Origin of the sequence: Virgibacillus senegalensis, assembly GCF_000821245.2 — a bacterium.
Taxonomy (GTDB): Bacteria; Bacillota; Bacilli; order Bacillales; family Amphibacillaceae; genus Sediminibacillus; species Sediminibacillus senegalensis.
The window spans coordinates 631,212-688,882 of record NZ_LN611425.1 but is presented as its reverse complement, the minus strand read 5'-3'; the positions used below and the strand labels follow the sequence as shown (position 1 = coordinate 688,882).

The window sequence follows — 57,671 nt, the reverse complement described above, 5'->3', positions numbered from 1 at the left end:
CCCAACAGCACTGGAAAGCAAAGTATCTTGACTTAACTCGGCTAATCCATCCTGTCGAAGGGATAAGAACTGCTCAGACGCAGCAAAACCATAAGTTGGAGCAATCGCTGGATTTGATGAAAATACTTCCAGCTGTGCAACCAGCTTTACTTCGCCGGGAAAAGGTCGATGTAACGTTCCCTATACGGAACATTAATCGGGTAGTAGGAACCATTACCGGAAGTGAAGTATCGAAAAGGTACGGGGCAGATGGTTTGCCTGAGGATACAATCACCTTGCGATTTAACGGTTCAGCCGGGCAAAGCTTCGGGGCATTTGTCCCTAAAGGAATGTCACTGTTATTAACGGGTGATGCCAATGATTATGTCGGAAAAGGTTTGTCGGGAGGCAAGATCGTTGTATCTGCTCCTCCAGAATCGTCTGTTTTTGCTGACAGCAATGTTATTGCGGGAAATGTAGCTTTTTATGGTGCTACTTCCGGCGAGGCTTATATAAATGGTCTGGCGGGTGAACGGTTTGCCGTTCGAAACAGCGGAGCGAAAGTGGTAGTCGAAGGAATTGGAGATCACGGTTGTGAATACATGACCGGTGGGCGTATTGTGGTTCTCGGTGAAGTTGGCAAAAACTTTGGTGCAGGTATGTCTGGTGGTGTTGCTTATGTGTACACCGAAAATCGAAAACTTTTCGAGTATTTGACTAACAAAGAAATGATCCAATTCGAGCAATTGGACAGCTATGAAGAAATCGAAGAGTTAAAAGCGATGGTCGAAAACCATTACCGCTATACATCTAGTAGCAAAGCAGCAGCTATCTTATCTGACTGGAGCCAGGCCATCAGTAAGTTTGTCAAAGTAATTCCAAAAGAATACAAGCAAACACTGGACCATATAGAAGGACTAAAAGCTTCCGGTTTGACGGAAGAAGAAGCGAAATTGCAGGCTTTCAATGCAAAAAAAGGGAAGAAGGTTATTCCTGCCCCAAAAAAACAGGTGGTAGTACACTAGAAAGGAGACTGGAATATGGGAAAAGCAACAGGTTTTATCGAAATTAAGCGGGAAGAAGCAATAGAACGTGATCCAAAACAACGCTTAAACGATTGGAAAGAATATTCTGCTCCTTTCTCGGACGAAGTGATGAGCAGACAAGGAGCCCGCTGTATGGACTGCGGTACTCCTTTCTGCCATATTGGCACGGAAATCAATGGGGCTACATCAGGCTGTCCCGTATATAATCTTATCCCAGAATGGAATGATTTGGTTTACCGTGGAAAATGGAAAGAAGCATTGGAGCGGTTGATGAAAACGAACAATTTCCCGGAATTTACCGGACGAGTTTGCCCGGCACCTTGTGAGGGCTCTTGTACAGTGGCGATTTCTGATCCTGCTGTAACAATCAAAAATATCGAACGGGCCATCATCGACAAAGGATTTGAAAATGGGTGGATCACTCCACGGATACCGGAAAAGAGAACAGGTAAAAACATCGCGATTATCGGTTCCGGACCGGCTGGCATGGCAAGTGCTGATCAGCTTAACCAGGCTGGACATACGGTGACCGTGTTCGAAAAAGCCGACAGAGCAGGCGGTTTACTGACATATGGCATTCCGAACATGAAATTGGAGAAAGAGGTAGTGGAACGTCGGGTCGATTTGTTGAGACAGGAAGGAATCGATTTTGTAACCAATACCGAAGTAGGTAAGGATATAACTGCTGAAGAATTAAATGCTCAATACGATGCGGTGATCGTTTGTACTGGTGCACAGAAACAACGTGACTTGCCATTGCCCGGTAGAGACGCTGAAGGGGTACACTTCGCAATGGATTATCTGACTGCTTCCACGAAAGACTTGCTTGGTTCAGAAATGCAAGAAGGAGAGCTTATCGACGCAAAAGGAAAAGACGTTATTGTAATTGGCGGTGGAGATACAGGTGCTGACTGCATTGCAACGGCATTAAGGCAGAACTGCAATAGCATTGTACAATTTGGTAAGCATCCCCAACTTCCTTTGGCAAGATCGGAAGACAATGCATGGCCGGAATTTCCGAAGGTCTTCAGCGTAGACTATGCTCATAAAGAGGCTAAAGTAAAATTCGGGGAAGACCCGCGTCAATACTCGATTCAAACAAAGAAATTCGTCAAAGATGAAAATGGAAAACTGAAAGAATTGCATACAGTACAAATGAAAAAGGTAACAGATGAAACAGGCATGTTTGTGTATGAAGAAGTCCCTGGGACAGAAAAAATTTGGCCAGCACAGCTCGTTTTGATTGCAATTGGTTTCGAAGGACCAGAACAATCTGTTTTACAACAATTTGGCATCGAGACAAACAACCGGAAAGCAAAAGCAGCATATGGCGACTTCTCTACCAATGTAGAAGGTGTCTTTGCAGCTGGTGACGCGCGGAGAGGCCAAAGTTTAATCGTTTGGGCAATCAATGAAGGACGAGAAGTAGCACGACAGGTCGATCAATATTTGATGGGTACTTCTTCGCTCCCTTCAGTAGCCGCTATGTAATACAGTGAAAGTTTGACATACCTTGGTTCCCAAGCGGAATCAAGGTATTATCTTTGCAGCCAGCGTCTCGTTCTTCTGTTTTTTTGTATCAAGGTTGCCTCCCGTCGAAAAGACTAAACTTCTTAAAGAAAGCGCTTGCTTTAAAAAGATGGCTATTTCCGCTTGTTTTTTATCACCGTTTCGTACTAAAATGTTTTTTACAAACAATTTTGAAAATAATACATACAAGCAGGGAGACTTTTTCATGGAACCAATCAAAATTACGAAATCAAGAACAAGCAAATCTAAGCCAGCTGATGACAAACTGGAATTTGGCAGGGTATTCACTGATCACATGTTCATAATGGATTATTCAACGGAAAAGGGATGGCACGAACCAAGAATCATCCCCTACCAACCATTGACTCTAGATCCAGCCTCTATCATTTTTCATTATGGGCAAACGGTGTTTGAAGGGTTGAAAGCTTATTTGACACCTGATGGAGATGTTAAACTGTTCCGTCCGGAAAAGAATGTACAGCGATTGAATCGATCGAATGATCGATTGTGCATTCCTCATATCGATGAAACATTGGCTTTAGAGGCGATTACAACATTAGTGTCCATTGACAAAGACTGGGTGCCTTCCGCGGAAGGGACATCGTTATATATCAGACCGTTCGTTATTTCAACAGAGCCTTACTTGGGAGTAGCACCTTCGCAAAATTATCAATTCATTATCATTTTGTCTCCAGTAGGGGCTTATTACAAGGAAGGGATTAATCCAGTCAAGATAGCAGTAGAAAATGAATTTGTCCGGGCTGTTGCAGGTGGAACCGGTGAGGCGAAAACAGCTGGGAATTATGCAGCCAGCTTGAAGGCACAGGAAATGGTCGCCGACAAGGGGTATGCGCAGGTTCTATGGCTTGACGGTGTCGAAAAGAAATATATCGAAGAAGTCGGGAGTATGAACGTTTTCTTTAAAATTGACGGAGAAGTTATCACCCCTGCTTTAAATGGAAGCATACTGGAAGGTGTCACAAGAAGTTCCGTGATTGAATTACTGAAAGATTGGGATTATCCGGTAAGCGAACGAAAAATCTCGATGCAAGAGGTATTTGAAGCTGCAAAACAAGGAAGGCTGGAAGAAGCTTTTGGTTCAGGAACTGCAGCAGTCATTTCACCGATAGGCGAACTTTCTTGGGAAGGAGAAAGTATTGTAGTCAATCATGGAGAAACAGGGGCAGTTGCCAAACAGCTTTACGACACGTTGACAGGTATTCAGACAGGAAAGCAGCCGGATCCGTTTAACTGGACGGTAATTGTAGAATAATAACCACATGCCATTTATATGAACGGAATAATGAGGAAGAAGGGCAATGATGAAGTTAAGTATATTGGATCAGGCGCCGATTTTCCCTGGTCATACTGCAAGTCAAGCATTGCAAGCAACGATTGAACTTGCCAAGCTGGCGGAGGAATGGGGATACACCAGATACTGGATGGCAGAACACCATGGTCTGGAGAACATTGCCTGTTCGAATCCAGAAACAATGCTAGGTTTCCTTGGGGCCATTACTAGTAATATCCGGCTCGGGAGTGGCGCTGTGTTACTGCCGCATTATCGTTCATATAAAATAGCTGAGACATACAATCAGCTTGCGGTTCTGTGTCCGGGTCGAATCGACATAGGAATTGGTCGGGGGCCAGGCGGGTCTGCCGAAACTGTCATCGCACTTTCCGGGAATTTCCTTGAAAATGTAAAGGCATTTCCGGAAAAAGTAACGGAGTTGCTGCATTTTCTCCGAAGAGACTTTACGGAAAACAATATTTTTGCCAAAATCAACCCAAATCCAATACCTAGGTTCTCTCCACTGCCATGGATGCTTGGTACGAGTGAAAAGAGCGCCCAACTTGCAGCAAAAATGGGTACTGGATACGTTTTTGGTGAATTTATGAGTGAGAACGATGGAGAAGCCGCTATCCGGAACTACCGGACGCATTTCGAGCCTGGCCCGGAATTTTCATCTCCATATACCATTTTGACTGTTCAAGTTGTCTGCGCACCTTTGCAAGAGGAGGCGAACGATATTACCTATTCAGTCTTGCACAAACAACTGGTTGAAGAGAAGCGCTCATTGAAACAAAATCCAATTCTTAACGAAGAGGATAAAAGAAAACTCCGTAACAAGATAGAAAAGGTGATAGCTGGTACCCCTGAAATGGTTAAACGTAAATTGGAAAAACTTCATGCTGCTTATCAGGCAGATGAAATCATGGTGATTACCTATACGAATGACTATCAGCAACGAAAAGATTCCTATCGGTTATTGTCTGAAAGTATACTGCAAATCAAATGAATAGTTTAAACCTTTAAAAGCTTGTAGAGAACCGTTGTTCTTCTGCAAGCTTTATTTTTTCTTTTTTAAAAATGCTTAATCAAAGCTTTCCTGCCCACCAGCCAAAAGGTAATGCAGGAAAAATGGCACAATTTTTTCTTCATATATGTTTAACAAGTTTATTCAGTGGTAACTAGTACTAAAGGTTACCTTACTCAAGTAACCACTACATAAATCGGAAGGAGGAACAAGATGGCGGAAAATAACAGCAATTCAAAAATGTCACGCCGGAAGTTCATTAAAAACTCCGGCTATGTAGCAGGAGGGGCAATTGGAGGCGGGTTGCTCGGAACCCTTATTACGACTAATGTAACGAATAATGAAAGCCAAACAGCATCCAACTCAACGGACGGAGGTTCCAGCCAAACCAATTTCAACAAGGCTTTAATGTACTTCTCCAGACAAGAAGATTTCAACATACTTAGTGCAGCGACGGAGAGGATTTTTCCTGAAGACGATAATGGACCAGGTGCCATAGAATTGGGAGTTCCTTACTTCATTGATCACCAATTAGCTGGAGCATATGGACATAACGATAAGGAGTACATGCAAGGGCCTTTTTTCGAAGGATCTGATTTTCAAGGATATCAAACAAGACTTAAGCGTCATGAAGTGTTTGATGTAGGCATTCGGGCACTTGAAAAGCAAAGTCAAAAAGACTTTGATGCATCGTTTGTAGATTTGGAAGGAGAGCAACAGGATGAAATTCTTCAAAAATTCCAGGATGGGGAAGTGGATTTAAAAGGTGTCACAGCCACTACCTTTTTCGAGCTTCTTCGCTCGGCCACAATTGAAGGTGCCTATTCTGATCCGCTTTATGGTGGGAACGAAAACATGGCAGCCTGGAAAATGAAAGAGTATCCTGGAAGCCAAATGAGTTACCTTGATGAAATTGAAAAGGATGAATTCATCGAGAAAGAACCTCGGGCATTGAGAGCCCATATCTCATCATAATAAGCATAGGGGGATGAAACATGGCAACGAAATTGGATAAAGTGGAAGTAGTAACAGTCGGAGTAGGCTGGACAGGCGGAATAATAGCAGCAGAACTCTCAAAAGAAGGGGTACAGGTTGTTGGTCTCGAACGAGGAAAAGAGAGATTGACAGAAGACTTTCAAATGGTGCACGACGAGTACCGATATGCCATCCGTTACGATTTAATGCAGGATTTGTCTAAAGAAACCCTTACTTTCCGGAACAATAGAGACGAAAGGGCATTGCCGATGCGGCAATTGGGTTCGTTTTTGTTAGGGGAAGGCCAGGGTGGAGCCGGTGTACATTGGAACGGACAGACTTGGCGCTTTTTACCATATGACCTGCAAATCAAATCGATGACTGAAGAAAAATACGGAAACAAATTAGGAGATGAATATACCCTGCAGGATTGGGGCATCACCTACGAAGAATTAGAACCGTATTTTTACAAATTTGAACAGACAGCCGGTATCGGAGGCGAAGATAATCCAATGGGCGCACCTAGAAGCAACCCATACCCAAATCCACCAATGCTGGACACTCCAATCACTAAGCGATTCAAAGAAGCAGCAAAAAATCTTAAATTGCATCCATTTCAGATGCCTTCTGCCAACATGACGGAAAACTACGAAAATCCTGACGGGCAAAAAATGTACAAATGCCAATATTGTGGATTTTGCGAACGTTTCGGTTGTGAATATGGAGCAAAAGCTTCTCCTAATGTAACGGTTATTCCTACGGCACAAGCTACCGGCAATTTTGAATTGAGAACTGGTGCTAATGTGACAGAAATCCTTCATGATGGCAATCGGGCTACAGGTGTAAGGTATGTGGATGTACAATCAGGCGAAGAGTTTGAACAGCCTGCTGACATTGTCGTTTTGACAAGTTATGTCATGAACAATACCCGACTTTTGCTACAGTCTGAACTTGGACAACCTTATGACCCGGAGACAGGAAATGGTGTAATTGGGAAAAACTATTGCTATCAGATCCTGCCAGGAGCTACCGGTTTCTTTGAAGAAGAGAAATTCAATACTTATATGGGTGCAGGTGCCCTTGGAGCTTCTGTCGATGATTACAATGGGGATAACTTTGATCATTCCGATCTTGATTTCATCCACGGTGCTTCGGTTTCCATTACACAAACCGGTAAACGTCCGATCAATAACAACACTGTACCGAGCGGGACTCCAAACTGGGGTCAGGAATTTAAAGCTCAGTCGATTAAATATTATCACAGAACTTTATCAGTAGGAGGACAGGGAGCTTCCATTCCGCATCGCGATAATTATTTAAGTCTTGATCCAGATTACAAGGATGCATATGGCAATCCACTGCTAAGACTGACATACGATTATACGGAGCAAGACCGAAAACTACATGAGTATATTTCTGAAAAATGTGCGGAAATTCTGAAGGAAATGGGTGCCGATAATGTAGAGCCCCGTTCTATAAGCGATCATTATAACATTGTTCCCTACCAAACAACCCACAACACTGGTGGGGTGATCATGGGCGATGACCCAGAGACATCTGCTGTCAACAATTACTTACAAATGTGGGATGCCGATAATGTTTTCGTAGTAGGTGCTTCTGCATTTGCTCATAATGGCGGCTACAACCCTACCGGAACAGTAGGCGCGCTTGCTTATCGTGCAGCTGAAGGTATTTTAAAATTCAGGGATGAAGACGGTCAGCTTGTGCAATCGAAGAAAGATAGCCAACTAGTTTAATAGGAACTACTTACTAAGTGAGAAAAAGGAGAGATATGGTATGGGAATAACAAACATCGGAATCCCCGGCCTGATAATCATTCTGGTTGTCACATTGATCATTTTCGGACCGAAGAAACTTCCGGAAATCGGTGCAGCTTTTGGCCAGACATTATCAGAATTTAAAAAATCGGCCAGCCACCTGATGAGTGACAGCGATGAATCGAGTAGCAGCAAGAAAACGATTGATGCCCCTGAGGAAGAAAAAAAAGACTTACCATCTTAACGGTTTAAGGGGAGAGTAGGCATGCATCAGGCGCAAGTTGAGGAACAGACATTAGTTGAGCATATTACAGATCTGCGAAAAGCAATCATAAACTCTGTCGTTTTTTTCGCTGTTTGTTTTATTGTGATTTTGTTATTTATTAATCAAGTAATCCCGATTTTAACGGATCAAGAAAAGCTTGTTATGCTTGGCCCACTTGATGTTGTTAGATTTTATACAGGAATTGCCGGGAGTCTTAGTCTCGGCTTTTCCGCCCCGTTTATCGGATATCAAATTTGGAAATTTGTAAAGCCGGCTTTGACAGAAGAAGAAAGCAAAACAGCGATTACATTTATTCCGGGAATCTTTTTTAGTTTTGTTGCAGGGTTGGCCTTTGGATTTTTTGTCATTTTTCCTACTGTCTTTGGTTTTTTGATGAACCTGGGGACGCATAACTTCGATATGATGATTACCGCAAGAGAGTATTTTTCTTTTATGTTGATGACGTCGATTCCACTAGGATTTTTATTTGAAGTACCACTGGTGTTGATGTTTCTGACGGCGATCGGGCTTGTGACCCCGGACAAGCTAGGAAAAGTCCGTAAATACGGTTACCTGCTTATGGCGGTACTTTCTGCTTTAATTACCCCGCCTGATGTTATTTCGCAAATCATCGTTTTGGGTCCATTAATAGCGCTTTATGAGCTCGGTGTTGTGCTTTCCAAGGTAATGTATAAACGAAAACTTCGGACTGAAACAGAAAGGGAAGCATCCTGACTTTGCTAAGTTAATTTTTTAACTTATAGATGATTTTACAAGGAGGAATAGGCTAACATGATTAAAAGCAAAAAGTTTTTCTTAATGGTTTCATTATTTGTGCTGGCTTTGCTGCTGGCAGCTTGTGGAGGAGGCGGTGACGAAGGCTCCGAAGGTTCTGATTCAGGTGGAAGTTCTGAAACAGCTGAATCCGGAGATCCTGCAAACGGGGAGTCTGTTTTTGAGAACAACTGCTTATCTTGTCACGGTGAACAAGGGAGCGGTGCAAGCGGACCAAACTTACAGGAGTCAGAAGTTTCCCAAGATCAAGGACAAGTCGAGGATAAAGTTAGAAATGGAGGAAACGGTATGCCTTCTTTTGAAGGAGACCTTTCTGACTCTGAAATTGCAGACGTAGCAGCATATATTACAGAGGAAGTAGCTCAGTAATCGCTATAACGATTTGTTAAACAGCTTGTAGAGAATATGGTTCTCTACAAGCTGTTTTATTTTTGTAAGTAATTCATTTTTCTTAACTCCCACTCTGGTGCCCTTTGTGTGACAAACGAAGAGCCTTAAAGTTTTTACCCTTTCTTTTTCCCGTTTTTTATACCAGGTTCTACCTGGTAATTTTTTTTACTAATAATAAAGGATGCAGGTCTCATAATAGGTAGCAAAGTATAAAAGGAGAGTGTCAAGCCCAGTGGCAACTAAATTACACAAAGGACCCGCTATATTAGCAATCAGTTCAATTCCGCTTATTATGACACTTGGCAATTCGATGCTCATACCTATTTTGCCTAAAATGCAATCGGAGTTGAACATAAATGGTTTCCAGGCAAGTTTGACCATAACTATTTTCTCCATTGCCGCAGCTGTCTCCATCCCTATTTTGGGTTACTTGTCCGATCGCTTTAACCGAAAAAGTATCATTTTGCCAGCTTTGACGCTTTACGGCTTGGGCGGACTGCTTGCAGGAATGGCAAGCGCGTGGTTCGATAACGCTTATATGTGGGTGCTTATCGGAAGGGCACTTCAGGGGATCGGAGCTGCGGGAACGGCCCCGATAGCGATGGCATTAACCGGTGACTTATTTAAAGGGGGAGAACAAAGCAAAGTGCTGGGATTGGTGGAGGCTTCCAACGGTTTTGGAAAAGTGCTTTCACCCATCGTCGGTTCTCTATTAGCTTTACTCGTATGGTATGGACCGTTTTTTGGCTTTCCTGTATTTTGTCTCATTTCGATCTTGTTGATGCTGTTTTTTGTTCGCGAAAAAAAGAAAAAACAAAAACCACCGACACTTGGAAATTATTTAAAAGGTTTGTTTACAGTATTTAAGCATGAAGGACGTTGGCTTTTTACTGCATATCTGGCAGGGGCAACCGGATTGTTTACATTATTTGGTCTGTTATTTTACTTATCAGATGTCCTGGAGACAGATTACAACATTGATGGCGTGCTTAAAGGATGTATTTTAGCCATTCCATTGCTTTTTCTTATGATTACTTCGTTTACCACCGGAAGTAAAATCGGGAAAAATCATCGTGTCATGAAGTCGTTGATTGTTTTAGGATTATTGTTGATGACCGCTTCCTTTGCATCGTTAGTATTTTTCACAAAGCTTGTTCCGTTTATAGCTGTACTGGTTGTTAGCAGTATCGGTACCGGTCTTGTGCTTCCCTGTCTGAACAGTTTTATTACCGGGTCTGTCGGCAAAGCGAGAAGAGGGTTTGTTACCTCTTTATATGGTTCCGTCCGCTTTCTTGGAGTAGCTGCCGGCCCGCCGGTATACGGTTGGTTAATGAACTGGTCCAGAAATGGAATGTTTCTGACGACTGCAGGTTTGACACTATTTGTCGCACTGCTGTGTCTGCTGCTTATTCATGTGAAGAAGAAAAAATCAGAGGACGATGATGACTCTGCACATTCTTTATTCAAAAAACTTCAATTAACTACAGAGTGACAAGGATAGAAGGAGGAAAAAGCATTGCAACTATATTTTTCACCAGAATTTTTAAAAGAAGACGCACAAGTATTGAACGTTGTGGATGATGGAGATAAAGCTGTCGGTTACCTGGCGTTTTTATTTGAAAATGAAAAGATGTATGTATATGGCCAATTGGAACACGATGGCGTAAGGGAAGACTTCAAGGACTTGGTTAAACCATATTTACAAGGACTCAGTAAATTAAAGCCCAACCTGGAAGTGTACTCCTACTTGACAGTCGGGGGCAAAAAAGTCGAGTTGGAAGAGGAAAACAATAATTAGCACATTCTGTTAACTGGGTGAATATCATATCTTATCTTCTAATTGGGAGGATAGGGTACTTATGGCTTTTATCGGGGAAATCTTCGAGCTCCATCATCTATTGTTCTTAACAGCAGGGTTACTGACAGGTATCATTGTCGGAGCCTTGCCAGGATTGACGCCTACGATGGGTGTAGCGTTAACGATCCCTTTCACCTTTACGTTAGGGCCGACAGAAGGATTAATCCTTCTGGGGGGGATTTATTGCGGAAGCGTTTTCGGCGGTTCCATTCCTGCAATCTTATTTAATGTACCAGGAGCACCAGCCTCTGTAGCTACGACTTTTGACGGTTATCCAATGGCGCAAAAAGGACAAGGGCGAAGAGCACTTGAATTGACAACAATTGCTTCGGTCATCGGTGGGTTAATCGGGATGTTTATGCTCGTTTTCTTTGCACCGGTTTTTGCCGATATTTCCTTACAATTCGGCCCTGCCCAAACCTTTTGGATAGCCGTTTTTGGTATTACAGCAATTGCGGCTATTTCCGATGGAACGGTCGGTAAAAACNGATCTTGTTGATGCTGTTTTTTGTTCGCGAAAAAAAGAAAAAACAAAAACCACCGACACTTGGAAATTATTTAAAAGGTTTGTTTACAGTATTTAAGCATGAAGGACGTTGGCTTTTTACTGCATATCTGGCAGGGGCAACCGGATTGTTTACATTATTTGGTCTGTTATTTTACTTATCAGATGTCCTGGAGACAGATTACAACATTGATGGCGTGCTTAAAGGATGTATTTTAGCCATTCCATTGCTTTTTCTTATGATTACTTCGTTTACCACCGGAAGTAAAATCGGGAAAAATCATCGTGTCATGAAGTCGTTGATTGTTTTAGGATTATTGTTGATGACCGCTTCCTTTGCATCGTTAGTATTTTTCACAAAGCTTGTTCCGTTTATAGCTGTACTGGTTGTTAGCAGTATCGGTACCGGTCTTGTGCTTCCCTGTCTGAACAGTTTTATTACCGGGTCTGTCGGCAAAGCGAGAAGAGGGTTTGTTACCTCTTTATATGGTTCCGTCCGCTTTCTTGGAGTAGCTGCCGGCCCGCCGGTATACGGTTGGTTAATGAACTGGTCCAGAAATGGAATGTTTCTGACGACTGCAGGTTTGACACTATTTGTCGCACTGCTGTGTCTGCTGCTTATTCATGTGAAGAAGAAAAAATCAGAGGACGATGATGACTCTGCACATTCTTTATTCAAAAAACTTCAATTAACTACAGAGTGACAAGGATAGAAGGAGGAAAAAGCATTGCAACTATATTTTTCACCAGAATTTTTAAAAGAAGACGCACAAGTATTGAACGTTGTGGATGATGGAGATAAAGCTGTCGGTTACCTGGCGTTTTTATTTGAAAATGAAAAGATGTATGTATATGGCCAATTGGAACACGATGGCGTAAGGGAAGACTTCAAGGACTTGGTTAAACCATATTTACAAGGACTCAGTAAATTAAAGCCCAACCTGGAAGTGTACTCCTACTTGACAGTCGGGGGCAAAAAAGTCGAGTTGGAAGAGGAAAACAATAATTAGCACATTCTGTTAACTGGGTGAATATCATATCTTATCTTCTAATTGGGAGGATAGGGTACTTATGGCTTTTATCGGGGAAATCTTCGAGCTCCATCATCTATTGTTCTTAACAGCAGGGTTACTGACAGGTATCATTGTCGGAGCCTTGCCAGGATTGACGCCTACGATGGGTGTAGCGTTAACGATCCCTTTCACCTTTACGTTAGGGCCGACAGAAGGATTAATCCTTCTGGGGGGGATTTATTGCGGAAGCGTTTTCGGCGGTTCCATTCCTGCAATCTTATTTAATGTACCAGGAGCACCAGCCTCTGTAGCTACGACTTTTGACGGTTATCCAATGGCGCAAAAAGGACAAGGGCGAAGAGCACTTGAATTGACAACAATTGCTTCGGTCATCGGTGGGTTAATCGGGATGTTTATGCTCGTTTTCTTTGCACCGGTTTTTGCCGATATTTCCTTACAATTCGGCCCTGCCCAAACCTTTTGGATAGCCGTTTTTGGTATTACAGCAATTGCGGCTATTTCCGATGGAACGGTCGGTAAAAACTTGATTGGCGGGTGCATTGGAGTCTGTCTTTCCTTTGTAGGAATTCATACCGTAACGGGAATGCCCAGGTTTACTTTTGGCATCGACAGTTTTGTCGGAGGTTTTCATATTGTTGCCGTATTGATCGGATTATTTGCCATTCCCCAGGCAATTCGACTGATAGAAATGCTAACAGTCCCTGAAAAAAGGCAAGCAACGAACTTGAAAATGAAACGGTCGACCATCAAACAATCGTTTAAAGACGTACTGCTTCGTCCTAAGTCTGTATTGATAGGAAGTGGTGTAGGGTCGTTTATTGGGATGATTCCAGGAGCTGGCGGTAATATTGCAAGCATACTGGCTTACAATGAAGTGAAGCGGTTCTCAAAAGACAAAACCGGATTTGGAAAAGGGGAGAAGCATGGCATCATTGCATCTGAAAGTGCAAACAATGCCATGGTAGGTGGTTCGTTGATTCCTTTATTGACCCTGGGTATCCCTGGTTCCCCGACAGCGGCTATATTTCTCGGCGGATTACTGATTCACGGAATTTGGCCTGGAAGGAATTTGTTTGTAGAGCATGCAGATGTCGCCTATACCTTTTTGTTTAGTATGGTAGCAGCACAGGTTTTATTGTTGTTTCTCGGTTTAGCATTGATCCGGTATATGACCAAACTTGCTATGATTCCTTCTTTTTTTATGGCACCTGTTATCCTGTCTTTTTCCATAATAGGGGCTTATACTACCCAGAATAGTGTCTTCGATGTGTACACTGCAGTGGTTATAGGTGTCGCCATGTTTTTGCTGCAAAAATTTAACTTCTCAGCTGCTCCGATTGCGCTGGGATTTATTCTGGGAAGTATTGCGGAGGAAGGACTTCTTACCGGAATACAAGTTGGCATAGCAGAGGGGGGGGCGTGGCGTTATTTCTTTACGGGAGGTTGGAACCTCGCTCTGGTCCTGATAATTGCAGGTACGATTATAACAGCGATTTATCAAGGAATTAGATCATATCGACAAAAGGCAATCCATAGAGAAACAACAGACGCCAACTTTCGGATCGGCAACCGGATTTTATGGCTAATGGGGGCATTGTTTAGCTTGTTCCTTGTTTTCCTTCTGAATGGTTTACAATTCGAGCTTCGTATAATGCCGCAAATGACGCTCATAACCCTGGCCTTGTTAGCCATAGTGGAAATGCTACAGAGAAACAAAAGCGAATTACAGGAACAGATCATCTTCTCAAAAAAACTGTTACCTTTGATGGTGCCTCTATTGCTTCTTCTTTTTTCCATGGAATTAATCGGATTTTATTTGCAAGCAATGTTTCTTATGCTTCTTATTCCGGGTTATGCCATGAAAAAAAAATGGCGGGCATTCTCTTATAAGCGATTGTTGGGTATTGCCGTAATTTTTACAGCACTGCTATACCTGGTGTTTTCGCTTCTCTTCCAAGTGCCATTACCTATAATAAGTTAAAAGTCAATCGACCACCCCGATGGACTCCAGCAATTGTTTATAATCCTTAGAACGTTGATCTATTTCTTTGGTTACCTGTTGCCGATCCATGATCAGCATATCAGCACCCGCTTGTTCCATTTCCGCCAAAAAATCTTGATCGTCTAAAAGCTTGAGAAAAGCCGATTCCAATTTACTTATTATTTCTTCGGGTGTTCCCTCCCTGGCGGCTATCCCACGGTCTGTACTCATGATGATATCCGGGTAGCCAAGTTCTTTAAAGGTTGGAATATCCGGAGCAAAAGGGTGACGTTCTTCCGAAGCGATTGCCAATGGTCTCACTTCATCTCCCAATCGGTACACATCAGATAGATTTCCTGCGAGTATTTCCGTGTGTCCGCCAAGCAAAGAGGAGATTGCTTCGGAAGAACCTTTGAATGGAACATCTTCCACATCGATACTTGCAGCATTTTCCAAAAGCAAAATAGCGAGATGTTGGCCAACGAATTTTCCGGCGTTTCCAATTGTCAGTGTACCTGGCTCTCGTTTTGCCAGCGCAATTAAATCTTCCAGTGTCTGAATATTGCTCTCAGAGCGTACCGCAAATACTGTGGGATCTCCTCCCCAATTAACGATTGGATCAAAGGTTTCCACCTCATAAGCTGTATCACCAACCAATGGCTGGGTGATGATATGAGGGAGATTGTAGGCTGAAAGGATATATCCATCTGGCTTAACCGAAGAGAAATAGTTCCAGCCCACTTGTCCTCCACCTCCTGGTTTGTTGACAATTACCATTTCCTCTCCCAGGTATTTTTTTGCATACTTCGCTATAATCCTCGCTTGTGTGTCTGTAGCGGCACCAGGGGAGTATGCTACGACTAGCTGAATACTTTTGTTCGGAAAACTTTCCGCTACGCCTTGATTGTTACTGCAACCGGAGAGTAAAGTAAAAACCACACACGAAAGAAAGAAAAGTTTGATGATTTTTCTCATACTGCCCACTCCTTCCTCATCAAGAAAGGATATGCGCGGATTGATACGTTTAAAAATTGTCCAAAAGATAAAATGACTAATTTATTTTTTTCTTCGGATTGCTAAAATACTAGGAAAATAGGGTAGCTTCATCGTAAACAGTAAATCTACTATTTTTGTCGATAACCATTGGCACATGATAGCCTGTAAAACGATGCGCCAATCGATGATCGAAGCTGTCAATAAAAATACAGAACCGTTTAATAACAGTAATGGCTTCCCAGGAGGAATGTTTCGGTATTTTGCTGTGATGAGAGCAATCACACCCATTCCGCCGTTTGAAACACCATGCTTTAAGAGAAGTCCGATCCCGAATCCAAGCGTTATGGATCCAATCAATAAGTCAACCCAGGCATTACCTGCGTGAATAAATAAAGGACGATCAAAAAACTGTACGGCAAGCGAAGTGGCGGTAATTGCATACATGGTACCGAGCGCGCTTGCATTTCCCAGCCAATGGATTGCGGCTGCCAGCAAAGTGAAATTAACGAGCCAAAGGGCAATACTTAGAGGCAATCCGAACCAATAGTTGAACAATACAGCTATTCCCCCAGCTCCTCCTGAAGGGATAAAATGCGGAAACAAAAATGCGGACATGGCATAACCCTGGATAACCGCCCCCAGCGTTACGAACACGAATACCGACCATCTATATGTCATTGTGTTTGTTTTCCTTTTTAATTTGTATAGTAAGGAAGCAATAGAGCTCTCTCTTCCATATCAACCACTTATTCATTGGGGGCTCCTCAATTCATTTTAAGGCTTGTCAACCACATTTTATTAATCCATTACTTGTTTTATGTGTACAACCTTGAAACAGAAAGAGGGATAAGCGGAAATCCGGATGAAGAAGAGAGGGCGATAGCAATAAATCAAAAAAATGGAAAGGGAAAACAAAAAGGGCCTGCTTGCAGCAGGCCGCCTGTGAGAGATAGGGAGAAGAAACATTTAACGGTAAGTGATTTTCTCATTGTCATGATTTTCAGCAAATAACCCCTTGTACATAGCCGGAATATTTTTTGCGGTTTGGATTGTTTGCTTTGTGTCCTCTTTCATTTTTTGGACTTGCTGCTGAATGGACGATTGTTTATTTGATAACTGAGTGGATTGCTGCTTCAATTCATCTAAATCCTGTTGGACGGGTGATAGGATTTGAGAAATCTTGTTCATTTCGGATTGAATTCCTTTTATGGCTTGAATTCCCATTATGATTCCTGCGATCAATGCGATTAATACGATTACCATACTGATGTATACGAGTACCAATTAAATCAACTCCTTTTAGGCTAATCTACCCGTATTAACCTCATGTAAATCACCTAATGATTGGACTAAACCGATGATCCGATAACCATACTAACATTAAAACGAACAAATGGAGTGAAGGAAGATGACTGTCTTCAGGCTTGGATATGTAGCCATGAGTAAACAGGTGGTAAATGGTTCGTCCTCTCAAACAATGACATACAAATCCTTTTGTCAACTGGTCGATCGTGAAGCGGCCATACGTAAATTGGAACGAATTGCCAAAAGCAACATTCATAATTGTCTGCGACTGCTCAAACATAATAAATCACTCGACATTTCCTTCTTTCGATTGAGTTCCAGGCTAGTTCCGCTTGCAACTCACCAGGAACTAGCCGATTGGAACTACTTACAGGTATTACAAGATGACTTAGACGCATTAGGGCGGTATGCAAAGGAAAATAAAATGCGACTTGATTTCCATCCAGATCATTTTGTCGTCCTCAATAGTCCAAAGGAGGATATTATAAAAATGTCTGTCAAAACATTAAGATATCATCAGCGGCTATTAACCGGGATGAAAATCCCAACTAGCCATCGGTGCGTTCTCCACGTAGGAGGGTTATACAGCGATAAACAAAAAGCCCTTGAACGTTTTATAGATAATTGGGGGAGGATGAATGGAGAACTGCAACAAATGATTATGCTTGAAAATGATGATAAATCGTTTACCATAAAAGATGTGCTTTATTTATCCGAAAAGCTTGGAGTACCATCTGTTTTTGATTTACATCATCACTTTGCTAATCACCAAGAACTGGATTGGTTTTCAGATTGGCCTAGAATCCTGGAGACATGGAAGAACTCTCGATTGCCGGTGAAAGTTCACTTTTCCAGTCCGAAAAATGAACAGAACTTTCGTCACCACGCAGATTATGTCGATCCGAATATGGTCTTCGAGTTTGCGCAAAAGGTTAGCGGGACAGTCAACCATGTCGACTGTATGATTGAAGCAAAACAGAAGGATAACGCCCTTGTCCAGCTGGTTAAAGACTTACAAAAATTCCCCCAAGTAAAGTGGGTGAATGACAGCACGTTTGTTTTAGAATAATTCTTCTTCTGTTTTTTTACTCGAAGAGGGAGAAATGAAATGTAAAGGAGTAATCGGATTATGGTATATGTAAAAATGAATGTTCAAACTGCTTTTCATGGAGAACTATTCCGCGAGGGGAAAACGTATGAAGTGGATGAAGAAACTGCACAACGCTGGCAATCCAGTAACATAGCCGAAATTACAGAGGAACATCCCAAAAACGAGAACGAATAATATTATAGGCAAGTGATGTATTTTAAATACAACATGTTTCAATACAGCAGATGAAGCTTCATTTGTAAGAGAAAAGAAACCGCTCGTATCAACCGAAGTCAACATTAGAATAGTCGTTGAATTTGACAAGAAAGGCAGTATTATAAAAAATATCATCTTTGGCAAGTTTCTCCAATATAATATTGAAAAATAAGCAGCTAATTGCTATAATATTCACCGTTGTAATAATGATTATTAAATAATAATTTTTAAATTTATATATTTAGGGAGAGTCTTGATGTCTAACAATCATCTCGTTTTTGTGTATGGTACCTTGAGAGAAAACGAACCGAATCATAAGTTTTTGAAAGATACGATATGTGTGGCAAGGCAAAGTTGGACAGATGGTGTATTATATGATACTGGGAATGGTTATCCGGTAATGGGACTCAGCTCTGCCAATCGAGTGTACGGGGAAGTATACCAAGTATCCAGCTTAGTTCTGAAGCAATTAGATCAATTGGAAGGTTTCCAACAAAACGACGACAAAAACGCATATGAAAGAGTCCGCCAAACCATCTATACAGATAACGGAGAATTGGAAGCATATGTTTATATCAGTGCAGCATTTAAATTGGCAGAACTTGAAACGGTGGCATTCGGCGATTGGAAATGCCATCTTTATTTGCAGAATGATCCGTTTTATTATTTTGCCTATGGTTCCTGCATGGATGCGGAACGCTTTTCAACAGCAGGTGTAGCAAACCATTTTACAAAAGTCACGGGTTGTGGGAGAGCAGAAAACTTCAGTCTGGCATACACTCGGGCAGCAGAAGATGGCGGAAGGGCAGACATGGTCGAATCAGACGATTTCGTTGAAGGAAAAGTATATGAATTGAAAAAAGATGCATTGGATTATTTGTTTGTCCGTGAGGGAGTTCATGGCAAACATTACCGTCCAGCATTTATTTCGGTCGAAATTAATGGGAACCTGCTGCATAATGTATTGACCTTTATTGTCATTGATAAGTCCGAAGAAATTGCGCCGCCTATTCATTATGCAACGGAAATTCTAAGAGGTGCCAAAGGCTTTGTTAGTGACCAATATTACCGACAGCTTGAAGAAGCATTATTTACTAAATTCCAGATAAAAATTGATATCCAAAAAGATTTGGAAGTTATACCTTCCTAAAAAATAAGCAGAAGCATAGGCTTCTGCTTATTTTAATTATTGAATTTCCGAAAATTTAAATTATAATAAGTGAAAACCCTTTCATTTTATCTTTTAATGAGGGAAAGGAGCGAACACAATGGCAAACGAAATGGCTGAACGGAAGCAAGTTTTCGATCTGTTGGAACGTGCGCGAAGAAATACGTTATCTGATTTATTGGTACGAACGAGGAGCAGATATCCTGATAAACCAGCCATTCTTTATAAGGATAAACGGCTTACCTACCAGGAACTGGATGACTTGGTCAATCAGACAGCGAGTGGATTAAGGGAGGACGGGATACAAAAAGGAACAATGCTGGCTGTATTATCTAATAACAGTCTCGATTTTGTGGTATTGAATTTTGCCCTGGCAAGAATCGGTGCAGTGATGGTTCCGCTCAATTACATGCTGAATGTGGAAGACATCCAGTATATCCTTCAGCATGCTGGTATTGAAGGGGTTGCGGCATCGGAGGCATACGCACCAAGCATCGATGAGGCTGCCCTTCGGAATGAATCCATTATCTCATGGAGATATTTAATGGATAGCAGCGATAGAACGGAAGTGCGTGAAAATTGGAAACCGCTTGGTGAGCTGCAAAAAACGACGGAACCTGTTCCTGTAGAGGCAGAAATACTTGATGATGACCTGGCACATGTTCTCTATACTAGCGGTACAGAGTCAAAACCGAAAGGGGTTATGTTGACACACAAAAACTTGATCGCTGAATATGTAAGCAGCGTGATAGAAGGGCAAATGGACGCGGCAGACATTGCAATTCATGCATTGCCTTTATACCATAGTGCACAGCTTCATGTCTTTTTGGGACCTAGTATTTACATCGGTTCAACAGGAATTATCCTTCCTCAGGCAACACCCGAAGCAATACTGGCTACGGTAGAAAAGGAGAAGGCAACGCAACTTTTCTGTCCTCCTACGGTCTGGATTGCTTTATTGAGACATCCTGATTTTGAACGAAGAGATCTTTCTTCCTTAAAAAAATGTTACTATGGTGCAGCTATCATGCCACGTGAAATCTTGAAAGAACTTACAGAAAAACTTCCGCAGGCAAGGTTTTGGAATTTTTATGGGCAAACGGAAGTTGCTCCCCTGGCAGCCGCACTCCAACCGGAAGACCAGCTGTGGAAGCTTGGATCTGCGGGGAAACCTGTATTGCATGTAGAAACAAAGATAGTCGATGAAAAGGATGTAGAAGTGCCGAGAAACGAAATTGGAGAGATTGTCCACCGAACACCACATGCCATGAAAGGTTATTTACATGATCCGGAAAAGACAGCAGAAGCTTTCCGGGGAGGATGGTTTCATAGCGGAGATCTCGGCTTCATGGATGAAGAAGGCTACATTACTATCATCGATCGAAAAAAGGACATGATCAACACTGGAGGCGTCAATGTTTCCAGTAGAGAAGTGGAAGAGACGCTTTATGAATTGGAAGGAGTCTCTGAAGCAGCAGTCATCGGTACACCAGATCCCTATTGGATCGAAGCAGTCACGGCAATTATTGTACCAAAACAAGGTAGTAAGATTACAAAAGAAGAAATCGCTCGTTTCTGTAAAAAGAGATTGTCTAAATACAAAGTTCCAAAGTACATCGAATTTGCCGACACACTCCCGAAAAATCCTAGTGGAAAGTTGTTGAAACGGACACTTCGTGAAACATACAAGGATTTAGCGAACTAGCACAGTCATGCTAATTATGGTTGATCAGGCTTGTTTATCTTATATTTTTTATCGTCAACGGAATTTAGGCTGCTATATACTTTGGGAAAAATCAAAAATAGCGGAGATTTAATATGTCTCAGGAAAAAGCAGACATGCTCGTTTGTCTGCTTTTTTGTTTAGTCTAAATTTTACGAAAATATAAAAAATAATGTTTACAATTCTGTTGTTTATGGTAGTATTGTGCTAACAATTTTTTCAGCAGGAAGGAAAAGTGGAGCATGAGTACAAAGCTAAATACAATCGAAGTAAAAGATATTATAATTGCTCATCAGATGTTAAAAGACGTAGTGGTAAAAACACCATTGCAAAAAGATTCCATCTTATCCGAACGATATCAATGCAATGTTTATTTGAAAAGGGAGGACTTGCAAGTAGTCCGTTCTTTCAAAATCAGGGGAGCTTATAACTTCATGCAAAGTTTGACTGATGAAGAATTGAAGAACGGAGTCGTTTGTGCTAGTGCAGGGAATCATGCTCAAGGGGTAGCTTATTCTTGTAAAGCTCTGGGCGTGAAAGGAAGAGTTTTCATGCCCGCTACTACACCTCGTCAAAAAGTGGACAGGGTAGCTTTTTTCGGGGGACCGTTTATAGAGATTGTTTTAACGGGGGATACGTTTGATGATTCCTACAAAGATGCAATCGCTTTTTGTGATGCCAATGATATGGCTTTTATCCATCCTTTTGATGATTACCGAACGATAACAGGACAAGGGACAATTGGACTGGAAGTTTTGGAAGAGATCGATGAACCCATCTCCCACGTTTTCATGGGTGTTGGAGGCGGCGGCTTAGTCTCCGGAGTAGGATCTTATATTAAAAATATAAGTCCAGCCACTCAAGTGATAGGAGTAGAGCCTGAGGGAGCACCGGGAATGAAGCTTTCTCTTGAACATAACCAAGTGTATCCTTTAGAAAAAATCGATAAGTTTGTCGATGGTGCCAGCGTCAAACAAGTAGGCAATTTGACTTTTGAGATCGGGAAAGAAGTGATTGATGATATCGTAATAGTTCCGGAAGGAAAAATCAGCACCACTTTGGTCGATTTGTACAATGAGAATGCAATTGTTGCCGAACCGGCCGGAGCTTTGCCTGTTTCTGCCTTGGATTTTTACAAAGATCAAATCAAAGGGAAAAACATTGTGTGCATTATCAGTGGAGGGAATAACGATATTGACCGGATGCAGGAAATCAAAGAACGTTCTTTGATTTATGAAGGGTTCAAGCATTATTTTATTGTGAACTTTCCGCAACGGGCCGGCGCTTTGAGAGAGTTTATGGAAGATGTATTAGGGGAAACAGATGACATCACCAGATTTGAATACACAAAGAAAAACAATCGGGATAAAGGACCTGTACTTGTCGGAATCGAATTAAAAGACAAAACGGATTATGAACCTTTAATCGACAGAATGAATAAAAAAGGGTTTGCTTATATCGAAATTAATAAAGATCAGGACTTATTCAACCTGTTGATTTGAGAACGGGGAAACGGGGAGCTGAAAGGCTCCCTCGTTTTTACACCCCAATTGTTTTAATTAAACTATGTTTTAAATAAACATTCTATTCTACTAATCCTCTCGCTCCATACAAGAAATCATCCTATAAAATACTTACGATCATCCACTAAGAATTCGAAAGGAAGTTGGTGTAAATGGAACGGCAATCAAGTGGTTTTTTAGTTAAACAACGCGCCTTTCTAAAATTATACTTGATTACATTGATTGAAAACAAACACTTATATGGTTTGAAACTCCGCGATTTACTGAAAGAAGAATTCCGTGATTTAGGCTACAAACCAAATCACCCGGAAATATATAAAGCGCTACATGATCTAATAGAACAAGGGATCATTTACCAGCAAAAAGAAATAAAGCAAGGGGCGTCTTACCAAGAAGTTGTCTATTATCAATTTACCGCTGAAGGAAAAGAGATGGCTCAAGCTTATAAACACCAATTAAGAGTAGAATTGGAACGATGCCTTAAATTACTGGAGAAAGCCCTCAGGGATAATTTCCATTAATTAAAATACCTCATTTCTATCCTTGATTTGGAAGAGTAACCGAGAACAATATCGGGTATCGTAAAAATCAAACAAGCTGCAAAGAATTTTTATGATGATTTACTCAATTTCAAACAAGGGTTGTGTAAGATGATTATAAATTTCACCCATGAAAATCAACTAACTGTCAAACGAGTTTATGGCCAATCTATGGTAGATATAGGTTCCATATGCTATGACTCGCGAAATGTCCAAAAAAACACTGCATTCGTATGCATCCGTGGAGAACTCCAGGATGGACATGCCTATATTAAAGATGCTTTGGATAAGGAGGCCTCTGTAATAATCGGTACGGACCATACCATCCTTTCATCAATGGCAGCTAACTTTCCGGACCGGACATTCGTGGTAGTGAAAGATGCAAAAGCAGCGTTGGCAAGATTATCGATTACCTTTTATCAACATGCCTATAAAAATTTAACATCGATCGGGGTTACAGGTACCAATGGTAAAACAACGGTAGTAGCGTATATCTATTCTTTACTTAATCAAATCGGTATTTCAACTGGTTCTATCGGTACAGTCGGTACATTATCATCAGTTGGTCCATTAAAAATCCAGCAAACAACCCCGACAACCCCGGAAGCACCTGAAATCCACCAAATCTTTCACCAATTCCATTATATGAAGGAAAGAGCAGCTGTAATGGAAGTAACGTCTATTGCAATCGAGCAAAAGAGGGTAGAAGGGATCTTGTTCGATATAGGGGTTCACACGAACATAACCAGTGAACACCTTGAATTCCATAAAACCTTTGAAAACTATAAGCGAGCTAAATTAAAATTATTTCGGCAAGCAAAAAAAGCCGTAGTGAATTTGGATGATAAAGGAATGGCAAAAGATATTCTGAGGATGTATCAAGGTCCTTTATTCACATACAGTATCGACAACCATCCAAAAGCCGATGTAATTGCTGCGAATATAAGAACAAGAAAAGAAGGGACGGCCTTTCAACTTAGTATCAATGGAGTATCATCCCTTGTCCATACGCCAGTCATAGGCGAATACAATATTTCCAATTTATTAGCTGCTATTTGTACCGCCATGCATATGGGAATTCCTGCTAAATCTATATTGGATGCTTTACCAAAAATCAAGGGACCAAAAGGGAGATTTCAGCTCGTGGAGACTCCAGGCAACTATCGGGTTCTGTTTGATTACGCGCACACCCCGGATGCTCTGCGTAAGCTGTTAGCGGAGGTGAAAAAACTCGATTATCGAAAACTGATTTTGATGGTGACCGGGGTAGGAATCAGGGATGAAAATAAAATTCCTAAAATGGGAGAAGCTGCCGATGGACAGGCAGACGAGTATGTTATCTCCGTCGATCATCCCGGATATAAAAAACCTGCGGACATTGTAGATGGTGTCCTGTCCGGGTTTTCCGGTACCCCACATGGACGAATTACCCGCACCTATACACGAGCAGAAGGAGTTACAGCTGCTCTAAGTTTGGCAGAAGAAAGCGATTTAATCGTTTTAACCGGGGGATGTATCAATGGCTGTCAAATGGTCAAAGGAAAAGCTCTTCCACACTCTGATGAAAGCATTATAGAAGATTACTTTACTCGATCAATAAATAAAGCAAAATACAAAATAGAACCAAAAGCAGAAAAATCCCCTGTTTTGTAAAATAACAGGGGATTTTATCAGTTAAGCGTTACGCATTTGCTGCCTGATCACCGTCAAAATAACGAAGCTGTTGCCATAATAATTGCTTTTCGCTTTCCGTTAAAGGAACGATTGGAAGGCGAACATAGCCTGTGTCTATTCCTAAATATGACAATGCAGCTTTGACAGGAGCAGGACTAGGTGCCATAAACAACGATTTCATCAATGGAAGCAGTGTTTGATGGAGGACAGCTGCTCTATAAATATCGCCGCGTAAATAGCTCTCGATCATTTCTTTCATTTCGTTTCCTACAATATGAGAAGCTACAGAAACTACGCCAGTTCCGCCTACCGCTAGTGCAGGAAGCGTCAATCCGTCATCTCCACTGTATAAATGAAAGCCTTCTTTCGTACCACTTATAATTGCAGTCATGTCATCAAGATTACCGCTGGCTTCTTTGACGGCCACTATGTTATCTAACTCCGAAAGTTTGATGATCGTTTCCTGTGTCATTCCTGTTGCGCTTCTGCCCGGAATATTATAAAGCATAATTGGCAGTTCGGTTGTCTGGGCGATTGTCCGAAAATGCTGGTACATTCCTTCCTGGTTCGGTTTGTTATAATAAGGAGTCACCAGCATCGCTGCATCGATTCCTTCAGCCTCAGCTAGTCGAGTAAACTCTATCGATTCCCGCGTGTTATTTGTTCCGGTTCCCGCTATCACAGGCACGCGCTTATTTACGGTCTTTACTGTAAACCGCAGCAAGTTGATCTTTTCTTCTTTCGTAAGGGTGGGGGATTCACCTGTCGTCCCCGCTACTACTAATCCGTCCGAACCATTAGCAATTAAATGATTAATCAGCAGTTCCGTCTTTTGAAAATCGATAGAACCTTCCTGGTCAAACGGTGTGACCATTGCTGTCAATACACGCCCAAATTCCATTTCCAACACCTCTATTCATGATTTTAAAAGCAAACCAGGCAATACCAAGTTAATTGGCGGAGGAAGCGTCCCATAATCACACTTCATTAAACAGTAGGACAACCAATCTCCACGCAGAATAGAGGCTATCTCACCAGAGATAAAGCAAAATTTGAATGATGAAAATACCACACAAAAAAACAGCAACGAGGGCGTCGCTGCTGCATCACTATGATATCTTGCTGATGCGCGTGAGATAGCCCTCCATATAACGAAACGTTATATGACAGATCTATATTTATTCAATACAGATCCAGTGAAGCGAAATGATGAGTCTCCGCTCACTTCGGCAAATTCCCCTTTCGGCAGCCATCAAAAGATCTCATCATCCTCCGGAATGCTTACTAATGGTCTTTGCACCTCTATCCTCACTCCAAAAAACATATTTGAAGTAAAGCAGATAAAATTGTATTTAAAATATAGCAAATTTTTTCCTGGTTTGCAATGCAAACAAATAGACGGAAAAGATTTGCCGTCATATAATGACCGATCGCTAATATACCCGATTATCCATGCAACCGATCCGGAGTCCTGAAGGATAAAAAAATTCATGGGTTTCTTTAAATTTTTTCGGATATGGGACTGGAGGGAACAAACCGTACATTCCTCCATGATTACAAGATACGATTTTGTCCCAATACTTCCTCAAGCAAAGCTTGGTATTTTTCTTTATCCTTTGCAGTCAATGGCTTTGGGCCTTTTGTACGCTTACCGCTTCTACGGGCCTTGGCATTGGCGTGACGTGTATTCAGCATTTCATCGATCGTTGTTAAACGATAAGAGAAGCCTTTATGATGGAGGGCAATACACCCTTTACCCAAAGCAAGGGCTGCCAATCCATAATCTTGTGTAATAATAATGTCGTTCTTAGCAGCTAGTTGCATAATCCGATAGTCAACCGAATCAGCACCTGTATCAACGTAAATTGTTTCTACTCCAACAGGTTCATGAGAAGAATAATGGGAAAAACTCTTAACCAGATAAACAGGGACCGAGTACATTTTTGCCGTCTTGATGGTTATATCCTTCACAGGACAAGCATCGGCATCAACTAAAATTTTCATGAAGCACCTCTTTTTTTATTTTTACCAAGGTACCAATCACCGGGGGTGAGTCTATCATAACCAAAAAAAGTGAAATTAAAAAGCAGCCTGCGATTATCTGCAAGCTGCCGGGCAGTACATTTATGCTGTTATTACATAAGATCGTAAACCGATTCTTCTAGATAGAGCCAGTGATAGTATTCGACTTCTTCGTCTGTCATTTTTAACACGTCATCTTTGTTTAAGGAAGTCAAATCCCATAAGTGCTCCATTAAGTTTTCTCTCACCAGTTGGCTCATAGTCCATCCCCCTCAGGATTAAGTTGGATTGCTAAAGCTTTTTCATTTTGTTACATTCATTATATATCTCAAATCGAGATAAAACCAATATCAAAATTAGATATAAGAAGCTAGAGCGATATAAGGATGATATATTTAAGGACAAATGCCTGTTTGACGAGTAAAAAGACCAGATCATCTTTTATTTTTTATTTGCTTCAAGCTCGGTTATAATGAAAGTTAATAATTTACCGTTAAAGAAAGAGGTTAACACAATGAAAGAACTACAACCAGGCTCCATTCAACGAGCAGAAGTTACACAAGAAGTGACAGACGGTTTTTTACTGCGAATTGGAAAAGAAACCTTGTTACTACCGGAAACGGAAAAAATGCTTCAACCACAACAAGAAATAGAAGTATTTGTCTACCAGGATAAAAAGGGAAGAGCTCTTGCAACTACAACAATTCCTGAAGCCAGAATCGATTCGTACGGGTGGGCTAGTGTCGTGGAAGTGGTTGAGAACCTTGGCGTGTTTGTCGACATTGGTATCCCGAAGGAAATACTTGTTTCAAGTGATGATCTGCCATTATTAACAAAGGTTTGGCCTAAAAATGGAGATAATTTGTTTGTAAGTCTTGCTATGGATAAAAAAGGGCGATTGCTTGCTAAGCCCATCGGCGAAGCAGACGTCATAGCCGACTTAGAACCCGCTTCTTCTGAATACTTGCAAAAACAAGTAATCGGACGGGTTTATCGTTCGACGAAAGCTGGTTCTTTCATTCTTACCGAGGAAGGCTTCCGAGGGTTTATCCACCCAAATGAAAGAAAAAAAGAGCCGAGAGTTGGAGAAACAGTAACAGGTCGTGTCATCGATGTGAAAGACGATGGGACAATCAATGTTACCTTGCTTCCTCTAAAACAAGAAGGAATAAAGGATGACGCCGCTGCCATATTGGAGTATTTGGAGAAAAGCGGGGGTTCGATGAGCCTGGGTGATAAAAGCGACCCGGAAATCATTCGGGAAACATTCCACATAAGTAAAGCTGCTTTCAAACGAGCGCTTGGGAAATTGATCAAAGAAGGCAAAGTGTACCAGCAAGATGGAAACACACACCTAAAGTAAAAAAACGCTTTAAAATTTTTACACCAAATAGAACAAAAAATAGGCATGAATCAAACGGATTTGTGCCTGTTTTTTTAAGAAGAATTCCAGAACTAATCGGGAAGTGGAATCCGCTTTTATAATAATACTGTATATACATGAAGAAGTCCCCACATAATTGTATAAATATGGTACCCTAATAAGCGAAAACGGTTGATGAAAGACTTTGAAGCGTACTGCCGCTACTTTTGTCACTAATTTTTCTTAAATATGTTTTTCCGAGGAAGCAGAAGACAACTCTTTCACCAAAAAAATCAAACAAAAAGCAGAAAAATGGTAGCAATTTCCTTCATTACCACTTATCATGGATAAGGATTCTCGAAAATTGTCGAAGAAAGTAAGTTGGCTTGGAAGGGTTTGAAGGAGGATTATGATGAAAGATTTTTATCAATATATACAGGAATCGAAAGAAGCATGTAAAAATATATATGGGTTGTCACCGGATGAAATCCCGTTTTTAAAAGTAGCCTTAACAAGAGAACAACTGCACCAAAAGCAGATTACATATAAAAAAGCTTTATCGATCGTGAAGGAATTCATGAAAAAAACCATTGAGTATTTGGATGGTGTACCAACACTTATTGTCACCACTGACGCGGAGGGATACGTTCTTGAAAGCTTCGGGGATTCGGGCATTAAACAAATGGTAGATACTCTGGGAATAACTACGGGCGTTCAATTTCGGGAAGAAGATGTAGGAACAAATTCTATATCTCTAGCATTAAAGCATAAAGAGCCAATTGGTCTTATCGGCAATGACCATTTTCATGATTGTCTAGCTGGAATTGCCTGTTACTCAGCTCCTTTTTCTTATACGGACAGCAATGAGCTTGCAGGGACTGTATCCATCATGACATTCGTAGAATACGCCAATCAATTTCATTTAGGCCTGTTATCCTCAGCAGTGGATACCATTGAAGGGGAGATTCGCTTACAAGAACAAAATCACAGGCTTTACTTGCTTAATCAGGTATTAATTAATTCGACACCTTTAGGGATTATCATGACAGATAACCAGGGAGGTATAATAGAATACAATCCTGGAGCAGAAAAGATTCTCGGCATTCCAAGAGAAATGGCCATGTACCATGGCATAGATGGAATAGATGGCCTGGGTGAAGATGTAATGAAGGTACTGCGAGAACAGGAGAAAATCGAGAATGAGGAAATACTGCTTCTTGACCACCAACATGACCGTGACAGAATATGTCTGGTAGATATTCTCCCGCTATATGATAGTTTCCACCAGTTATCTGGTGCATTTGCCCAATTCCGAGATATGACTAGCTATCACGAACTGCAAAAACAAGTGATTCAATCAGAGAAACTCTCAGCCGTAGGAAAACTTGGTGCAGGATTTGCCCACGAAATCAGAAATCCGTTGACTAGTATTATCGGACTTGTCCAGCTTTTAAGGCAGAGTAACGAACACAATAAATACTTGCAAATTATTACGGATGAGCTGGAAAGAATGAAAAGTCTCGTCAATCAATTTGTCCTGCTTGGAAAACCAACTAAATTACACAAGACCAACAGTGACGTCGTACAACTAATCCGTAATACAGTAGAACTGATGAACAGCAATGCCCGTCTCAATAAAATAAAAATGGAGTTCGATTCTCAGGAAAACGAGCTAGTTGTCCCAATTGATGAGTCGCAAATCAAGCAGGTAATGATAAATTTTATCAAAAATGCTATTGAAGCGATGCCCGAAGGCGGTCTACTTCTTGTTCGTCTTCAAGTTCATTCGGAAGAAAAAGAATGTCAAATAACGATTCAAGATGAAGGGAAAGGAATGACGCCAGAAGAGGTAGGACGATTGGGTACTCCTTTTTTCACAACGAAGGAAAACGGGCTTGGCCTGGGGATTCCGATTTGTTTTGATATCGTCCAAGCCCACAACGGCTTCATTAATGTTGAATCTGAAGAAGGAAATGGTTCCAGAATTCATTTGCATTTACCATTGGAAAACGGAAGAAAGAGAAAAAAAGAAGAGAATTGAATTTGCAGTATCTTTACCGTAATAGATCAAAGAATGGGAAACCGAATATGCTTTCGGTTTCCTTACGGCATTATGCCCTAAGATATAAAAAACCGGTTCATATAACCTCTTCCCAAATCACTGCAAGTAGTAGAAGATAATGGATTTACGCCTACCATTCTTTATACTATACCTCACACTTTTTCATCTATTGTTACAGTACTATATCTTTTTCATTCCTATGTCCCAACATAGGAACGTAAGAAATAATAGTCTTCCTGTACCGTGGAAACGGCTTTGTATAGGAAAAGTTAACTTTCCTCCATTTTAAACAAGAATCCCGCTTATCCTATAATCCACTATGAATCTTTATCCACTTATTGCATCTTTTAAAAAATTCCACCATATTATCAGGTCAGACGCATTGATTCAGCTTTCTCAATTTACGGGAATTTTTTTCAAAAAACGAACAGTCAACCAACCACTTCTAAAATACTGGAATATATCTATTATATGGCCAAGTACCGACAAGGAAGTAGTAACCTTTTCGGTATAAACAAAGCCGAAAGGAGGAAAATCATGAAACGATCAAATAATTCCTTATCCGATGGTTGTTTTCCTGAAGTTTGTTTTCCAACCGGAGGTTCCTTATGTTCTTTCAGGGGAACTAGAAGGCCGGCTATCACGAGAATTATAGATTCAGTGGTTGGACCGACCGGACCGACCGGACCAACCGGACCCGCTGGTGCGACAGGCGCAACCGGACCAACCGGACCAACCGGACCTGCCGGTGTGACGGGCGCAACTGGACCGACCGGGGCCGCTGGTGTGACAGGTGCCACTGGCGCAACCGGACCTGCTGGTGTAACTGGTGCCCCCGGTGCCGGAGCAATTATACCTTTTGCTTCTGGGGCGCCTGTAGTGCTGACAACCATTTTAGGTGGATTGGCAGGTACGACGAGCCTTGTGGGATTTGGATCAAGTAACACAGGCGTAGAGCTATTAGATGGTGGGCAAATCGATATAACCGGAGCAGGTGCGACTATACTAAACTTTGCTTTTTCCGTTCCACGCGATGGAACCATTACTTCGATTGAAGCTTACTTTAGCACTACTGCATCTGTTGGCCTTACAGGCGATATAACCATTAATGCTCAGTTGTACCGTTCTCCTGATCCTGCGACAAACATTTTCGATCCGATACCAGAAACATTGGTAACGTTAAGTCCAGATATCACAGCACCGATAACTATCGGCGAAATAAGCAGAGGATCTGTGACTGGATTAGATACTCTTGTAACAGAAGGAGACCGTTTACTACTAGTTTTTTCAGCAACAGCTTCAGGTATCAGTCTGGTGGGCACTGTTGCTGGTTATGCAAGTGCCGGTGTAGCCATCAGTTGATTTACCTTGAACAAAACCGACTATCTTGGTAGTCGGTTTTGTTCTATTTTGCATGATAAAAATATAAATGGTTGATTTTATTTTTTCAGAATTTTATACTATGTAAATATATACGCAAAAATGAAAATATTCTCACATTTTAGCATCTGGATAGGGAAGGTGGAATAGTTCTCTACTTTCATCTAAATAAACAACATGGGGGTTATAGAAGTAATGGCATTAACAGAGGGCAAAAAGGAAGAAACAACCAGCAACAAGAAAAAAAGATGGGAAATGCCAGATACATATGTCATTTTATTTTTGGTTTTATTAGCAGGAGTACTTGCTACTTATTTAGTCCCATCAGGGACATTTGAGAGAGAAACGGTAGATGGGGTAGAGAGGGTCATACCGGGAACCTATTCACAAACAGAAGGATCCTGGCTGAGTCCAATGGATATTTTCACTGCCATTCAAATGGGCATGGTTCAATCAGCAGATATCATTTTCATGGTATTATTCACTGGCGGAGCATTTGAAATTATTGAGCGTTCCGGCGCATTGCGCGGCGCAATCAATAGCGCTGTCCGTGTTACTCGCGGCAAGGAATTCTGGATGATTGCTATTGTTTCTACATTGTTTGCTCTTGGAGGAGCAGTAGGGGCGGTAGCCAATGCTGTCATCGCTTTTGTTGCAATCGGGGTTATCATCGCCAAAACACTTAAATTAGACCCTATCATTGCTGTTGCTATCACATTTGGTGCCAACTTTGCCGGATTCAATGTCGGTTTTATTAATCCTTATACGGTAGGAATTGCACAGGATATAGCAGATTTACCACTGTTTTCAGGAGCAATATTCCGAATTATTGTTTTTGTTATCATTTTGAGCCTGACAATTTGGTACACTTGGCAATATGCAAAGAAGATTATGAATGATCCTTCTAAAAGTATCATAGGGGTGTACAACGATAGCGAGGAATATGAAGGCATTTCGGAAGATTTCACGCTCCGCCATAAACTTCTTCTGGGTTTTGTAGGATTAGGATTGCTATTTTTTGTATATGCTTCGATTCAATTAGGCTGGACGATCAATCATATGGCTGCATTTTTTGTCTTGATTGGAATCGGCTCCGGTATTATAGCAGGTATGCACTATAACACAATTGCAGTTACTTTTTTACAAGGAACACAAAAGCTTGTGTACGGGGCCTTAGTTGTCGGGTTGGCCAGAGCAGTCATTGTCGTACTTGAGGATGGGCAAGTCCTTGATACAATTGTACAAGCATTAGCTGTGCCTTTGGAAAACCTCCCTTCCGTTCTCGCTGCGATTGGGATGTTTATCTCCAGTGCCTTGCTTAACTTTTTAGTAAACTCCGGAAGTGGACAGGCGATGATTTCCATGCCGATGCTTGCTCCACTGGCTGACATGGTTGGGGTGACCAGGCAGGTTGCTGTACAAGCATTTCAATTCGGAGACGGATTGACGAATAGCATCTTTCCGACTTCCGGTATTTTGATGGCCAGTCTTGCCGTCGCCGGTGTACCATGGACAAAGTGGCTCCGATTTATTTTTCCGTTATTTATTGCCTGGGTGGTCATCGCCATCATCATGCTGTCCATTGGTGTCATGATTAACTGGGGGCCTTTTTAATTGGGTACCCGTTTTCAACACGCAAGGAGAACAATCCTTGCGTGTTTTTCTTTCTATTAAAGGCCGTAAGAAGCGAAAATGGAAATAATGTTTTCCTTCCTTTCAAAAACGTTTATAATAGGAGGTATTCAGTAGCATCTTTAAGCTCTAATTATTCAAATAGAGCATGTTATAGTTGAAGTCTCGTAAAGGAAGGTACTTTATGGAAGAACAAAACATTACTAGAATCCAAGTGAACGACAAAGAAATCATTTTGATCGGAACAGCCCATGTCTCCAAACAAAGTGCTGAACAAGTAAAAGAAGTAATCAAGGCAGAACAGCCAGACGCAGTTTGCGTTGAACTGGATGAACAAAGATACCAATCGATCAGCGAAGGAAGCAAGTGGGCGGATACCGATATCTTTCGTATTATAAAAGAGAAAAAAGCAACCTTACTCCTGATGAATTTAGCTATATCTTCCTTCCAAAAACGGATGGCCAAACAATTCGGTATCAATGCTGGCCAGGAAATGATCCAGGGAATCCAATCTGCGAAAGAAATAGATGCGGAGCTTGTTTTAGCAGACCGTAATATTCAAACGACATTTTCCCGGATTTGGCATGGCGTTGGTTTTTTTGGGAAAGCAAAGTTGATGCTTCAAGTTGTTTATAGTATTTTCAGCAATGAGTCGATAACTGAAGAAGAACTAGAAAAGATGAAGTCTCAGGATATGCTCGATTCTATGCTTAATGATTTTACGGAGAATTTCCCGCGTTTAAAAGAGCCATTGATAGATGAGCGCGACCAATATCTATCCCAAAAAATTAAAGAAGCTCCCGGCAAAAAAATCGTCGCTGTCCTTGGTGCAGCCCATGTGCCAGGGATTACAAAAGAGATACACCGCGAGCATGATTTAAAACAGCTAAGCAAACAGCCTCCTAAATCAAGACTTCCAAAACTAATTGGCTGGACGATTCCTATCTTGATCATCGCTTTAATCGCCTATACGTTTGCTGCGAATCCTTCTGCTGGAGCCCAACAAACCATCAGTTGGGTCTTATGGAACGGATCCTTTTCTGCGTTAGGCACAGCCCTGGCACTTGGCCACCCGCTCGCGATTTTAACTGCGTTCGTGGCTGCACCGATCACTTCATTGAATCCATTGATTGCCGCCGGCTGGTTTGCAGGGTTCGTGCAAGCACTAATACGAAAACCAAAAGTAGGCGATTTTGAGACATTATCGGACGATGTGCTGCATGTAAAAGGATTTTGGAACAATAAGGTCACGAGAATTTTGCTGATTATCGTTCTCGCCAATATCGGAAGCTCGTTAGGAACAGTAATCGGAGGGGCGGACGTCATTCGCTTGTTCTTTGAAAATATATAGGAAAAATAAAGGCACCCATAGACCTGGGTGCTTTTTATTTGCTGGTACAACAACGTACGTTTGGTATAATGGAGATAGAAAGAAAATACGAGGTAGAAAAGGGAGTGGTGAATTGAGGATAACTGTCTGCAAACCGTTTTGATACCGCTTTCATTTTGTGTTTTTCGTAAAGGAGGAGGCTGACGTTTTGACTGGGAATCGTAAATGTTTATTGGGGGTAAAAGAAATTATCGCCATGTATAAAGAGGGATACAGCACATCAGAAATAGGAAAAGCAGCCAATGTAACAGCAAGATACGTCAGTACGATTCTTCATGCAAACGATGTTCCGTTGAGACCGAGAGGGAGCTGGAAACGAAAATACTCTCTAAATGAGGACTATTTCAAGTCATGGTCAGATAACATGGTCTATATTTTAGGTTTTTTTGCCGCTGATGGAAATCTGCCGAAAGATACACAGACAGTAAGTTTTTCTCAAAAAGACCCTGCCATTTTGGACAAGATTAAAAAGGAGATGAACTCCAACCAACCACTTTATAAGAACGAAAAAACAGGGGTATACGTCTTGAATTTAAACAGCAAAGTACTGAAACATGACTTAATGAAGATCCACGGATTTCAACCAAATAAATCCGCCATATTAGAATTTCCAGAAGTACCAGAACAGTTCTTGCACCATTTCATACGAGGCTATTTTGATGGGGATGGTTTTGTTAATTATTCAAAGTACTTTGTGAGCTTTGTAGGAGGTTCCTACAACTTTATGAAAAAATTATATGAGCCATTTTCGTGTGTATATAAGCGGAAGGAAAACCATAAAATTATTCTCTGATTGGTTGTATCGTGATAAAGGATTATACTTAGAAAGAAAATATAAGCACTTTCAAATGGAATAAACGGATATTTCATTACTACAGGATAAAGTCAAGACTCACAAAAACGCACTAGCAGAAAGAAGAAAACAATTGTAAACGAGGGGATATTTTAAAACAATGACTTTTGGTGTCATTGTTTTTTATTTTGCAAAGAGAGAATATCAATTTTATTTAAAAATTCTAGTAGACATAATATATATTATAGGAAGTCATACAAAAATCAATATCTCAAATCCCAGAAGTTAAGTATTCTTGAGATATTGAGATATTGGAAATTTTTCGAGTCACCATCATTTAAGTATTTTTCAATTTATAAGGATTAAATCTTTATAAATTCTCTTCCTGTGATTCTCTTAATGACATGGTTCCAATTTGATGCAATTGTATGGTTTGTTCGTAGAATTGCATTAATTGCTGTGAAGGCTTTACCCAACTGAATTTTTCAGCCTCCAGCCGTGCTTCTTTTTTCATTTGCTTCAATACTTCCGGTTTTTCCAAATGGTTTAAAGTTTGAACCATGCTTTCTGTATTTTCGTTTTCAAACAATAAGCCAGTCCTGCCATGATCGATTTGTTCCATTGTCGGTCCACTTTCTGCGGCAATTACTGGCAATCCCGAAGCCATTGATTCCAGGATAACCAATCCAAGCGTTTCCGTAATCGATGGAAATACAAACGCATCTGCGCTTGCAAATGCTTCTGCAAGCTCCTGACCGTGCATAAATCCGGTGAATAATGTATTTGTTCCCTGGAATACTTGCTCTAACTCTTCTCGGGCAGGTCCATCACCTACAATAGCCAGACATATATCGTCACGTGCTTCGAGTAACGGTTTTAACTTGTGAATTTCTTTTTCAATCGCCAGTCGTCCGACAAACAATAATAGTTTTTTGTCTCCCTGGTTATTCGTCAATCGGCTGCGCATCGTCTCACTATAATGATCAGGATGGTATTTTTCTATATCCACCCCTCTCTTCCATACATGCACGTTGAAAAAATCTTTCTCCTGCAACTCTTTTTGAATGGTTACTGAAGTGCACAGGTTTAATTCAGCTTTGTTGTGCAGTCTCCTGAAGTAACTCCAAAAAATCGGCTTCAATGGACGGTACAATTTGTAATAATCCAAGTATTTCGGTACATGTGTATGATACGAAGCAATTAGTGGAAATCCTAACTTTTCAGCATAGTGGACCCCTGCTGCACCCACAAGCGCCGGATTGACAACATGGACTAAATCTGGCTGGTGCTTTTCCAGTATTCTTTTTACCTTTTTTTGCGGCAGTGAAAAGGGACGATAACGGTAAAAAGGCATAGTGGTGGTTTTAACACCCTCCACCACTGCTCCTTTATACTCGTACACTCCCAAATCAGGCGCTATCACTACTACTTCGTGGTTCAGTTTGCGCAAGTATTTAATTGCCTCTGTCAGCCTTGTAACCACGCCATCAGTGGATGGTAAAAAGGTTTCTGTAATGATTGCTATTTTCAAGGTGAAGCTCCTTTGTCTATTTCCAAGAAATTGATGGTAGTACGTTTTCTTTGATAACTCGGTCTTTATAATGAAGCGCCGCAGTCAAGATTCCATTAATGACGTCATCTGTCAGTAAATTCGGCTCCAGCCCTAAATCGCGCAGCCTGGTATTAACAGCATGATAATAATGTTCTTCTAATTCAACCCTAGGATTTTCAAGGTGGGAAATTTCTGGATTCATGCCAGATTCTCGCGCTACTTTTTGAACTTTTTCCGCTAAATCCTGAACGGAGAAGTATTCAGTGAACTGATTGAAGACACGGAACTCTCCTTTATCTGCAGGGTTATCCGCTGCAATCTCAATGCATCTCACCGTATCCTTTATATTTAAAAAGGCGCGGGTTTGTCCACCGGTTCCATAAACAGTCAAGTCATGTCCTGTTGCTGCTTGAATGATAAAACGGTTTAGAGCTGTTCCATAAACTCCATCATAATCGAACCGATTAGCGAGAATAGGATCCATTTCCGTTTCCTCTGTATGTAGTCCATAAACGACACCTTGGTTCAAGTCTGTTGCCCGGATGCCCCATATTTTACAGGCAAACATGATATTGTGACTATCATGCACTTTAGAAAGATGATAAAACGAACCCGGTTGTTTCGGATAAGGAAGCTTATCCTTTCTTCCATTATGTTCGATTTCCAGATATCCTTCTTCAATGTCAATGTTCGGTGTACCGTATTCTCCCATTGTACCAAGTTTAATCAGGTGACATTCTGGGGCAAACTCCTTAATTGCAAACAATACATTCAAGTTACCGATTACGTTGTTTGACTGCGTGTACACAGCATGTTCTCTGTCGATCATGGAATAAGGAGCTGAGCGCTGTTCCGCAAAATGAACGAAAGCCTCTGGCTGTGTTTGTCTAAATACTTCCGATAAAAAGTCATAATGATTTAAATCCCCGATATACGTTTTGATCTCTTTGCCGGTGAGCTCCTTCCATTTTGCCACCCGCTCTTCCAAAGTTGCAATTGGGGTTACGGAATTGGAGTGCAACTCTTCGTCTATTTTTCTTCTTACCAAGTTATCAACAATTGTTACTTCGTGACCTTGTTTCGAAAGATATAAGGCAGTCGGCCAGCCACAGAAGCCGTCACCACCTGCTACTATAATTCTCATAGTTCCCCTCCTGTTACATTACAAATTCATTACATGACTAACCATCATTATAAAACATAACTTAGCACAAGAGAAATATAAACCTTTATTCAAGCCTATATTCTCATATTCTTTTTATAAATATTACAATGTTTTCCACAATAAACAAATACATACTATTTTATCATGGTTTTCTTACTGTATCAGTGTAGGGTTCTCTTTTAATGAGCCGTAACTCCTGACGAACAATAGTCTATTCATTCCCCTTTTGTTTTAATGGTATTTTAGCCGGACCTTCGATAACTTCACCGAGTGCCGAAAATCTGGATCCATGACATGGGCAGTCCCAGGTTTGTTCTGCCTGGTTCCAGTTGACTTCGCATCCCATGTGAGTGCAGGTCGTATCAATCATATGAACAGATCCTTCTTGATCACGATAAACACCGGTACGTTGGCCATGCGCTCTTATGATACTAGCGTGTAAGGGCGGAATTTCTTCCACATCAATAGTAGTTCCTTCCAGCTTCCCTTTTATTAATTCCTTTGCAGAATCTGTATTATACTTCGTGTAAGCTTTAACATGCGATTTGGCATGAAAACGGTTGGGGGCAAACAATTCTGCGAACAAATTCGGCCTTTCCATTATCGTATCGGCGATAAGATGTGCAGCTCCAGCTGCAAGGGTCATCCCCCACTTTCGAAAACCGGTAGCTACGATGATGTTCGACTGCTTATCAGAAATTGGACCGATGTATGGCAACTTGTCCAATGTGGTTAAATCTTGCGAAGACCATCGATATCGTACTTCCTCCATATCAAAATGATCCTGGGAGTAGTCGATCAATGCTTGATAATGTTTCTCTGTGTTTCCACCCTTTCCTGTTTTGTGTGATTCTCCTCCGATTAACCACAGTTCACCTTCCTGAGAGGGTGCATAACGAATCGATCTGGACGGAAGGTCAACACTTGCATACATTCCACCCGGATACGTTTTTTGGGTGCGGACAGCCGCTACATAGGAGCGTTCCGGATACATCCTAGATGAAAATCCTCCTCGGGCATCTGTAAAAGGAAAGTGAGAGGCTTCCACCACTTTAGAACAGAATACCTGGTACCCATCCTTTGTCTGAATCGCCGGATTTTCACTATGACGGACGGCGGTTGCTGTTGTATGTTCAAATATTTTCACTCCGAGAGTCAGCATCTCTTCCAGGAGACTATTCAAGAACTTCAAAGGATGGAACTGATATTGCCGTTTCATTCTCAGAGCTGCCTTGACAGGGATACCGATTGGAAGCTCCTCCACAAAGTCATGATCGATGCCGATTTGCTTATAAGCATTTTTTTCATTTATTAACAAATCAAAACCTTCATCAGAATTTGTGAAAAGGTACGCATCCTCTTCGCTAAAATCACAGGCAATCTGCTTTTCTTTAATCATCTGCTTAATCCAATCCATAGCTAAGGAATTAAATGTAAAATAGTCAGCAGCTGCAGAAGCATCAAATCGTCTTATCAACTCATCGTAAATCAATCCGTGCTGTGCCGTTACCTTAGCTGTTGTATGTCCTGTTGTTCCATTTAATAAGCTCCCTGCCTCCAGCAAGACCACCTGAAGTCCTTCCTTTGCCAGCATATAAGCCGTGGTGATTCCTGTAATACCGCCTCCAACAATGCCAATATCTGTTTCTATATCATGTTGCAGGCTAGGGAAAGTCGGTAAACTGACTGTATCCTGCCAATAAGATTCCGATGACAGGGTGGAATCAATCTTTTTGTCTTCCATCCTATATCCTCCTCTGTCTCAAGTAAAACTGCTCCCTTTTGTTTTTCCTGCCTTTGCGGTAGATAAACCACTAATTGGCTTTTTCAGCTGAAATCCAATGATTTTACTGTCTCACTGATCCCGATATAATGAAAAGAAAGCATGTTTTGGAACGTTTTCAACTGGGCAATGGGAATAGATAAGAATAGGAAAGGTGTGTTAAATGGTGCATGTACGTATGATAGCAAAAGGAACCGTACAAGGCGTTGGATTCAGGGCTACTGCCCAACAGAAGGCAATGGAAATCGGAGTGAAAGGATGGGTGAAGAATCTTCCGAATGGCGATGTAGCGTTAGAAGCAGAAGGAACAAATACACAGGTTGACCAATTCATTGAAACGATAAGGAATGGTCCTCACCGTTTCATCCGTGTAGATCATTTAGACATTGAAAAAAGTCAAGAAGACAAAGGATACCACTCATTTGAAGTCCGATATTGAAAAGAGAGTGTTGACGATATAAGAAAAGCCGCTGAAAATTCAGCGGCTTTATTAAGTATCATTATTTTGCCCTGTTCGTTATTTTTCTTCAAAAAATTTTCGGTTCAAGGCAATATATTCATTTTCTTCTGCCGGTACTTCATCTTCCATATAGATGGCTTCAACCGGACATACGGCTTCACAAGCACCGCAGTCGATACAAATATCCGGATCAATATAGAACATATCTTTTCCTTCTTCTATACAATCTACTGGACAAACCTCCATGCATTCTCCAGCTTTTTCTGTTTTACAAGGTGATGTAATAACAAATGCCAAGTGTATCTCCTCCTTCTTAAAATCGACCTGCCCGCTAGAAAAAGGTGGTTAAAGAAAAGCCAAACCGCCTCACTAGATTATTTATTATACCAATTTATATTATACTTAACAGGACTGCATGCCAAACAGGCTTTTGGCCATTACAATACCAGCAAAGCATTCTGTTTGAGTATACTACATCTTTTTTCATTTTTCTACCTTTACCGACACTCCTTGCCGGTGCGATTATATATTGGGAATTAGCACAAGAAAGAATAAAACAATAAGAACGGAGAAAAGTCAGAAGAAAATGAAAGACATACAGACGGTCTTTAAGGTCAGCTGCTTCCATGAAGCGTGAACAGCCCCCTGCAGCTTTGGAAAGGGGCTGCTGGTATGCAGATACCTTACGAGGATTAGCTGACTATTGGTTCATCGTCTGACCAGATCCGTTCCACTATATAATCTCCGCCTGTTTTTTGAATTAAATACATATCAGGATTTGTAAACCCTTTCCATTGAGAGAAACCAATATCCGCCTGGTAATGGTTCAACAGTAAAGCAAGTAAATTGCCGTGCGTTACAATACCGACGTTCTCGCATGAATCATCAGCCATGATTTCATCGATCAACTGGCCAGCACGCGAACTAGCGTCATTTGATGACTCTCCCCCCGGAAGCTTAAAATCTTTATCGGAGAATGATTCTTCCAACACCTCGAGCCAATCATCGATCGGTTCTTCACTAAGCAAGCGTTCTTCCAGTCTTTCGTCTATTTCGATGGACAGCTTATTTCGTTCTGCATATGGTTTGATACTCTCGACAGCCCGCAAAAAGGGACTGGATATAATCCGATCCAATTGGTAGCCATAATTTTGTAAGAATTGAGCTACAACCTGTGCCTGTTTTACACCGTCCTTTGTTAACGGTGAATCCTTGTGCTGCCCTTCTGCACTACAATGACGGATCATAAATAGCCTTTTCATGCAAACCATCTCCTCCAAGGGAATTATCTCTATTATCAGACAACTTATTAGTAAAAACAAGTAGTAATGAAAGAAATACCCAAGTTTTCTTATAGAACATTTTCACCATAGATGTTTCATTCTATTCAATAAAACGGAAACAGCGTGCGCCAATATGTCAATTCGGCCGATCTTCCATTGGATAAAAGAGTCCGGGACCCGTATAGTCCGCATTTCATAGACCCTTCTGATCTGTACACTTTATCCGCTCTCCCTTATTGACGCCTTTTCCTACAAAAAAACTAACCGTAGACAAACGGTTAGTTTTTTACTTATACCTCTTCAAAATATACTTTGTGAAAACCGCCAATGCGATCTGTGTTATCAATAATGAAGTAAAATTCTTCTGTTTCATTTTTTACATCGTAAACTTTTCCAGGAGTAAGTGTCTTATCGACTACAAATTTTTCCGCTTCATTATGGATACATTTAATTTGCTTGATTGTTTCATTGTTTTCCCAGTTTTTATGAATCATTTTCTTCACCTTTCTTTCCATCGGTTTACTTCTTTCTCTCTAAGAACTCCAGACGATTTCCAAAAGGATCTTCCAAATAAAAACGCTTATAACCAGGAAGACGATCATCGTCTTTCACGGTGACTTGATTCCGAGCCAAACTGGCCTTCAATCCGTCCAAGTCCTCTACATAAAAAGCAGGATGTGCTTTCCTGGCAGGCTTAAACGAATGGTCAATTCCGATGTGGAGCTGTTGATTCCCGCACTGAAACCATACACCGCCATTTTTCTTTAACGTTTCTGGTTTCTCCATTTCCTTCATTCCTAACAAGGAAGAAAAAAATTCTCTCGCTTCTTGTTCTGTTCCTTCAGGAGCAGCAAGTTGGACATGGTCGATCCCCTGAAATTTGTAAGCCATAAAAATCCCCCTTTGAAGATGGCTGGGAGGAAACCAAAGGAGAAATAGCCATGATGTCTGCTTACCTCCCCCGAATTGCTCTAATTTCTCTCTTTACTATACCATGATTTAGCATGTAATACTTCTCTTTCCGATAATTGATGCCCCGTGTTTTCCCAATGAACAGTTACTTGTGCGCCAGCATCTGTTAGCAGTTGTTCCAATTCCTCGGTTTCCGTACTGTTGATCAATGGATCATTGGTTCCCGCGCCGATGAAAACATCCGTCCCATTTAAGTTAGGAAGCTCGATCCCTCTCCTTGGAACCATAGGATGGAATAAGATAGCTCTGTCAAGCGAAGAAGCATAATGGAATAGTAAGCTTCCGGCTATGTTGGCTCCATTTGAATAACCAACAGCCACAACGTTGTTTCTGTCGAATTGGTAAGTGGAAGCAGCCTCGTTTAAAAATTCGTATAACTCTTCCGTGCGAGCAACCAGGTCTTCTTCATCGAATACTCCTTCTCTTAATCGACGAAAAAAGCGGGCCATTCCATTTTCTGATACATTTCCTTTGACACCTAAAACAGAAGCTTCCGGATCAATCATATTTGCTACAGGGAGCAGATCTTTTTCTGTCCCTCCTGTTCCGTGTAGCAATAACAATACGGGTGCGTCCTTATGCGTACCTTGCTTGTAAAAATGCTTTATTTGCATAATCATTCCTCCACAAATCAACTTTTAAAAGGATTTCACAAGAACAAGAAGTAAACATAATATTATTATGTTAGATTTCCCCATTAAATCTCAGATTCAAGATTATTTTATCATATTTCATTTTGCCGGCAAATTAACGATGTTCTTTTTCCAATCTTTTTAACAGCCACTTTAAAAAAAACGGTAAGATCAATACAATGGTAAGCAGTCGAATCATCTGCAAGGAACTGACTACAGACGGATCGCCATTAACCGATTGTGCGGTCAGTGCCATTTCGATTAAACCTCCTGGCGCCAAGCTTAGTACCGCTGTTGCTGCATTTAAATTCGTAAGCCAACTAAACAAAAAACCAAACAAGAAAGAAGTGGCGATTAATAAGATGGCGAGACAAAGAAAATAAAGGGATAACCTGCCTGCCTTTTGCAGATCTTTGACCGATATAGAATTCCCTAAGTACACACCAATTGTCAGCTGGGCGAACAAATAGGCACCACTTGGAAGTTGATATAGTGCGATCCCATTGATTTGTAATAGAGCGGTAATCAACATCGGGATTATTACTAGCGATGCCGGCACCCACTTTTGCAGCAGTAAACCAAGCATAAAGGCGGCTATAAAAAGCGCAATGGTCCATTCCGGCCCTTCTTCAACTTGAAGCAATACAGATCCTTGTTTGATGTGACCCTGCTCAAAAAACAAATGGGTAGCCGAGAATGGAATGATAAACAAAACCGCAACTAGTCGAATGGTTTGAAAGATGGTGACGAGTACCGTATTGCCCCTGAATGAGTCACTCATGGCTAAAACAGTAGAAAGCCCCCCTGGAATACTGCCAAGTAGACTTGTTGTGACATCTATTTTCACCCACTTTGCAATCAAATAAGCACTTACCAGACTTAGTGCTATCAAGAGCAAGGTCAAACCTGTATATGGAAAAAGGTACGGAAAGACTGTAGGCAAGGTTGCAGCAGTAAATGTTGATCCTATTTGGATCCCCAAAATAGAAAAACTGACCTTTCTAAGTCGCAAGGAAGCTGTTGTCTTCGTATAGGGAATCAGCTTAAACAAAATAAGGCTTGTGACTGGACCAAGAATCCAGGGCAGTGGTAAGTGCAACCAGTGAAATAACAATCCGCCAATGGTTCCGACGAAATACGTTATTAGTAATTGCCAAAAGAAACCTGGCACGGAATTCACCTGCTTTCCTTGCTGTATCAATTTATTTGGAAACTTGGTTGGAAGGCCGCCAAAACCAACCGACTAGTGCAACGACTGCCATGACTAACCAGAAGATCGTTTTCCATAAGGTGGTTTCGGGAAATGCAGCTGGAATGATTACTAGTTGGGGATGTGCCAACGTGTGAACTGCCAGCTTTACTCCCACCCAGCCGACAATGATATATGCTGCCGTTTCCAGACCAGGTCTTTTCTTTAATAGTTTCACGATATAAGATGCGGCAATCCGGATAAGAATCAAGCCGATCATACCACCAGAGAAGATAACGATAAATTGTGCGCCGTCCATCCCCCCGATAGGTGGAATCGAAGTTTGAGGAAGAGTGGTTGCCAAAGCGACAGCTGCTAAAATCGAATCAACAGCAAAAGCGATGTCAGCTAACTCCACCTTGACGACAGTTGTCCAAAAACCAGCCCCTTTTGCCGGCTTGACAACATCTGATTCCTCCTGTTCTTTGTTTAAAAAGATTTTCAGCAAATTATTGATGGAAATAAACAGCAGGTAAATCGCACCCAGTGCTTGTACCTGCCAAATATCAATGAGAAAAGAGATGAAAAACAAAGAGCCAAACCGAAAGATAAATGCTCCTCCCAAGCCATAAAGCAATGCTTTTCTTTGTTTATCTTCCGGTAAGTGCTTCACAATGATTGCCATAACAAGCGCGTTATCCGCCGCCAAAAGGCCTTCAAGTCCAATTAGCACAAGCAATGTCCATCCATATTCAAGTAAAACACCAGTATCCATCGCTGGGACCTTCTTTCTCTCTGTATATATGCTTCGCCCTACCGACAGACTTGTCCAAGTTATGGAAAATCCGTTCCTTTGGTTCAAGGGCAGTAAAAAATCCCGGAATCAGGAAATGTCCTTATTCCGGGAAGGATTGCTTTATTTAACGGAATAAATAGGATAGATAACCGTATCCCTCTTCCTCCATTTTGTGTTTAGGAACAAACCGCATAGCCGCAGAGTTCATGCAGTAGCGCAGCCCGCCCTTATCCTGTGGCCCGTCTTCAAATACATGGCCCAGATGGGAATCTGCCTGGCTGCTCCTTATTTCGGTACGAATCATACCATGAGACATATCCATTTTTTCGTTAACCTGATGTTTGTCAATTGGCTTGGTAAAGCTTGGCCACCCACAGCCCGCGTCATACTTATCTTTAGAGGAAAATAATGGCTCACCGGAAACGATATCGACATAAATACCTTCTTCTTCATTATCGAAGTATTCATTCTGGAATGGTGTTTCCGTGCCATTTTCCTGTGTTACGTGGTACTGTAATGGTGTCAGCTTTTTGCGAAGTTCTTCCTTGTTTTTCCCAGGTTTCCAGGTTTTTTCGATGAAGTCCTGTCGACCAGAGCCCTTTTTATACAATTTATAGTGAAAAGACTGCTTTTTATAATAATCCTGGTGCTTTTCTTCTGCTTCATAAAAAGTAGCTGCCGGTAAAATCTTCGTCACGATTGGTTTCTTGAATTTACCGCTACTTTCCAGTTCTTGTTTGGATTGTTCTGCTAATTGCTTTTGCTGTTGATTGTGATAAAAAATAGCTGTTTGATAAGATTCCCCTCTGTCATTGAATTGTCCACCAGGATCAGTGGGGTCAATCTGCTGCCAAAAAATTTCAAGCAAACGTTCATAGGAAAAGATGTCCGGATCAAATGTGATTTGAACCGCTTCAACATGTCCTGTTGTGTTGGAGCAAACTTCCTCGTAGGTTGGATTTTCCGTTTTGCCACCGGTATAACCGGAAACAACCTTTTCAATCCCCGGTCTCTCGTCGAACGGTTCTACCATACACCAAAAACAGCCTCCAGCAAAAGTTGCCTTTTCAGCCATTGTGAAACCTCCTTTTAAACCGAAAAAACGGAAACAACTCTCCATTCCCGTTTTTTGATCATCTATTCTGCCGGCTATCCGGCTTAGTCTAAATGAAGTGTGAATTCCTATATCCTCTATTCTTCCGTTTTTTATAAAAAAAATCAAGTAGCGCGCATCTGGCTATATATATAGTTTTGGTACGGAATCGCCAGATTGTACACTACGGAATTTTTTGGCCTTCTTCCTGCTTTGTTTATCAACTGCTTCCATTTTATAAAGATTTTCTTGCTCAATTTCTATTCTTTCCGTTTCGTCCTCAGATGAAACTTCCTCGTATTCTGCAGATTCATCTGTTTCTTCGTCTGCTTCTTTATCTGCTTCATCACTGTCATCATCATTGAAAGCTTTTAACATATTGATCATCATCGGAATGTTTTTTACCATCGGGCCGTATTGTTGGATGACAGGCATAGCTGATTGAGCCATTTTTAATGCCTGCTGTACATTTCCCAGTGTACTCATCCATTTCGATCCACCTGTTGCGGGAAACTGGGAAACCGCCGATGGCTGTGTAAAGCGCTGCAGCAAACCAGACAGCCCTCCTCTTGGCGAAGGCATTCCGCCCGCGTATGGGCCGGGAAAATTGGGTGGAAATCCTCCCGGCGGCCTAATTCCTTGAGAAAAAGGAAACGGTCTGTAGCCTGATGGCCCTTGACTTGGATTGAACATACAAACCCCTCTTTTCGAAAATGATTTGGTTTATTGTACGTTACATGCCTAAAAGAGGTGTAGGCATCTTATATTAGCATTTTCTCTCTTATAAAAAATAACCTTCCTATTGTGGAAGGCTATTTTATCATACTCGATTATTTCCCGGGCAAGCGCAGAATACGACGTTTGCCGGACGTTTTTTTATGTTGCTTGTCGTTAATTGACGTTATAGAGTGAAAGCAGCTGATACGTGCAAATAGTCCGCTCCTCTTTCCATAAAAGTTCGACAATCTTCCCGTTTCCGATTTGATCAGAATCGTGATGTCGTTTAATTTCTATTGGCTGATTCATGGGAAATAGTTTGTATCCGGGAAATTCTATTTGAAACATATTTTGCTGATGCTGCAAACGCTCTTCTCTTCCATGGGTTAGCAGCTTCCATTCAATTGACATCGGCATTGACATTCAACACCCACCTCCCATTATCTTTTTAACTATATCGTACGTCATGGCAGAATACATGACAAGAACATCTTGTTTAAGGGAGGGGATCAAGATAAGAAATCGCTTAGCTTAAATGGAAAGTTAATCTCATAATCGCTAAGGATTCGCACGTTCTTTTGGAATATATCTTCGTATTTCTCTATTTCCATTCCTTGCTGTATAGGAGAATTCAAAATGGATATGATCGTTTGCAGTGCTGTTGTTACTTCGAATATTTCTTTTAACGACAGTTCCGCAAGAGAAGGAATCTCCATTAATTGAAAATTCTTTAACTCGGCTATGTAGCCTGCAGAAAAGTATTTAGGGACAATCTGATTATAAAGTTCCCCTAACAAAGAATGCGCATATTCCTGTTGCTCGGGAGTGGAAGCGGTAATAACTTTCATGTAAATCCTCCTGTGTATCTAAATAGCATAAGTGCTTAAGCTGTCTGAAAGCCGATAGCTAAGCTCTACAAATCTTCTTCTACTATATCATGGAGGTCTTTCGATAATTAAGGAGTAATTATTGGCAATCTGTCGTCTATGCGAACATAAAGGCTGCCTTCGAACCCTTTTGTGAAGGTGTGATTTGCAGTTTTGCCGGAATTTCCTCTTTTAACTGTGGAACATGCGAAATAATGCCCAGCAGTCTGTTGCTTTGCTGCAATCCCTTTAAACATTCTATCGCTTGTTCCAGTGATAGTTCATCGAGCGTACCGAACCCTTCATCAATAAACAAGGTTTCTAATTGTACTCCGCCGGCATGAGCCTGGACTACATCTGCCATCCCCAGTGCAAGGCTCAAAGCAGCCTTGAACCCTTCCCCTCCGGATAAGGTTTTTACCGATCGCTGCATGCCTGTATGGTGATCTAGAACTTCTAAATCTAGGCCACTTTGGGCTCCGCGTTTTGCGACTTGATCACTGCGGATCAACTGATAACGATGATCTGTCATTTGATCAAATCGGATGTTCGCCTGCAAGAGAATCTCATCGAGAAAAGCAGACAATACATAGCGCTCGAATGAAAGGCGTAAATGATTTTCACCACGTGCCAAGTCTGCCAGTTCACCAATATCATAATATTGCTTCGCTTTCATTTGCTTTTCTTCTAGTAATTCCTGCATCGCGGTTCTTATTTGCTCATACCCTTTAAGAGTTATCTTCACATTCTGTATGTTTTGATGAACTGCTTCTACGTTTTCCGAACATTTTCGAACCGCTGTCTCCAGAGCAGGGAGATCAGGCTTTTCCAGTCCTTCCAATTGCTTTGCAACCGTTTGAAGACGTTCCTCGACTGTATGCTTTTGTTGGTTGAAATGTTCGACTTCTTCCTTCAACTTCGAGATTTCGTTCTCCGTTAGTCTCGCAGATTGGTAGGCTTCGATAGAAGCAAATTCACTATATGCTATTTTTTCTTCTAATGCATCTTGTTCTTCTGAAAGCTTTTGTTCCGTTTCTTTTGTAAAGACACCCTGCTGTTCGATAATGGTATCGAGCTCCTGCAGCCTTTCCTTTGCGGATTGGAACCTTGACTGGACGTTTTCCCATTTTTGAAGCAAATCGGACAATATTTTTTGCTTGTTGTTAATTTTCCTCTCAACTGCTTCCGGGTCTTGTTCTTCAAGCGAAAGGTCCTGCGTAAATGCCTCTACTTGCATATGGATCCTCATCCACGCTTCTGTAGTCCTTTCTTTTGACTGCTTCGCATCCTCGAGCTTTGCTTCTACGTTCCTGGATCTGTCGGTCAATTGTTCTAATTGTCGGCTGGCTTCTTCTATCTGTTCCAGTTCCCTTTTAATGAAGTCCAATTCCTTTTTTTCTGTCGTAGCGGTTTGTCGCCAGCTTTCCAAGTGGTTTTGGATAGTCTTGTTATCTAATGAGTCAATTCGGTCTTTGAAAAACTGGAAATTTTGATCAACTAATACCCTTTGCGCTTGTCCCTCGGATTTCACTTCAATATAGTAACGCTGCCATTCGTCAAAATCCTTTTTAGCATTTTCAAGCTGTTCTCTAGCTTCATCCAATTGGTGCTGAGAAACGTCCACTGCTTCTACATTTGCAGGATCGGGGTGTTGCTTAGAACCACAAACAGGACACGCACATCCCTCTTGCAAATGCCGGGCCAGCATAAAAGCTTGGTTGCTTGCCTGTCGTGTTTCAAGTTCCCTTACCTTCGTTTGGATTTGGTCGATGTTTTGTTGTTTCTCATTGTATTGTTGCTGAACCTTTTGAAACTGCTTGCGAAGTTCTTGCAACTTTTCCTGCTGATGAAGCAGGTCCTGCAATTTGATTGTTTGCTCTTCTGCATGCTTGACCTTTTGCTCTAGCTGATAATATTTTTTTGTCATTTCCTGATGATTTTGTACTTTTACCTGCAGTGCTTCCTGCTGGTGACGTATTTTCTCGGCCGCATCGATTAGTTGTTTGATGGTTTCTTCTTCAGCTTGTTTTTGTTCTTCAGCCTGCTTTTGTTCCTGCTTTAGCTTAACAAGCTGTCTGGCCCGTTCCAACTGTTGTTTTGCAAGTTCCACTTGCTCGTGTAGCTGTTCTCGTTCGCTTTCTCGTTCCAACTCCTTTTCGTAGTCAGCTTGTACCGTTTCAAACCATTCAGCCGTTTCTGTCCTTTTCACCTTCTGATTGTTCAGCCTCTGTGACTGCTCTTCCCATTCACTTTTTCGTCTCTTCACCTGTTCTTCGAAGGGGATTATTTTGGCTGCAGCTTCCGCCAGTACCAGTTTATGCTGTTTTTCCTTAATAACCGGCTGCCTCTCTTTTAGCTGATCGCCGTCTTCTTGCAACTGGGAAAGTTCAGCGAACAAATCGGAAAGCTGTTTACCTTTGTAATAGGCTTCTTGGGCGGAGCTCAGCGCTTTTTTTTCGGATTCCAATTGTTTTTCCAGGACGGCTAAATCCTTGCGTTTCTGTTCCATTTCTGCGGTTAACTTTTCAATGATCATATCATTGGAATCTGTTTCTTCCCTAGCATGCGTTTCCCATTCTATTTTCGCCGCTTCCTGTTCCAATCTGCCTTCTAGATGCTCGATTGACTGGCGAAGCAGCTTAGATTGCTTCTTCAATTCTTCGGTAATTTGTTCATAAAAGTGTGTACGGAATATTTTCTGCAAGATTTCTTCGCGTTCTTTGCTGTTTTCCGAGATCAACCGTCGGAATTCTCCTTGGGGAATCATAATCATTTTCCGGAATTGCTCATAGTCCAATCCGAGTTTTTCCTCCAGCATTTCGTTTACATCTTTTATTTTAGACGCTGCCAAAACAGGCTTTCCGTCGTTTACTTCGTATAACTCGGCTCTTGCAGGATCTTCTGTAAAACCTTCCCCACGCTCTTTTCGTTTCTTTTGCTTTGGAAACCGATTCACTTGATAAATTTTCCCTTTTAAGGCAAACCGGAAGCTTACTTCGGTAGGCTGATCGACTTCAGCAAAATGACTCCGGAGAGAATCATGATCCCGGTCATTTCCGCTCGCTCTACCGTACAATGCGTAACAAATCGCATCAAAAATGGTGGTTTTTCCCGCTCCGGTAGGTCCGGTTATCAAAAAAATCGATTCCTTGCCGATCTCTTGGAAGTCAATTACCTGAGTATGTCGGTAAGGGCCAAAGGCAGTCATTGATAACGTAATGGCACGCATCTTACTTCCCCCTCTCCTGATCCATCAATAATTGAACTACTTTATCCATATACTGCTTGCGCGACTCCGGAATATCTTCACCTTTCATTTCCTTGTAAAACGCCTCAAATAATTCGGCATGGGACATTTTTTGTTTCTGGCGTATGCGGTTTAGATCGCTCAATTGCTTCTGGGAGGTCAGCACCTGTCTCTCAAGCCGAAGGATGTTTGGGTATCGTTTTCTTAATTTCCCCATCGGATCGACAAGTTGTCCATCATCTAGGAGACGGATATGCAGATAATCTTCGGGCGGAAAGTCCTGCATCCCTTCCAACAGTTCTTCAAAATATCCTTCCACGACGCGCATATCTCTCTTTGGGATAAGTGGAAGAAACTGTTTTTCCACAACGCCATCCCCGTCTATATCCAACAAGGTTACCGATTTTTTCTGATTTGCTTCGGAAAAGGAGTACTTAAGCAGTGATCCACTATAGCGAATATTCTCGCTGATAACCCGTTGAGGCTGATGTAAGTGGCCGAGTGCTACATAAGTGAAGTCTTTAAATAATCGTGCATCCACGTACGGACTTCCGCCGATCATGGATAACCTTTCCTCCGATTCAGATTCCATTCCACCAGCCAGAAAAGCATGTCCGATGAAAATATGTCGTTCCTCCATATTATGGCTGCTTTCAATATGATGGATAACAGCCTCCATCGCTTTCTGATGGCTCTGAATATTGTCATCCTGAAAATAAGCACGGGCATCAGCTGGTTCGATATATGGTATTAAGTGAAAATGAATCGGACCATGCTCGTCATACAAGGTAACCGGGTCCAAGTCGCCTCTTAGCTTCGATTCAATAAACAACCGTTGAGAACGAAAGATACTGCTTCCGAAATCCAGTCTATCCGGACTATCATGGTTGCCCGAAATGGCTAAAACCGGTATGTTTAACTCGGTTACAATCGTTGTCAAGACTCGGTTTAACAATTCGACTGCTTCTTTCGGCGGTACCGAGCGATCGTAAAGATCTCCAGCAATGATGACAACGTCAGGTTTTTCTGTATCGATCATACCTATTAATCTATCAAGCATATAGCCTTGATCTTCTGTCATATGCACACCATTGACAATTTTACCCAAGTGCCAATCGGCTGTATGCAATATCTTCACGTAAATCCCTCCATACTTGTCATTTTAGCATGTTCTTGCCTCACCGGCATGTGAGACAACTTTTCCAGTCGGCGGAAAAATAATAGATATCGAAGAAGCGTTTTAAGTGGAATAGCCGAGTCTTGCACTTAAACTTCCTTGCTTCCACACGTAAAAAAAAAGCCCTTTAAGAAAGGGCTTTTGATGTCCTGCAGTTAGCTTTCATTTGTTAAGTAATCTTCCCACAGTCGGTCGAAAACCTGGGTTGCTTCTGTAAATGGTATATTCCACTCCAAATAACGGCTGATTTCATCATAAGAAGTCGATTGTTTTGGAAAATCGTGTGCCTCGAACATCCAGTCAGCTAGACGGCGTTCGTTTGTCTTAGTCCCAGATCCCCGATAACGCATCATGTAATGATAAAAGGAACGCAAACCTGTCACCTCCATTTTGAATCAGGTATTTTCCTCCTCCATAAACGCTTCATGCTTCCTCTGTTTTTTCCGATAGGTAAAAGCCGAAAGGAAAATGCTTATTTCATATAATAGGATCAATGGCACAGCCACAACGATTTGCAAAACAAAATCTGGCGGCGAAATCATCGTACCAATAATAACTAAAATCAAATAAGCGTATTTTCTCGTTCTTCGCATAAAATCAGGTGTCAATATACCAAGGCTTGTCAAAAACATCGTAATGATCGGGATTTCGAACAGCACTGCAAACGGCAAGGTTACCCGGAGCAAAAAGCGGAAATACTTGTCTACCGTAAATATCTCATTGAACATGCCATCATTCAAAGACAATAGAAACGGCAAGATCAAATCGATAAATACGTAATACCCAAAAGCAAGCCCGGCGATAAACAATAAAAAGGTTGCCGGTATATAAGACAAGGAAACCTTTCTTTCTTTCGGGGTAAGACCCGGTCTTACAAAAAGCCAGGCTTGCAGACAGAAAAACGGAATCGTACCGACAATCGCTACCACGGAAGCCATGGTGAAATAAATCCAAATAATTTCTCCTGGGCTAATGACATTCAAGGTGAAATCTAAGTCACTGACAAAAAAGCCGTAAATGTCTCGGACGAAAACGAATCCAACGATAAAGAAAGCAATGAAGACAACCGCCGTCCAAATCAGTCGGTTGCGCAATTCGGAAAAATGTTCCGTTATATTCATATCTTTTTCACCCTTAAGTGAATCGGACAAAACAGTCCCCCCTTTCTCAAAAAGAAGATGTAAGGATCTTGTCCCTACACCTTCACTCGCACACCATCTGGCGAAACTGCTTTGTTATCAGCATACGCCCCATCTATTTTTCTTTTCAGAAAAGAATCGAGAAGCAATTTACCAGCAGTCGATGCATCTTTAAATAACGTTATTTCTGTTTCTCTTCCACTTTTTTCTGATCTTCATCGGAAATGATGTCCCTGGTAGCTTTCTTGAATTCTTTCAAAGAGCTTCCTACCGCTTTACCAATTTCCGGAAGTTTGGAAGGGCCAAACACGATCAAGGCAATAACCAAGATGAGGATCAAACCTGGAAAACCAATGTTACCGAACATATGGATTCACTCCATTTCTTATTTTATCTCATTGTTGTCAGAAGAATCTTTTTTGGGATTGTCATCGAAAGGCTCGGTTAAATCTTTTGTAGAGTTTTTAAACTCTTTTAACGTCTGCCCGGTTGCCTTCCCAATTTCAGGCAATTTTTTCGGACCAAAAATGATTAAAACGATAATCAAAATTAGAATCAAACCGGGAATACCGATGCTAGTTAACATCTATTATCACCTTCTCGTTCTGAATTTAGCCTGTATGAATCATTCAACTCTCTTTTCGAACAGAGATAGTTTGCATTTCACGTACATCTTACCATTTTTTTCACTGCCTGTCCTCTATCACTCCATATTTTTTACATTTCACACAATCGGGCGTAATGATAGAGATTAACAATCCGGCTGCACACGATCATATTGAAGGAAATAATAATCATAAGGATTCTTTTCATTCTTTTCCCCTTGCACCTTTTTCGTCAATTTCCATTCCGCCTCATTATATTCAGGGAAAAAAGTATCCCCCGGAAAGGAATCTTCGATCAAGGTCATGTACATACGGTCTGTATACGGCAAAATCTGGCGAAAAATTTCTCCTCCACCGATCACAAACAGTTCTGTTTCAGGATCGTTTTCATTCCATTTTATTATTTCATCAACCGAGTGCAGAATTTGACATCCCTCTGCGTGAAACGTTTCATCCCTGGTGACAATTACATTTTTTCGATTTGGTAGTGGACGTTTCAGCGAGGCGAATGTTTTCCTTCCCATGATAATCGTGTTCCCTGTAGTCAATTGCTTAAAAAACTTTAGATCGTTCGGCAGCCTCCATGGCAAATCGTTTTGATACCCGATTACTCGGTTTTTGTCCATTGCGTATAGCAGGGAAATCATCGTACCCCTCCTCCCTTAAACTGCCACCGGCGCTTTAATTGGCGGGTGAGATTCATAGTCCTTTATATGCAAGTCTTCCATTTCGATATCAAAAATGGAACCGGCCTTTGGATCGATCACCAACTCGGGAAAACGATAAGGCGTTCTTTTCAATTGAGTGTTTACCTGTTCGATGTGGTTGCTGTAAATATGGGCATCTCCAAGTGTTTGAATGAACTCACCGACCTGAAGGCCGCATTCATAGGCGATCAAGTGGGTTAAAAGAGCATAGCTGGCAATATTGAAGGGTACACCTAAAAAGATATCCCCGCTTCGCTGATAAAGCTGACAGGATAATTTACCATCAGCCACATAAAACTGGAACATCGTATGACAAGGCGGAAGCGCCATATTTCCAGGTACGTCCTCTGGATTCCAGGCTGTCACAATATGCCGCCTGGAATCCGGATTTGTTTTGATTGCTTCAATCACTTGTTTAAGCTGGTCAATGGTTTCTCCCCTTGATGTTTGCCAGGCCCTCCATTGCCGACCGTAAACCGATCCAAGATCCCCGTACTTCGCTGCGAAGGTTTCGTCCGAAAGTATCCGCTTTTTAAAGTCTTCCATCTCTTGTTGATAAAGAGAACGGAACTCCTCGTCCTGCTGACTCCGATGTCCGAAGTCTTTCATGTCCGGTCCTTTGTATTCATCGCTTTCGACCCAAGTTTTAAAGGCCCACTCATTCCATATATTATTGTTATGTTCCAACAGAAAACGGATGTTCGTATCGCCTTTGATGAACCACAATAGCTCACTGGCAATGAGACGGAAGGGTACGCGTTTTGTCGTCAGCAGCGGAAAACCTTCTTCCAAGTCAAACCGCATCTGGTGTCCAAAAACGGATAGCGTCCCTGTATTAGTCCGGTCTTGTTTACTATTTCCTTTTGTTAAAACTGTTTTACACAAATCGAGATAAGCTTGTTCTCCTTTTGTCATCTATAACAAAATCCTTTCGTCAATTGAAATAATATTGAGGAATCGAAGAGACATCCAACTGCTTCAACCTGGCGAAAAACCGATACGTCTTTGGTGCCTTTTTTGAAACAGCTTGCTTCGATTTTCCTCCTGAGTAGTAATAGGCAAACACTTCGGCAAAATATTCGGAAGGATATGTAAGAAAATAACGATTACCGGGAAACAGTTTGACTGCTTCTTCCTTCCAGTGCTGCTCCATATGCGCAGCTAATGAGGGCTGCGTTCTCAACAAGCGATATACCGTGTGCCCAGTCTCGTGCAATTCTAAGTTGTATGCCCCATGGCCATTCCCAGGCATGCTGGCACCAATTTTTGCGGATACGAGCCATCCGCCCCCCCAGATCCAGGAACGTCCTCCCAGGTTGCTTCCTGTTCCCAACCCCTCGGTTGCTTCCATTTTAGATGATATAATAAAGGCTCGTCTGTCAATCGTCCTTCAAACAAACGCACTTTCACCTGTTGACCGTCCAGCATTTGCAATAGATTGCGGTCAATTCGGTTGAGCCTGGTCACCATACCTGCAACAGCTTCAGGATTGTCCGGGTGTTCCGGAGCGACAACAATTTCATCAAGCAAATCATAGTTGTCCAATTGCTTCATCCGTCCCGACCAATCACTACCGATTGCTTTGTTGAGGGTTATTCCGTGAAAAGGCCTGGTAATGTCGATAAATGGTATAAATAAAAACAACAAGATAATAGCCGTTGGTTTTATCAATCGGATTGAATGCTTCATTCTAGAGCACAGGATAATCCTTCTCCGCCATACATGCTTGCATAATAAGTGGTATCTCTATCTTACCATATTACAATTGTATTTCGATTACGAATTACAATCATATTCCCGTCCATTCTACATACATCTTGTTAAGAGCACAAATCGGAAAGGGGTTTTGACATGCTTACTGATTTGAGTGTCCAACATGTCATCAAGCATTCAGTGTCATATGGCTTTGTGCTGACCCAGCCATTTGCTTTTTATGCGGGCGCATATCCTGTTATGGAAAATAATCAACTAATAAAGGAATCAAAAACCCTCTCTTACGGCCAGCACAATCAATCCGTGAAGATATTACAGCATAAATTAACGAATTTGTCGTTTTTTTCCCATCCAATCGATGGGGATTTCGGAATTTATACGGAATATGCGCTTAAAAAATTCCAAAAAGAGCACGATCTCATGGTATCCGGACGTGCTGACAAAAAAACAGTAGAAAAGTTGATAGTCGAAGAAAGAAACGAGCAATTGGCTCCTTTAAGGGAAATTGAACCTTCCCTTTATCCAGGTGAAACCGGAGACGACATTGAAAAAATTCAACAGGCCCTCCACTACTTTGGTTACTATGAAGCAGAAGTAGATGGAATTTATGGTCCGGTAACAGCCCAGGCACTGCTTGCGTTTCAGGAAGATAACGGAGTGACGCCTACGAAGCAAATCGACGAGGTAACGATTGAAGCCTTTTTCGCAGCAGAATCGGATCAGCCTGAAGTGGAAGAGAAGATGCCAGAACATGTCAAGCCGGAACCGGAACAAACGGCACACGCTGCAACGAGCACAATTGACAAACAAGAAAGCGCCCCCAAACCAGTCGAAAAGGTGTCGCAAGCTGTCGATCCATCAGCAGTAATTCAGACAGCGAAACAATTAGTCGGTTCCCCATATTCCTGGGGTGGAACATCGCCGGAAGGTTTTGATTGCAGCGGTCTTATCCAATACATTTATCAGTCACATGGAATGAAGCTCCCGAGAACAGTTAGTGAGTTATGGAATATCAGTAAACCCGTCGATTCTCCCTCTTTAGGCGACTTCGTATTTTTTCAAACATACAAACAAGGACCGTCGCACATGGGAATATACGTAGGCGATGGAAAATTTCTTCATGCAGGTGAATCCCGGGGAGTCGAAATCAGTGAAATGGAAAACCCTTATTGGAGTCCACGCTATCTTGGTGCCAAGCGATTAACTATACAGCCTTAAGTGCTGTCGGCAATATACAGACACACA

Annotated in this window: 59 protein-coding genes, 1 pseudogene and 1 riboswitch (1 of these 61 only partly in view); of the genes and pseudogenes, 30 read left to right on the top strand and 30 right to left on the bottom strand. The window is 41.5% G+C overall.

Going from position 1 to position 57,671, the window contains the following annotated elements:
- From gltB to BN1067_RS14210, 15 genes and pseudogenes are all read left to right on the top strand, one after another.
- Nucleotides 1-1,004: the 3' portion of a glutamate synthase large subunit gene (gene gltB, locus BN1067_RS14285; RefSeq protein WP_053219516.1), read on the top strand. 3,553 nt of this gene lie to the left of the window's left edge; 1,004 of the gene's 4,557 nt are visible here — the last part of the coding sequence; its start codon lies off the left edge, out of view; the stop codon is at nt 1,002-1,004.
- Between the two features lie 15 nt (nt 1,005-1,019).
- Nucleotides 1,020-2,516, top strand: a complete 1,497-nt coding sequence (locus BN1067_RS14280; RefSeq protein WP_053219515.1) for a glutamate synthase subunit beta — start codon at nt 1,020-1,022, stop codon at nt 2,514-2,516.
- A 244-nt stretch (nt 2,517-2,760) separates the two neighbouring features.
- Complete coding sequence (locus BN1067_RS14270; RefSeq protein WP_053219513.1) at nt 2,761-3,828, top strand: branched-chain amino acid aminotransferase; 1,068 nt, start codon at nt 2,761-2,763, stop codon at nt 3,826-3,828.
- Between the two features lie 46 nt (nt 3,829-3,874).
- A complete protein-coding gene (locus tag BN1067_RS14265; protein ID WP_324777904.1) occupies nt 3,875-4,855 on the top strand; it encodes an LLM class flavin-dependent oxidoreductase in 981 nt (326 codons plus the stop codon).
- Between the two features lie 231 nt (nt 4,856-5,086).
- On the top strand, nt 5,087-5,848 hold the full coding sequence (locus tag BN1067_RS14260) for a gluconate 2-dehydrogenase subunit 3 family protein (RefSeq protein WP_053219512.1): 762 nt from the start codon (nt 5,087-5,089) through the stop codon (nt 5,846-5,848).
- Nucleotides 5,849-5,868: 20 nt separating this feature from the next.
- Nucleotides 5,869-7,605, top strand: coding sequence for a GMC family oxidoreductase (locus BN1067_RS14255; RefSeq protein ID WP_053219511.1), 1,737 nt, complete (start codon nt 5,869-5,871; stop codon nt 7,603-7,605).
- A 40-nt stretch (nt 7,606-7,645) separates the two neighbouring features.
- Nucleotides 7,646-7,870, top strand: a complete 225-nt coding sequence (gene tatA / locus BN1067_RS14250) for a twin-arginine translocase TatA/TatE family subunit (RefSeq protein WP_053219510.1) — start codon at nt 7,646-7,648, stop codon at nt 7,868-7,870.
- A 21-nt stretch (nt 7,871-7,891) separates the two neighbouring features.
- On the top strand, nt 7,892-8,626 hold the full coding sequence (gene tatC / locus BN1067_RS14245; RefSeq protein ID WP_053219509.1) for a twin-arginine translocase subunit TatC: 735 nt from the start codon (nt 7,892-7,894) through the stop codon (nt 8,624-8,626).
- A 57-nt stretch (nt 8,627-8,683) separates the two neighbouring features.
- Nucleotides 8,684-9,055 carry a c-type cytochrome gene (locus tag BN1067_RS14240; RefSeq protein ID WP_053219508.1) on the top strand — a complete coding sequence of 124 codons (372 nt, stop codon included), beginning with the start codon at nt 8,684-8,686 and terminating at the stop codon, nt 9,053-9,055.
- A gap of 313 nt (nt 9,056-9,368) precedes the next feature.
- Nucleotides 9,369-10,568: an MFS transporter gene (locus tag BN1067_RS14235; protein WP_110943608.1), complete on the top strand. Its 1,200-nt coding sequence runs from the start codon at nt 9,369-9,371 to the stop codon at nt 10,566-10,568.
- Nucleotides 10,569-10,592: 24 nt separating this feature from the next.
- Nucleotides 10,593-10,874 carry a hypothetical protein gene (locus BN1067_RS14230; protein ID WP_053219505.1) on the top strand — a complete coding sequence of 94 codons (282 nt, stop codon included), beginning with the start codon at nt 10,593-10,595 and terminating at the stop codon, nt 10,872-10,874.
- 61 nt (nt 10,875-10,935) lie between these two features.
- Nucleotides 10,936-11,433: a tripartite tricarboxylate transporter permease gene (locus BN1067_RS14225; protein WP_053219506.1), complete on the top strand. Its 498-nt coding sequence runs from the start codon at nt 10,936-10,938 to the stop codon at nt 11,431-11,433.
- Nucleotides 11,424-12,143 (top strand): annotated as a pseudogene (locus BN1067_RS14220) (MFS transporter); the annotation flags it as partial. The gene BN1067_RS14225 and the pseudogene BN1067_RS14220, both read left to right, overlap by 10 nt.
- Nucleotides 12,144-12,167: 24 nt before the next feature.
- Complete coding sequence (locus BN1067_RS14215) at nt 12,168-12,449, top strand: hypothetical protein (protein ID WP_053219505.1); 282 nt, start codon at nt 12,168-12,170, stop codon at nt 12,447-12,449.
- Nucleotides 12,450-12,510: 61 nt separating this feature from the next.
- Entirely contained in the window at nt 12,511-14,454 is a 1,944-nt protein-coding gene (locus BN1067_RS14210; RefSeq protein WP_053219504.1) for a tripartite tricarboxylate transporter permease, read from the top strand.
- A gap of 3 nt (nt 14,455-14,457) precedes the next feature.
- On the opposite strand, the gene BN1067_RS14205 is transcribed toward BN1067_RS14210, so the two are convergent.
- From BN1067_RS14205 to BN1067_RS14195, 3 genes are all read right to left on the bottom strand, one after another.
- A complete protein-coding gene (locus BN1067_RS14205; RefSeq protein WP_053219503.1) occupies nt 14,458-15,429 on the bottom strand; it encodes a tripartite tricarboxylate transporter substrate binding protein in 972 nt (323 codons plus the stop codon).
- A gap of 81 nt (nt 15,430-15,510) precedes the next feature.
- Nucleotides 15,511-16,128, bottom strand: a complete 618-nt coding sequence (locus tag BN1067_RS14200) for a YitT family protein (protein ID WP_053219502.1) — start codon at nt 16,126-16,128, stop codon at nt 15,511-15,513.
- Between the two features lie 288 nt (nt 16,129-16,416).
- Nucleotides 16,417-16,734, bottom strand: coding sequence for a DUF948 domain-containing protein (locus tag BN1067_RS14195; RefSeq protein ID WP_053219501.1), 318 nt, complete (start codon nt 16,732-16,734; stop codon nt 16,417-16,419).
- Between the two features lie 124 nt (nt 16,735-16,858).
- On the opposite strand from BN1067_RS14195, the gene uvsE reads away from it, so the two are divergent.
- The 7 genes from uvsE to BN1067_RS14165 all read left to right on the top strand — a co-directional run bounded on the left by uvsE (nt 16,859) and on the right by BN1067_RS14165 (nt 24,667).
- A complete protein-coding gene (gene uvsE / locus BN1067_RS14190) occupies nt 16,859-17,824 on the top strand; it encodes a UV DNA damage repair endonuclease UvsE (RefSeq protein WP_053219500.1) in 966 nt (321 codons plus the stop codon).
- A 60-nt stretch (nt 17,825-17,884) separates the two neighbouring features.
- Nucleotides 17,885-18,040: a hypothetical protein gene (locus BN1067_RS19915; protein ID WP_199868533.1), complete on the top strand. Its 156-nt coding sequence runs from the start codon at nt 17,885-17,887 to the stop codon at nt 18,038-18,040.
- Between the two features lie 277 nt (nt 18,041-18,317).
- The gene (locus BN1067_RS14185) at nt 18,318-19,211 is read left to right on the top strand and encodes a gamma-glutamylcyclotransferase (RefSeq protein WP_053219499.1); all 894 of its coding nucleotides are present in this window, start codon (nt 18,318-18,320) and stop codon (nt 19,209-19,211) included.
- 118 nt (nt 19,212-19,329) lie between these two features.
- The gene (locus BN1067_RS14180) at nt 19,330-20,934 is read left to right on the top strand and encodes an acyl-CoA synthetase (protein WP_234400704.1); all 1,605 of its coding nucleotides are present in this window, start codon (nt 19,330-19,332) and stop codon (nt 20,932-20,934) included.
- A 260-nt stretch (nt 20,935-21,194) separates the two neighbouring features.
- On the top strand, nt 21,195-22,454 hold the full coding sequence (gene ilvA / locus BN1067_RS14175; protein ID WP_053219498.1) for a threonine ammonia-lyase IlvA: 1,260 nt from the start codon (nt 21,195-21,197) through the stop codon (nt 22,452-22,454).
- Nucleotides 22,455-22,627: 173 nt separating this feature from the next.
- The gene (locus tag BN1067_RS14170; RefSeq protein WP_053219497.1) at nt 22,628-22,996 is read left to right on the top strand and encodes a helix-turn-helix transcriptional regulator; all 369 of its coding nucleotides are present in this window, start codon (nt 22,628-22,630) and stop codon (nt 22,994-22,996) included.
- Nucleotides 22,997-23,125: 129 nt separating this feature from the next.
- A complete protein-coding gene (locus BN1067_RS14165; protein WP_053219496.1) occupies nt 23,126-24,667 on the top strand; it encodes a UDP-N-acetylmuramoyl-L-alanyl-D-glutamate--2,6-diaminopimelate ligase in 1,542 nt (513 codons plus the stop codon).
- Nucleotides 24,668-24,695: 28 nt separating this feature from the next.
- Here the strand turns inward: BN1067_RS14165 and dapA are convergent, their stop codons facing one another.
- The 3 genes from dapA to BN1067_RS14145 form a co-directional block, all read right to left on the bottom strand.
- Nucleotides 24,696-25,589: a 4-hydroxy-tetrahydrodipicolinate synthase gene (gene dapA, locus BN1067_RS14160; protein ID WP_053219495.1), complete on the bottom strand. Its 894-nt coding sequence runs from the start codon at nt 25,587-25,589 to the stop codon at nt 24,696-24,698.
- Nucleotides 25,590-25,817: 228 nt separating this feature from the next.
- Nucleotides 25,818-26,001, bottom strand: a riboswitch (Lysine riboswitch).
- Between the two features lie 241 nt (nt 26,002-26,242).
- Nucleotides 26,243-26,692 carry a YaiI/YqxD family protein gene (locus tag BN1067_RS14150; protein WP_053219493.1) on the bottom strand — a complete coding sequence of 150 codons (450 nt, stop codon included), beginning with the start codon at nt 26,690-26,692 and terminating at the stop codon, nt 26,243-26,245.
- Nucleotides 26,693-26,823: 131 nt separating this feature from the next.
- The gene (locus BN1067_RS14145; protein WP_110943502.1) at nt 26,824-26,970 is read right to left on the bottom strand and encodes a BH0509 family protein; all 147 of its coding nucleotides are present in this window, start codon (nt 26,968-26,970) and stop codon (nt 26,824-26,826) included.
- Nucleotides 26,971-27,224: 254 nt separating this feature from the next.
- On the opposite strand from BN1067_RS14145, the gene BN1067_RS14140 reads away from it, so the two are divergent.
- The 6 genes from BN1067_RS14140 to BN1067_RS14115 all read left to right on the top strand — a co-directional run bounded on the left by BN1067_RS14140 (nt 27,225) and on the right by BN1067_RS14115 (nt 35,330).
- Nucleotides 27,225-28,073, top strand: coding sequence for a CvfB family protein (locus tag BN1067_RS14140; RefSeq protein WP_053219492.1), 849 nt, complete (start codon nt 27,225-27,227; stop codon nt 28,071-28,073).
- A 412-nt stretch (nt 28,074-28,485) separates the two neighbouring features.
- Entirely contained in the window at nt 28,486-30,114 is a 1,629-nt protein-coding gene (locus tag BN1067_RS14135; protein ID WP_053219491.1) for an ATP-binding protein, read from the top strand.
- A 558-nt stretch (nt 30,115-30,672) separates the two neighbouring features.
- The gene (locus tag BN1067_RS14130) at nt 30,673-31,497 is read left to right on the top strand and encodes an exosporium glycoprotein BclB-related protein (protein ID WP_324777901.1); all 825 of its coding nucleotides are present in this window, start codon (nt 30,673-30,675) and stop codon (nt 31,495-31,497) included.
- Nucleotides 31,498-31,710: 213 nt separating this feature from the next.
- Nucleotides 31,711-33,129, top strand: a complete 1,419-nt coding sequence (locus tag BN1067_RS14125; RefSeq protein ID WP_053219490.1) for a YfcC family protein — start codon at nt 31,711-31,713, stop codon at nt 33,127-33,129.
- Between the two features lie 202 nt (nt 33,130-33,331).
- The gene (locus tag BN1067_RS14120; RefSeq protein WP_053219489.1) at nt 33,332-34,498 is read left to right on the top strand and encodes a TraB/GumN family protein; all 1,167 of its coding nucleotides are present in this window, start codon (nt 33,332-33,334) and stop codon (nt 34,496-34,498) included.
- 187 nt (nt 34,499-34,685) lie between these two features.
- Nucleotides 34,686-35,330, top strand: a complete 645-nt coding sequence (locus BN1067_RS14115; RefSeq protein ID WP_407701372.1) for a helix-turn-helix domain-containing protein — start codon at nt 34,686-34,688, stop codon at nt 35,328-35,330.
- Between the two features lie 370 nt (nt 35,331-35,700).
- Here BN1067_RS14115 and BN1067_RS14110 read toward each other — a convergent pair whose 3' ends face one another.
- From BN1067_RS14110 to BN1067_RS14100, 3 genes are all read right to left on the bottom strand, one after another.
- On the bottom strand, nt 35,701-36,861 hold the full coding sequence (locus tag BN1067_RS14110; protein ID WP_053219488.1) for a glycosyltransferase family 4 protein: 1,161 nt from the start codon (nt 36,859-36,861) through the stop codon (nt 35,701-35,703).
- A gap of 16 nt (nt 36,862-36,877) precedes the next feature.
- A complete protein-coding gene (locus BN1067_RS14105) occupies nt 36,878-38,026 on the bottom strand; it encodes an NAD-dependent epimerase/dehydratase family protein (RefSeq protein ID WP_053219487.1) in 1,149 nt (382 codons plus the stop codon).
- Between the two features lie 232 nt (nt 38,027-38,258).
- Entirely contained in the window at nt 38,259-39,791 is a 1,533-nt protein-coding gene (locus tag BN1067_RS14100; protein ID WP_053219486.1) for an FAD-dependent oxidoreductase, read from the bottom strand.
- Between the two features lie 202 nt (nt 39,792-39,993).
- Here BN1067_RS14100 and BN1067_RS14095 point away from each other — a divergent pair, with 202 nt between their 5' ends.
- Nucleotides 39,994-40,269 (top strand): acylphosphatase, encoded by a 276-nt coding sequence (locus BN1067_RS14095; RefSeq protein WP_053219485.1) that lies wholly within the window; start codon nt 39,994-39,996, stop codon nt 40,267-40,269.
- 78 nt (nt 40,270-40,347) lie between these two features.
- Here BN1067_RS14095 and BN1067_RS14090 read toward each other — a convergent pair whose 3' ends face one another.
- The 21 genes from BN1067_RS14090 to BN1067_RS13985 form a co-directional block, all read right to left on the bottom strand.
- Nucleotides 40,348-40,587: an indolepyruvate ferredoxin oxidoreductase subunit alpha gene (locus BN1067_RS14090; protein ID WP_053219484.1), complete on the bottom strand. Its 240-nt coding sequence runs from the start codon at nt 40,585-40,587 to the stop codon at nt 40,348-40,350.
- 395 nt (nt 40,588-40,982) lie between these two features.
- Nucleotides 40,983-41,552, bottom strand: a complete 570-nt coding sequence (locus BN1067_RS14080) for a histidine phosphatase family protein (RefSeq protein ID WP_053219482.1) — start codon at nt 41,550-41,552, stop codon at nt 40,983-40,985.
- A gap of 311 nt (nt 41,553-41,863) precedes the next feature.
- The gene (locus BN1067_RS14075; RefSeq protein ID WP_053219555.1) at nt 41,864-42,067 is read right to left on the bottom strand and encodes a DUF6501 family protein; all 204 of its coding nucleotides are present in this window, start codon (nt 42,065-42,067) and stop codon (nt 41,864-41,866) included.
- Between the two features lie 25 nt (nt 42,068-42,092).
- Complete coding sequence (locus BN1067_RS14070; RefSeq protein WP_053219481.1) at nt 42,093-42,464, bottom strand: VOC family protein; 372 nt, start codon at nt 42,462-42,464, stop codon at nt 42,093-42,095.
- Nucleotides 42,465-42,544: 80 nt separating this feature from the next.
- Nucleotides 42,545-43,159 (bottom strand): alpha/beta hydrolase, encoded by a 615-nt coding sequence (locus BN1067_RS14065; RefSeq protein ID WP_053219480.1) that lies wholly within the window; start codon nt 43,157-43,159, stop codon nt 42,545-42,547.
- A gap of 133 nt (nt 43,160-43,292) precedes the next feature.
- Nucleotides 43,293-44,348 (bottom strand): AbrB family transcriptional regulator, encoded by a 1,056-nt coding sequence (locus BN1067_RS14060; protein WP_234400703.1) that lies wholly within the window; start codon nt 44,346-44,348, stop codon nt 43,293-43,295.
- A 31-nt stretch (nt 44,349-44,379) separates the two neighbouring features.
- Nucleotides 44,380-45,141 carry a TerC family protein gene (locus BN1067_RS14055; protein ID WP_053219478.1) on the bottom strand — a complete coding sequence of 254 codons (762 nt, stop codon included), beginning with the start codon at nt 45,139-45,141 and terminating at the stop codon, nt 44,380-44,382.
- A 145-nt stretch (nt 45,142-45,286) separates the two neighbouring features.
- Complete coding sequence (gene msrB / locus BN1067_RS14050) at nt 45,287-46,237, bottom strand: peptide-methionine (R)-S-oxide reductase MsrB (protein WP_053219477.1); 951 nt, start codon at nt 46,235-46,237, stop codon at nt 45,287-45,289.
- A gap of 162 nt (nt 46,238-46,399) precedes the next feature.
- On the bottom strand, nt 46,400-46,948 hold the full coding sequence (vrrA, locus tag BN1067_RS14045; RefSeq protein WP_053219476.1) for a VrrA/YqfQ family protein: 549 nt from the start codon (nt 46,946-46,948) through the stop codon (nt 46,400-46,402).
- 198 nt (nt 46,949-47,146) lie between these two features.
- Nucleotides 47,147-47,395, bottom strand: a complete 249-nt coding sequence (locus BN1067_RS14040) for a DUF2584 family protein (protein ID WP_053219475.1) — start codon at nt 47,393-47,395, stop codon at nt 47,147-47,149.
- Between the two features lie 86 nt (nt 47,396-47,481).
- A complete protein-coding gene (locus tag BN1067_RS14035; protein ID WP_053219474.1) occupies nt 47,482-47,820 on the bottom strand; it encodes a DUF5365 family protein in 339 nt (112 codons plus the stop codon).
- A 136-nt stretch (nt 47,821-47,956) separates the two neighbouring features.
- A complete protein-coding gene (locus BN1067_RS14030; protein WP_053219473.1) occupies nt 47,957-51,067 on the bottom strand; it encodes an AAA family ATPase in 3,111 nt (1,036 codons plus the stop codon).
- A gap of 1 nt (nt 51,068) precedes the next feature.
- Nucleotides 51,069-52,223 carry an exonuclease SbcCD subunit D gene (locus tag BN1067_RS14025; RefSeq protein ID WP_053219472.1) on the bottom strand — a complete coding sequence of 385 codons (1,155 nt, stop codon included), beginning with the start codon at nt 52,221-52,223 and terminating at the stop codon, nt 51,069-51,071.
- A gap of 194 nt (nt 52,224-52,417) precedes the next feature.
- On the bottom strand, nt 52,418-52,636 hold the full coding sequence (locus BN1067_RS14020) for a YozE family protein (protein WP_053219554.1): 219 nt from the start codon (nt 52,634-52,636) through the stop codon (nt 52,418-52,420).
- A 21-nt stretch (nt 52,637-52,657) separates the two neighbouring features.
- Nucleotides 52,658-53,383 carry a twin-arginine translocase subunit TatC gene (tatC, locus tag BN1067_RS14015; protein WP_053219553.1) on the bottom strand — a complete coding sequence of 242 codons (726 nt, stop codon included), beginning with the start codon at nt 53,381-53,383 and terminating at the stop codon, nt 52,658-52,660.
- A 199-nt stretch (nt 53,384-53,582) separates the two neighbouring features.
- Nucleotides 53,583-53,768, bottom strand: coding sequence for a twin-arginine translocase TatA/TatE family subunit (locus BN1067_RS14010; protein WP_053219471.1), 186 nt, complete (start codon nt 53,766-53,768; stop codon nt 53,583-53,585).
- A gap of 18 nt (nt 53,769-53,786) precedes the next feature.
- The gene (gene tatA, locus BN1067_RS14005; RefSeq protein WP_053219470.1) at nt 53,787-53,987 is read right to left on the bottom strand and encodes a twin-arginine translocase TatA/TatE family subunit; all 201 of its coding nucleotides are present in this window, start codon (nt 53,985-53,987) and stop codon (nt 53,787-53,789) included.
- 165 nt (nt 53,988-54,152) lie between these two features.
- Nucleotides 54,153-54,653 (bottom strand): dihydrofolate reductase, encoded by a 501-nt coding sequence (locus BN1067_RS14000; protein ID WP_053219469.1) that lies wholly within the window; start codon nt 54,651-54,653, stop codon nt 54,153-54,155.
- 15 nt (nt 54,654-54,668) lie between these two features.
- On the bottom strand, nt 54,669-55,628 hold the full coding sequence (locus BN1067_RS13995) for a thymidylate synthase (protein WP_053219468.1): 960 nt from the start codon (nt 55,626-55,628) through the stop codon (nt 54,669-54,671).
- A gap of 19 nt (nt 55,629-55,647) precedes the next feature.
- Nucleotides 55,648-55,965 carry an anthrax toxin lethal factor-related metalloendopeptidase gene (locus BN1067_RS13990; RefSeq protein WP_053219467.1) on the bottom strand — a complete coding sequence of 106 codons (318 nt, stop codon included), beginning with the start codon at nt 55,963-55,965 and terminating at the stop codon, nt 55,648-55,650.
- Nucleotides 55,932-56,384, bottom strand: a complete 453-nt coding sequence (locus BN1067_RS13985; protein WP_199868531.1) for an anthrax toxin lethal factor-related metalloendopeptidase — start codon at nt 56,382-56,384, stop codon at nt 55,932-55,934. The genes BN1067_RS13990 and BN1067_RS13985 overlap by 34 nt, the downstream gene beginning before the upstream one ends.
- A 180-nt stretch (nt 56,385-56,564) precedes the next feature.
- Between BN1067_RS13985 and BN1067_RS13980 the strand changes: the two genes are divergently transcribed.
- Nucleotides 56,565-57,644 (top strand): C40 family peptidase, encoded by a 1,080-nt coding sequence (locus BN1067_RS13980; RefSeq protein ID WP_053219464.1) that lies wholly within the window; start codon nt 56,565-56,567, stop codon nt 57,642-57,644.
- The last annotated feature ends 27 nt before the right edge of the window (nt 57,645-57,671 follow it).

What these genes read in the sequence shown, in the direction of transcription:
- BN1067_RS14040 (WP_053219475.1), bottom strand. Translation starts at nt 47,395, where the DNA reads ATGTCAATGCCGATGTCAATTGAATGGAAGCTGCTAACCCATGGAAGA.
- BN1067_RS14280 (WP_053219515.1), top strand. Translation starts at nt 1,020, where the DNA reads ATGGGAAAAGCAACAGGTTTTATCGAAATTAAGCGGGAAGAAGCAATA.
- BN1067_RS14120 (WP_053219489.1), top strand. Translation starts at nt 33,332, where the DNA reads ATGGAAGAACAAAACATTACTAGAATCCAAGTGAACGACAAAGAAATC.
- tatC (WP_053219553.1), bottom strand. Translation starts at nt 53,383, where the DNA reads ATGAATATAACGGAACATTTTTCCGAATTGCGCAACCGACTGATTTGG.
- BN1067_RS14235 (WP_110943608.1), top strand. Translation starts at nt 9,369, where the DNA reads ATGACACTTGGCAATTCGATGCTCATACCTATTTTGCCTAAAATGCAA.
- vrrA (WP_053219476.1), bottom strand. Translation starts at nt 46,948, where the DNA reads ATGTTCAATCCAAGTCAAGGGCCATCAGGCTACAGACCGTTTCCTTTT.
- BN1067_RS14035 (WP_053219474.1), bottom strand. Translation starts at nt 47,820, where the DNA reads ATGAAAGTTATTACCGCTTCCACTCCCGAGCAACAGGAATATGCGCAT.
- BN1067_RS14200 (WP_053219502.1), bottom strand. Translation starts at nt 16,128, where the DNA reads ATGACATATAGATGGTCGGTATTCGTGTTCGTAACGCTGGGGGCGGTT.
- BN1067_RS14140 (WP_053219492.1), top strand. Translation starts at nt 27,225, where the DNA reads ATGAAAGAACTACAACCAGGCTCCATTCAACGAGCAGAAGTTACACAA.
- BN1067_RS14095 (WP_053219485.1), top strand. Translation starts at nt 39,994, where the DNA reads ATGGTGCATGTACGTATGATAGCAAAAGGAACCGTACAAGGCGTTGGA.
- BN1067_RS14185 (WP_053219499.1), top strand. Translation starts at nt 18,318, where the DNA reads ATGTCTAACAATCATCTCGTTTTTGTGTATGGTACCTTGAGAGAAAAC.
- BN1067_RS14240 (WP_053219508.1), top strand. Translation starts at nt 8,684, where the DNA reads ATGATTAAAAGCAAAAAGTTTTTCTTAATGGTTTCATTATTTGTGCTG.
- BN1067_RS14055 (WP_053219478.1), bottom strand. Translation starts at nt 45,141, where the DNA reads ATGGATACTGGTGTTTTACTTGAATATGGATGGACATTGCTTGTGCTA.
- BN1067_RS14150 (WP_053219493.1), bottom strand. Translation starts at nt 26,692, where the DNA reads ATGAAAATTTTAGTTGATGCCGATGCTTGTCCTGTGAAGGATATAACC.
- dapA (WP_053219495.1), bottom strand. Translation starts at nt 25,589, where the DNA reads ATGGAATTTGGGCGTGTATTGACAGCAATGGTCACACCGTTTGACCAG.
- BN1067_RS14100 (WP_053219486.1), bottom strand. Translation starts at nt 39,791, where the DNA reads ATGGAAGACAAAAAGATTGATTCCACCCTGTCATCGGAATCTTATTGG.
- tatC (WP_053219509.1), top strand. Translation starts at nt 7,892, where the DNA reads ATGCATCAGGCGCAAGTTGAGGAACAGACATTAGTTGAGCATATTACA.
- BN1067_RS14105 (WP_053219487.1), bottom strand. Translation starts at nt 38,026, where the DNA reads ATGAGAATTATAGTAGCAGGTGGTGACGGCTTCTGTGGCTGGCCGACT.
- uvsE (WP_053219500.1), top strand. Translation starts at nt 16,859, where the DNA reads ATGACTGTCTTCAGGCTTGGATATGTAGCCATGAGTAAACAGGTGGTA.
- BN1067_RS14145 (WP_110943502.1), bottom strand. Translation starts at nt 26,970, where the DNA reads ATGAGCCAACTGGTGAGAGAAAACTTAATGGAGCACTTATGGGATTTG.
- BN1067_RS14130 (WP_324777901.1), top strand. Translation starts at nt 30,673, where the DNA reads ATGAAACGATCAAATAATTCCTTATCCGATGGTTGTTTTCCTGAAGTT.
- tatA (WP_053219470.1), bottom strand. Translation starts at nt 53,987, where the DNA reads ATGTTAACTAGCATCGGTATTCCCGGTTTGATTCTAATTTTGATTATC.
- BN1067_RS14125 (WP_053219490.1), top strand. Translation starts at nt 31,711, where the DNA reads ATGGCATTAACAGAGGGCAAAAAGGAAGAAACAACCAGCAACAAGAAA.
- BN1067_RS14080 (WP_053219482.1), bottom strand. Translation starts at nt 41,552, where the DNA reads ATGAAAAGGCTATTTATGATCCGTCATTGTAGTGCAGAAGGGCAGCAC.
- BN1067_RS14075 (WP_053219555.1), bottom strand. Translation starts at nt 42,067, where the DNA reads ATGATTCATAAAAACTGGGAAAACAATGAAACAATCAAGCAAATTAAA.
- BN1067_RS14070 (WP_053219481.1), bottom strand. Translation starts at nt 42,464, where the DNA reads ATGGCTTACAAATTTCAGGGGATCGACCATGTCCAACTTGCTGCTCCT.
- BN1067_RS13995 (WP_053219468.1), bottom strand. Translation starts at nt 55,628, where the DNA reads ATGACAAAAGGAGAACAAGCTTATCTCGATTTGTGTAAAACAGTTTTA.
- BN1067_RS14270 (WP_053219513.1), top strand. Translation starts at nt 2,761, where the DNA reads ATGGAACCAATCAAAATTACGAAATCAAGAACAAGCAAATCTAAGCCA.
- BN1067_RS14205 (WP_053219503.1), bottom strand. Translation starts at nt 15,429, where the DNA reads ATGAGAAAAATCATCAAACTTTTCTTTCTTTCGTGTGTGGTTTTTACT.
- BN1067_RS14030 (WP_053219473.1), bottom strand. Translation starts at nt 51,067, where the DNA reads ATGCGTGCCATTACGTTATCAATGACTGCCTTTGGCCCTTACCGACAT.
- BN1067_RS14000 (WP_053219469.1), bottom strand. Translation starts at nt 54,653, where the DNA reads ATGATTTCCCTGCTATACGCAATGGACAAAAACCGAGTAATCGGGTAT.
- BN1067_RS14180 (WP_234400704.1), top strand. Translation starts at nt 19,330, where the DNA reads ATGGCAAACGAAATGGCTGAACGGAAGCAAGTTTTCGATCTGTTGGAA.
- BN1067_RS14255 (WP_053219511.1), top strand. Translation starts at nt 5,869, where the DNA reads ATGGCAACGAAATTGGATAAAGTGGAAGTAGTAACAGTCGGAGTAGGC.
- msrB (WP_053219477.1), bottom strand. Translation starts at nt 46,237, where the DNA reads ATGGCTGAAAAGGCAACTTTTGCTGGAGGCTGTTTTTGGTGTATGGTA.
- BN1067_RS13990 (WP_053219467.1), bottom strand. Translation starts at nt 55,965, where the DNA reads ATGCCTGGGAATGGCCATGGGGCATACAACTTAGAATTGCACGAGACT.
- BN1067_RS19915 (WP_199868533.1), top strand. Translation starts at nt 17,885, where the DNA reads ATGGTATATGTAAAAATGAATGTTCAAACTGCTTTTCATGGAGAACTA.
- ilvA (WP_053219498.1), top strand. Translation starts at nt 21,195, where the DNA reads ATGAGTACAAAGCTAAATACAATCGAAGTAAAAGATATTATAATTGCT.
- BN1067_RS14210 (WP_053219504.1), top strand. Translation starts at nt 12,511, where the DNA reads ATGGCTTTTATCGGGGAAATCTTCGAGCTCCATCATCTATTGTTCTTA.
- BN1067_RS14165 (WP_053219496.1), top strand. Translation starts at nt 23,126, where the DNA reads ATGATTATAAATTTCACCCATGAAAATCAACTAACTGTCAAACGAGTT.
- BN1067_RS13980 (WP_053219464.1), top strand. Translation starts at nt 56,565, where the DNA reads ATGCTTACTGATTTGAGTGTCCAACATGTCATCAAGCATTCAGTGTCA.
- BN1067_RS14010 (WP_053219471.1), bottom strand. Translation starts at nt 53,768, where the DNA reads ATGTTCGGTAACATTGGTTTTCCAGGTTTGATCCTCATCTTGGTTATT.
- BN1067_RS14135 (WP_053219491.1), top strand. Translation starts at nt 28,486, where the DNA reads ATGAAAGATTTTTATCAATATATACAGGAATCGAAAGAAGCATGTAAA.
- BN1067_RS14170 (WP_053219497.1), top strand. Translation starts at nt 22,628, where the DNA reads ATGGAACGGCAATCAAGTGGTTTTTTAGTTAAACAACGCGCCTTTCTA.
- BN1067_RS14260 (WP_053219512.1), top strand. Translation starts at nt 5,087, where the DNA reads ATGGCGGAAAATAACAGCAATTCAAAAATGTCACGCCGGAAGTTCATT.
- BN1067_RS14265 (WP_324777904.1), top strand. Translation starts at nt 3,875, where the DNA reads ATGATGAAGTTAAGTATATTGGATCAGGCGCCGATTTTCCCTGGTCAT.
- tatA (WP_053219510.1), top strand. Translation starts at nt 7,646, where the DNA reads ATGGGAATAACAAACATCGGAATCCCCGGCCTGATAATCATTCTGGTT.
- BN1067_RS14065 (WP_053219480.1), bottom strand. Translation starts at nt 43,159, where the DNA reads ATGCAAATAAAGCATTTTTACAAGCAAGGTACGCATAAGGACGCACCC.